Origin of the sequence: Cobetia amphilecti (assembly GCF_020217465.1) — a bacterium.
GTDB lineage: Bacteria > Pseudomonadota > Gammaproteobacteria > Pseudomonadales > Halomonadaceae > Cobetia > Cobetia amphilecti.
On sequence record NZ_CP084115.1, the window covers coordinates 3913584 to 3969792 of the forward strand.

Consider the following 56209-nt stretch of genomic DNA (forward strand, 5'->3'; position numbering starts at 1 on the left):
AGGCGTTGCTCGCCCAGCCAGCGGTGAGCGGCCTGCACCAGCTCCTGAGTGCCGATACCGCTGGCCGCGGAGACGACGAACAGCTCGCCCTCCCAGCCCAGGCGCTCGACGAGGTCCTTGACCATCGCGTCGCGATCGTCCTCGGGCAGCAGGTCGATCTTGTTGATCACCAGCCAGCGCGGCAGCTCCGTCAGTGCCGCGGAGAAGTTCTTGAGCTCCTTGAGGATCGCCTCGACCGCATAGGCCGGGTCGCTCTCGTCAAAGGGCGCAATATCCACCACGTGCAGCAACAGGCGCGTACGCGTCAGGTGCTTGAGGAAGCGCAGACCCAGGCCAGCGCCGTCAGCAGCGCCTTCGATCAGACCGGGGATATCGGCCATCACGAAGTGCTGGTGGCTACCGATCTTCACGACACCGAGGTTCGGCACCAGGGTGGTGAACGGGTAGTTGGCGACCTTGGGCTTGGCGGCGGAGACGGCGCGGATCAGCGTCGACTTGCCGGCATTCGGCATGCCGAGCAGACCGACATCTGCCATCACCTTCATCTCGAAGCGCAGGTTGCGACGCTCGCCCCAGGTTCCCTTGGAGGTCTGGCGCGGCGCGCGGTTGGTCGAGGACTTGAAGTGGATGTTACCCAGACCACGACGTCCGCCCTGCGCGACCAGCAACAGCTGACCGATTTCCGTCACGTCACCGATGATCTCGAGGGTTTCCTCGTCGATCACGGTGGTGCCGACCGGCACCTTGACGATCAGATCCTCGCCCGCCTTGCCTGCCATCTGGCGGCCTTGACCGGCATCGCCGCTCTCCGCCTGATAGTAGCGCTGGAACTTGAAGTCGATCAGGGTATTGAGGGAGTCATCCCCGATCAGGTACACACTGCCGCCGTGCCCGCCGTCGCCCCCATCGGGACCACCGCGCGGCACGTATTTCTCACGGCGAAAACTCAGGCAACCATTGCCGCCACGTCCGGCCTCTACAATGATCGACGCTTCATCAAGGAACTGCATGCTGCTCTCTCCTGACGACGACCCGGGCCGTCATGCGACAAAAAAGCCCCGCCTGAGCGGGGCTTCCTTGCAGACTGCCATGCGACACCGGGGCATCGAGCAGTCTGCGTAAGCTGTCAGACGTTTCAGGCAGAAACGATGCTGACGAACTTGCGGTTCTTCGGACCCTTGGTCTCGAACTTCACGTGGCCGTCGGCCAGCGCGAAGAGAGTGTGGTCCTTGCCGATGCCGACGCCAGTACCAGCGTGGAAACGGGTGCCGCGCTGACGCACGATGATGTTGCCGGCGATAGCCGCTTGGCCACCGAACAGCTTCACACCAAGGCGCTTGGATTCAGAATCGCGACCGTTGCGGGTAGAGCCCGCCGCCTTCTTATGTGCCATTGGATAATTCTCCTATGGTGGGTAGCGCTGCAATTAAGCAGAGATACCAGTGATCTTGACTTCGGTGAACCACTGACGGTGGCCCGCACGACGCATGGAGTGCTTCCGGCGACGGAACTTGATGATGGTGACCTTGTCGCCACGGCCGTGAGACACGACCTCGGCAGAAACCTTGGCACCTTCAACCAGCGGAGCGCCGACCTTGATGTCGTCGCCTTCAGCGACCATCAGGACTTCGTCAAACTGGATAGCTTCGCCAGTCGCGACTTCAAGCTTCTCGAGCTTCAGGGTCTGGCCTTCCTGAACGCGGTACTGCTTGCCACCGCTCTTGATAACTGCGTACATGATTCTCTCCATCGGACTCATCAAGGGTGTGCTCTTGGGTGGCCTGCTGCGAGTGGCGCCCCTTCTGGAGCCATCTGACAGGGAGCGGGATGAGTCACGGCCGCGTATTATAGCGCCACGTGCCGCGACCGACAAGCAATGTCAAGGTTTACGCGACCAATCGGCCGCCAGCCAGCGTCCTTGCGCGGGTGCACGCCTTGACGGCCATAGGGGTGCCCCATAGCATTACCGCCAAACGGCACGCCACGGCGGCCTCACCTCTCGCTACGGGCACGACGATCTCATGCAAGCCGACGCATCGACCCTTCACGCGGCAGTGGCAGATGACTTCGCCGCCGTCGACCGCACCATCCTCGCGCAGCTCGAGTCGCGCGTGCCGCTGGTCCAGACCATCGGTCAGTACATCATCCAGAGTGGTGGCAAACGCCTGCGCCCGGTGCTGGTGCTGCTGGCAGCCCGCGCGCTGGGTTATCAAGGCGAGAAACACGTTCATCTGGCCGCGCTGATCGAATTCATGCACACCTCGACCCTGCTGCACGATGATGTCGTGGATGAATCCAGCCTGCGGCGTGGCCGCTCCACCGCCAATGACACCTGGGGCAATGCGCCTTCGGTACTGGTCGGTGACTTCCTCTATTCGCGCTCCTTCCAGATGATGGTCGAAGTCGGCTCGATGGACGTGATGGCGATTCTCTCCGCCGCCACCTGCACCATCGCCGAGGGCGAAGTCCTGCAGCTGACCAATATCGGCAATGCCGACATTGATGAAGCCGCCTACTTCGAGACCATCCACGGCAAGACCGCCATGCTGTTCGAGGCGGCCGCACATGCCGGCGCGATTCTGGCCAGGGAAACCGACGACACCGTCACCCCGGCACAGGTCAGCGCGCTGCAGAACTATGGCCGCTACCTGGGCCTCGCCTTCCAGCTGATCGATGATCTGCTCGACTATCAGGGCGATGCCGAGACCATGGGCAAGAACGTCGGTGATGACCTGGCCGAAGGCAAGCCGACCCTGCCGTTGATTCGCGCCATGCAGGTCGGCAGCCCGGCCCAGGCCAGTCTGGTGCGCGGCGCCATCGAGAAAGGTGGACTGGAGCAGCTCGACGAGGTACTGGAAGTGGTGCGCCTCACGGGGGGCCTCGACTATACCCGCAGCCGTGCTCAGGAGATGGCCGACAACGCCCTGAGCGAGCTCAAGGCACTGCCGGAGAGCGAATTCCGCGACAGCCTCGAGCGCATCGCGCTGTTGAGCGTCGGCCGCCAGGCCTGATACCCGCATGACGATGGCCTGCCTGGCAGGTCGTCAGCCAGTGGGTCAGTCAATCCATCATGACAGCAGAAAACCGCCGCCAACGTGGCGAGAAGCGCTGGCAGAATGAGGTGAAGAGAAGCGCGCTTCTCGACAGCGGAATTGCCCCTTGAGACTCAGATAAAACTTTTTGACCTCAAGGGCTTGCAAAGCAAAGCTGCCTGCGTATAATTCACCTCCGTCGAGACAAGCTCACGACGCATCGGAGTATAGCTCAGCTTGGTAGAGCGCTGCCTTCGGGAGGCAGAGGTCGTAGGTTCGAATCCTGCTACTCCGACCAGATATATGAAAAAGCCGCTGATCACTGATCAGCGGCTTTTTTGATGCTGGAAGGTTTTTCCTGCCTCACAAGCCTGCTTCTGCTTGCTCGCGTCTGCGACGCGCTCCCCAACGCGCTACATCCCTCAGAGTGCCCCATGCACACACTGCGTCTTGCCTTGCTGTCCCTGCTGCTGACCTCACTGCTCTCCGCCTGCGCCAGCCCGCGCGCCCAATGGGAAAAGCCCGGCGCCAACAGCACACAAGCCCACAGTACCTATGCGGGCTGCCAGTACGAGCTTGGCCTGACCGACAAGTCCGCCAACGAGGAGCAGACACTGCTGAAATACTGCATGGAGCGCGACGGCTACCGGCTGCAAAGTTACTGATTCATGGCGCGCACTGAACCGTATCGAGCGGCGAGTCAGTCGGACATCCAGCTGTCACTCGCCTTGCGGGCCCGCTCGCGACCAGCACGTTCACGGTCGCGGCGGGCCTTTTGCTTGAGGTAGTAACTGCGCAGGCCAAGGCCGAGACCGAAGGCCAGCATCAGGGCGAATACCAGCCCCTGCCAAGGGCGGGCGGCATCGCCAAGCCAGGTCTCCAGCGCGACGATGGCGATCAGGCCGCTGGCCTGACTGGCAACGGCGATCGCACGGCTACGGTCATAATGATGTGACAACATGGGGATATCCTTGGAGCGTCCTCGGCGGCAGAGCCATGCTCAGCGCGCGAGGCGTGGATGTCGAAGTCCGTCGATTATCGCATACTCGAGCCTCGCGACTGCAGCGCCTGCCGAGCGTTTGCCAAGCGCCTGCCACACGCAGGCCGACAGGTATTGCTGCCCTGAACGCTCCCCCGGACACCGCCAGAGGATAACCGCATGGATGCCATCGCCCTGGGCCCTGCCTTGATTTCCGTCGAACGCCTCTATGCCTTCGTGGCAGCCCTGGTGATGCTGATCGAGTTCTCGCTGCTGATTCGTCTGCTGGCACGCATGCACGCCAGGGGCACGACCGCGCCCGCTCACGATTCTCCCCCGCTGAGCCCCTCGCGCTGGTTCAATCGCATGCTGGTCAGCTGGGTGATCGGCGCGCGCCTCACTCATGTCGCGCTGCACTGGGCAAGTTATCAGCAGGCACCGCTGGATATCCTCAAGCTATGGCAACCGGGCTACCACCTGCTCGGCGGCATGCTGGCCGCGACCCTGGCCAGCCTGTGGCTGTTGCGCCGGCATGGCGCGATTCGCCAGGTCATCGCGCTGGGCAGTCTGACCCTGGGGCTGACCGCCTTCCTCGGCCTCAAGCAACTCGACCCGCTGGGCAATGACTCCGCCATCGAGGCAATGCCTGCCATCACCCTCAATCATCTGGACCGCCGCCCCGTGGCACTGAATGACATCCAGGACGAGCGCGTGATCGTCAATCTATGGGCCACCTGGTGCCCGCCCTGCCGGCGCGAGATGCCACTGCTGGCAGAGGCTGATCAGAGACCCGGCGTCACCGTGGTACTCGCCAATCAGGGCGAGCAGGCACTGGCGGTGACCCGCTTTCTGAAAAGCGAACAGCTGACGCTCGAGTACGCGCTGCTCGACCCCGCCATGCAACTGATGGCGCTGGCCGAGGCGCAGGGACTGCCCGCGACCCTCGTCTTCGATGGCGACGGACAGCTGATCGAGCGTCATATCGGCGAGCTGAGCCGCGCCCAGCTGGACGCCCTGCTACCGGAGTCGCGGCCATAGAGCGACACGCTGGTGGCCTCGCTCGGCACGACAAAGACGCTCGCCACAAGAAAAGGCGCTTAAGCCACGGCGTCTGATCCGGTAAGATACCGCGCCCCTGTATTCCCGATTCCCGTCTTTGTCCTACCCCGAGGCTTCATGAGCGACTTCATTCCCGGTCAGCGCTGGATCAGTGACGGCGAGGCTGATCTCGGCCTTGGCACCATCCTCAATGTCGACTTCCGTACCGTCACCGTGCTCTTTGCCGCCAGCGAAGAAACCCGAACCTACAGTCTGCGCGAAGCGCCCCTTACCCGGGTGGCCTTCGGCAATGGCGACCGCATCCAGTCCGACGATGGCGAATGGCTGGTCGTCGATGACTTCAAGGAAGTGCGCGGCCAGATCGTCTACATCTGTGAACGCAACGGCGAGCATGCCGGCGAGCTCATCGAGCTTCCCGAAGCCCGCCTGAACGACAAGATGCAGTTCAATCAGGCACGTGATCGCCTGCTGACCGGCCAGGTCGACCGCAATGACTGGTTCGACCTGCGCTACCGCACCCTGCGCCACTTCCATCGTGTCGAGCAGAGCCCGGCGCTGGGCCTGTCCGGCCCCAAGGTCGATCTGGTGCCGCACCAGCTCTACATCGCCGATGAAGTCTCGCGCCGTCACGCGCCGCGCGTACTGCTGGCCGATGAAGTCGGCCTCGGCAAGACCATCGAAGCCGGCCTGATCCTGCACCGCCTGCTGCTCAGCGGCCGCGCCAGCCGTGCGCTGATCCTGGTACCGGCGAGCCTGACCCACCAGTGGCTGGTCGAGATGCTGCGCCGCTTCGCGCTGGATGTCTCGCTGCTCGACGAGGAGCAGTGCAAGGCCTACGGCACGCGCAACCCCTTCGAAGGCAACCAGATCATTCTGGCCAGCCAGGACTGGCTGTTCGCCAACCCGTCGCGTCAGGTCCAGGCTGCTGCCTGCGATTGGGACATGCTGATCGTCGATGAGGCCCACCACCTCGACTGGAGCGAAGACAAGGTCGGCCCGGGCTACGCCTGTGTCGAATCCCTCGCTCGTCAGACCGCCGGTGTGCTGCTGCTGACCGCCACACCGGAGCAGATGGGACTCGAGAGCCATTTCGCGCGCCTGCGCCTGCTCGACCCGGAGCGCTATCACGACATCGAGCGCTTCAAAGCCGAGGAACAGGGCTATGTCGCCGTCGCCAGCGCCATCGATGCCCTGGAAGCGCTGCCCGCCGATCAGTCCGGTCTCGACAGCCTCGCCAGCGTGCTGGATGACAGCGACAGCCGCGCCCTGCTCGACACCCTGATGGACAGCGATGCCGACGATGCCCAGCGCGACAGCGCGCGTCGCCAGCTGCGCGACCAGCTGCTCGACCGCCACGGCACCGGCCGCGTGATGTTCCGCAACTCACGCACCCATGTCGCCGGCTTCCCCGAGCGTCGCCTGCACGTCCACGAGCTTGAGCTACCCTCCTCCTACCGTCGCGTGGTACGCAAGCTGGAGCGTGACGAGGACTATCTCGATGACCTGCTGATCGAGACCGGCATGAACCACCCCGAGGTGGTGCTGTTCCTCGACGAGATGTATCGCGCCCTGCCCGATGACCGCATGAACGCGGAGCCCTGGTGGCAGATCGACCCGCGCGTCATGTGGCTGCTGGAAACCCTGACCGACCTCGGCAACGAGAAGGCGCTGGTGATCTGCCATACCGCCGATACCGCGCGTGAGCTGTCCGAAGGCCTGCGCGTGCTGGGCGGCGTGCATGCACCGGTCTTCCATGAGGGCATGAGCCTGGTCGAGCGCGACCGTGCCGCCGCGGCCTTCACCTCCGAAGAGGAAGGCGTGCAGCTGCTGGTGTGCTCGGAAATCGGCTCGGAAGGTCGCAACTTCCAGTTCTGTCACCACCTGGTGATGTTCGACCTGCCGGTACATCCGGACCAGCTCGAACAGCGCATCGGGCGTCTGGATCGCATCGGTCAGCAGTTCCCGATCGAGATCCACGTGCCGGTCTTCGAAGGCTCGCCGGGTGCCCAGCTGCTGCGCTGGTACCGTGACGGCATGGATGCCTTCAGCGCGCCGCACGGCATCGGCAGCGAGCTCTACGCCCAGTTCGGCGACGAGCTGGAAGAAGCCCTGCTCGACAGCGAAGAGATCGACAGCATCATCGAGCAGACCCGCGAGCGCTTCGACGCCCTGCAGGAAGAGCGTCAGTCCGGCCGCAACCGCCTGCTGGAACTCAATGCCTGCCGTCACGAGCGCGCCGAGGAAGTCATCGCCGCCATCGAGACGCTGGACAACGACAAAGCACTGCCCGGCTATCTGGAGCGCGCCTTCGACATCTTCGGCATCGAGAGCCGGGACCTCGGCGACGGCATCACCTATCTGGCACCGGGCCCGCACATGCTCGACGGCCTGCCGGGGCTGGTGAAGGGCGAGGAAGGCTTCAGCGTCACCAGTGACCGCGCCACCGCGCTGTCACGCGAAGACGTGCAGCATCTGTCGTGGGAGCACCCGCTGGTACGCGAGATGCTGGTCCGCATCCTGGATGGCTCGATGGGCAACACCGCGCTGGCGCTGCTCAAGCACCCGGCGATTCCCGGTGGCCGCCTGATGACGGAAGTGGTGTTCCGCACCCAGTCCACCGCGCCGCGCGGCCTGCGTCTGGGCCGCTTCCTGCCGCCGACCGCCATCCGTGTCCTGCTGGATGAAACCGGCAGCAACCTGTCCGACAAGGTCTCCTTCGGCGGACTGGCCAAGAACCTCAAGCCAGTCAAGAAGGCGGTCGCGCGCGACCTGATCAAGCAGAACCACGCCACGCTGCGCAAGCTGATGAGTGATGCCGAACAGGAAGCCGAGCGCGAACTGCCGACCATCGTCGAGCAGGCCCAGCAGCAGATGCGCGAGCAGCTCAGTGCCGAACTGGCGCGCCTGGAGGCCCTGGCCAGCCATAACCCGGCCGTGCGCGAGGAAGAGCTCGAAGCGCTGCGTCAGGAGCGTGCCGCACTGGATGGTGCCATCGAGACCACCCGTCTGCGTCTGGACAGCGTGCGCGTCATCGTCACCGTGGATGCCCACGAGCGTTGAGCTGACCGCAGGCGTCAGTGATGCACCTGAAACGCCCCACCTGCCATCGGCAGGTGGGGCGTTTTGCCGTGTGCGCCAGCGACAATGGCCCGCTGGACTTGCCAGATCGACCAGCGGCCGCGACGATGCCATCGCCTGCGCTTCGCGATTCGCGGCCCATCACTTTCGTTGCATCCCTTTCGTTTCACCCTATCGTTTCATTACTACAGAGCACCCTCATGGCGAGATCATATCCAGAGAGCGACGAGGCAGCGTCAGGGCAGAGCTGGCAGGGAGAGCGCCTGGCCGAGGAAGGCGAGCGTGTCGCGAAGGTGGGGCTATCGCTGCTGGCGGCGGGCGATGACTGGTGGGCCATCGACAAGCCGGCCGAGCTGCCCTCGGTGCCGGGGCGTGATCCCTCGCGCTTCGACAGTGTCCATTCGCGCCTGTGCCAGCTGAGCGACGATACCCGCGCCGTGCACCGTCTGGATGTGGCGACCTCCGGGGTGCTGCTGGTGGCGCGCAATGTCGAGGGCCAGCGGCGGCTGTCGCGGCTCTTCCAGTCGCGCACCATCGAGAAACGCTATCTGGCCGTGGTGGCAGGTCATCTCACGCCCGCCGAGGGCAGTATCGCCCTGCCGCTGCGCTGTGACTGGCCACGCCGCCCGCGTCAGATCGTCGACTTCACGCATGGCAAGTCGGCCCTGACGCATTATCGGGTCGAGCAGCGTCTGACGCTCGAGGGCCAGCGCCCGGATGGTACGCCTCAGACCCTCGCCGCCAGTCGTGTAGCACTGACACCGCATACCGGGCGCTCACACCAGCTACGCCTGCATATGCTGGCGCTCGGCCATCCGATCATCGGCGATGGCTTCTATGCGCGCGGAGCGGCACTCAATGCCAGCCCGCGCCTGTTGCTGCATGCGGCGCGCCTGGTGATTCCGCCAGCCAGCGACGGCGAGGCACCGCCACTGGTGCTGGAAGCGCCGCTGCCCTTCTAGCGTCGCCTTGCTGCCAAGGCTCACTTGCGTGACAGGATATCGGCGAAGGCCACGTCGAGGGTCGGGTAGTCGAAGGTGAAGCCGGCAGCCAGCAGACGCGCCGGCACCATGCGGGCGCCTTCCAGCAGCAGGGTGCTCATCTCCCCCAGCCCCAGCTCAAGCGCCTTGGCCGGCAGCGGCAGGATCGCCGGACGCCCCAGACCGCGAGCCAGAGCGTGGGTGAAGCCCATGTTGGTGACCGGATGCGGCGCGCTGGCATTGAAGGCGCCGCTGAGACTGTCATCCGCCAGCAGACGCTCGATGATGCGAATCATGTCGTGGCGGTGGATCCACGGCATGTAATGGCGTCCATCGCCCAGCCGTCCTCCGAGCCCGAGCTTGAAGGGCGTCAGCAGCTTGGCCAGCGTGCCGCCATCGGCCTCCATCACCAGGCCAGTGCGGATGATGGCCAGCCGCACGCCGTATTCGGTGACGGGCATGGCGGCCGCCTCCCAGTCGCGACACAGGCGGTGATTGAAATCGTCGTGGGGCGTCGCCTGCTCGTCGATCTCGACATCGTCCGGCTCGCCCGCCCTGGGCTGTGCGCCGTAATAGCCCATCGCCGAACCGGACACCATCACCTGCGGCGGATGGCCTTCGGCGGCCAGCTGCTGACACAGCATCACCAGATGCTCGGTGGCCTCCAGCCGCGAACGCCGTAGCTCACGCTTGTGATCCTCGCTCCAGCGCCGCCCGGCTATCGACTCCCCCGCCAGATTGACGATGCCCTCAGGCTGCCAATCCTTGAAGGCCAGTGACGAATCCGCCGCGACCACCGTCAGCCCCAGGTCGGCAAACTGGCGCTCAGCACGCTCCGGGCGGCGCGATACGACCGCCAGCGAGTGGCCCGCAGCAGCCAGTGACTGACACAGCGCCTGGCCGACGAACCCCGTTGCACCTGTTATCAATATTCGCATGTTGCCCTCCTCGGCGATGAAGCATCGAGTGTGCCGACTTCCGCCATAAATCTATACTTATATTGTACAATTATGCGCAAGAAGTTAACTTTAGCGTATCTGCTGTCGGGTCACATGACGACCCGTACCCCCTGAACACCGCCCGCGCAGGAGTCGCCTCCAGATGCCAGTATCGTCCATCGCCATCATCGGTGCCGGTATCGCCGGATTGTCCGCCGCCACCCGACTGGCCGCACAGGGCCATGCGGTGACGATTTTCGAGAAGGCACGCGGCCCCGGCGGACGCCTGGCCAGTCGCCGAACGAGCGAAGGCCCCATCGACATCGGCGCGCAATACTTCACGGCGCGTGATCCACGCTTCCAGTCCGCGCTCGAGCAGTGGCGGGCCGCAGGCGTCGTCGCAACTTGGGGTGAGAGACTGTTGAGCCTCGGCAAGTCGGCGTCTGACGAGAGCCAATGGAAGCGGCTGCGCGATGATTCCACCCGCTACGTGGCCAGTCCGCGCATGAGCGCCCTGAGCCGCCACCTCAGTGAACAGCTGCCGGCCCACGCCAGTCTGCACAGCGAAACGCGCATCACGCGCCTGATCGCGGACGAAGGCACAGCATCAGGCAAGCGCTGGCGGCTCGAGGACAGCGACGGTGATCAGTACGGCCCCTTCGATCACGTGGTGATCAGCGCACCGGTGCCGCAGGCACGCGCCCTGCTGAGCACGGCCGGCACCGACGCCCAGGGGGTGGCGCTCGCCGAGGACTCGCTGGCCCCAGTCCTGAGTGAGGCGCTGGCGCAGGTGGAGATGGCGCCGACCTGGACACTGATGGCCACTCTGGAGACGCCGCTACCCGCACTGGGAGGCGACGCTGACTGGCAAGGGTTGCTGGTCAGTCGCGGTGATGATGGCCCGCTGCGCTGCGTGATGCGCCAGCATTCGCGTCCCGGCCGCCAGCCACCGACGCATGCACGGGAAACCCTGAGCCTGCTGGCGACCGCCGGCTGGAGCCGAGCGAATCTCGAGAAGTCGCCACAGGAAGTCGCGACCTTGCTGTGGCAGGCCTTCGAGGCACTGCCGGAGCTCCGTGAGCTGGCACCTGGCTGGAGCCAGGGCAAGGTCACCCTCACGGCGCATCGCTGGCGTTACGCTCACCCGACCCAGACGCTGCCGCAGACCTCAGCGGCAGCCGGCCACAATGCCCATGTCCACAATGTCTATGACCAGAAGGGCTATGGCCAGGGGTCATCCGGGCTATGGCTGGCCGGAGACGCCCTGCGTGGCCCGCGCGTCGAGGACGCCTGGCTGTCAGGGCACGAGGTAGCCGAACAGCTGCTCAACACCCTCGCCGACAGCTGATACGCTGCCGCGACCCCTCATCGCCCACAGGATAGCTGCATGACTACGTCCACAGATCACGACAACGCCTTGATTCTATTGGCCCATGGGTCACGTGACCCGCGCTGGCGCGAGCCCTTCGAGGCACTGGAAGCCACGCTGGCTTCCCGCCTCAAGCGCCCGACGCGCCTGGCCTATATGGAGCTGTGCGATCCGCTGCTGACCGACACCATCGATGCCCTGGCGGCAGACGGTGCCGCGCGTATCGACATCCTGCCGCTGTTCTTCGCGGCCGGCCGTCATCTGCGCGAGGACGTGCCCGCCATGCTGGAAGACTCGCAGCGCCAGCACCCCGACTGCCCCATCAGTCTGCTTGACCCGGTGGGTGCACATCCGGCCTTTGTCGAGGCCTTGATCCAGATTGTGGAGCAACAGGACAACGCCTAGACGGCCGATTTCATGACGGGACCTTCGGCGTCAAAGGCGCTGTGATGCACCTTCAAAACATGCGCACCGAGGATGCGACGCAGCTTGCCTCTTGTCAGGCTCTGGCGGCTGCGCCATCCTGATGCCCACATGTACAGCTAGTGCACAAGATGCATTGCCGGTATCCCACAGCGCCCCAAGTGACGACACTTCAACTTTACCCTGTGTGTCGTCCTCACCTGTGCTTCACCCGGGATGCCTCGTCACCGCCAGAGGTAACACCATTCATGACTGACAAGGCCACGGAAACTGCCAGTTCGCCGCTGTTTCCGATCCGCGAAGTCTCTCGCCTGACCGGCGTCAATTCGGTCACGCTGAGAGCCTGGGAACGCCGCTACGGACTGATCGAGCCCCGCCGCACGCCCAAGGGGCATCGCCTGTATGCCCGCGAGGACATCGAGCGGATCGAACACATCCTGCAGTGGCTCAACCGCGGAGTACCTGTCAGCCAGGTACGCGAGCTGCTCGACCAGCCGCAGCCGGAAAGCACGCCGATGCCGGACGAAGGCAGCTGGAACGGCCAGCAGCAGCTGGCACTGGCCGCCATCGACGCCCAGGACGAGGCGCGCCTGGCCGAGCTGTACAACCAGAGTCTGGCACTGTACCCGGTCAGCAGCGTGGTCGAGCGCCTGTGGCGTCCGCTGCTCGAGCAGCTCGAGGAGCGCGGCACCGCCACCTTCGGCACCCGCCTGGCCCAGTGCTTCTTCGAGAGCTTCCTGCGCTCGCGCATCGGTGCCCGGCTGGTGTTTGCCAATCAGGAGCGTCACGCCCCGCACATCACGCTGACGCGCCTGCCGGAAGAACCGGGCCTGAGCTGGCTGCTGCTGTTCGCGCTGGTCGCCAGCGACGCCGGCTATCACGTCAGCCTGCTGGATGGCCCACTGCCGCTGGCGGAGCTGCCGCTGGCCGCAGAGCGCCTGCAGGCACAGGCCGTGGTGCTGGTCGGCACCCAGGCCGAGCGCTCGGATGTCATGCGCCGTCAGTTGCCGCGGGTCGCAGAACAATTGAGCGTGCCGCTGGCCATCGCTGGCCCGGCCGCCCAGATTCGCCAGCAGGAGCTGGTAGACGGGCCCATTGAAGGCCTGGGGGCCGACCCGATTCAGGCGGTCGCTCGCCTGAGGTCCTTGATGGCACGTTGATCGCAGGCTCCTGCTCGGCATTGGTTTCACCGATCGCCAAGGAGCCCCGATGTCATCTGACTCACCATCCGCCTCTTCCCCCGCCTCCGCACCAGCGGGGGCTCCCCTGCAGCTGGTCTGGCTGCGCAGTGACCTGCGCGTACACGACAACACTGCTCTCTCGCAGGCCGCCGCACGCGGCCCGGTCGTGGCCGTCGTCGCCCCCTGCCTGGCGCAGTGGGTCGAGCACGGCCACGGCGCCAACAAGCTCGACTTCCTGCGCCGCGGCCTGCATGTCCTGCAACAGGCACTCGCCGGCTATCACATCCCGCTCAAGGTGCTCGACTGCGACACCTTCGCCGAGGTGCCCGAGGCACTGGCCGCACTGTGCGACGAGCTGGGCGCCCAGGCCCTGCACTTCAATGACGAATATGCCGTCAATGAGCGTGAGCGCGACCGGCGCGTGCGCGAGCGCCTTGCCGGGGGCGACGTCCGCCTGCATCGCTATACCGACATGCTGGCCTTCACGCCCGGAGAGCTGCTGACCGGCAAGGGCGATTACTACGGCGTCTTCACCCCCTTCTCCAAGCGCTGGCACAAGGAAGTCGATTCCCGTCGTCTGGCGCTGAACGAGGCACCTGAAGTGCAAGCCACGCCCCGTGACCCCCAGGGGCGCGAGATCCACGGCGACGCCATCCCGCCACTGCCCGAGACGCTCAAGGGCGAGCCGGCGACAGCGCTGGACGCCGAGCTGTGGCCGGCCGGCGAAGAGGCCGCGCAGGAGCGTCTGGAACGCTTTCTGACCTTCCGCGCGCGCCGCTATCATGAGCAGCGCGATATCCCCGCCACCCGTGGCACCAGCGAGCTATCGCCCTATCTGGCGCTGGGCATGATCTCGGCCCGCCAATGCTACGCCGCCGTACTGGCAGAGAACGGCAGCCTCGCCGATGGCGATGTCGGCCTGACCAGCTGGGTCAACGAGCTGATCTGGCGTGAGTTCTACCAGCATATCCTGGTCGGCTTCCCGCGCGTCAATCGCCACCGCCCCTTCCAGCGCCACACCGAGGCCCTGCAGTGGCGCGATGACGACGCAGGCTTTGCCGCCTGGTGCGAGGGCCGTACCGGCTACCCCATCGTCGATGCCGCCATGCGTCAGCTGGTGCAGACCGGCTGGATGCACAATCGCCTGCGCATGGTGACGGCGATGTTCCTCACCAAGCATCTGCTGATCGACTGGCGGCGTGGCGAGGCCTTCTTCATGACCCATCTCGTCGATGGTGAGCTGGGCGCCAACAATGGTGGCTGGCAATGGGCGGCCTCCACCGGCACCGACGCCGCGCCCTATTTCCGCATCTTCAATCCGACCACCCAGGGCCAGCGCTTCGACAAGGACGGCGAGTTCATCGCGAGCATGGTGCCGGAACTGGCCGAGCTGCCGGCCAAGCGGCGCCACCAGCCCAGTGCGGATGACTGCCAACAGACGGGCTACCCACGACCGATCGTCGACCACAAGGCCGCCCGCCAGCGGGCGCTGGATACCTTCAAGGCGCTGTCAAAAAGCGAATGACCCCTCAAGCGGCCTGCTGATCTTCAGCAGGCCGCTCTTGTATCCCCCCTTCAGGAGCATTGCCATGCAATCGCTACCCGACGAGATGAGCCCGGCCCTGACTCGGGTATGTCGTCTTTACGAAAAGCTGGACAAAACCTCTACAGAACTGCTCAAATCAGTCTACAGTGACGATATCGTCTTCCGCGACCCCCTGCATGAAGTCCGCGGCCTGACGGCACTCAACGCCTATTTCTCAGGGTTGTACATGAATGTCGCCGCCATCGACTTCGTCTTTCATCACCCGCTGGGGCCGATGCCTGCGCAAGCCGCCGGCTCTGCGGATGAAGGCAATGCGGATGAAGGTAATGAACAGGGACTTGCCTGGCTCAGCTGGACGATGACCTATCGCCATCCCCGCCTGAACGGGGGCAAGGACATCAGCGTGCAGGGCGCCTCACGCCTCGAGTTCCGAGACGGGAAGGTCATCCAGCACCGTGATTTCTTCGATGCCGGTGAGCTGCTCTACGAGCAGGTGCCCGTACTGCGCAACGTGATCGGCCTGCTGAAACGTCGCATGGACTGAGTATCAAGAGGGTTGAGCTCTGGCGACATCCATACGGACACGCCCGGCGTTCTCTGAGTCAGTGTCACCCAGATTTGCCAGGCCAGGCAGGCAAGGCGCAGACACGCAGACACGCAGACACGCAGACACAGTCAGGCACGCAGACACAGACAGGCACGCCAGACACGTACATGCCAAGGAGGGGAAATGGCCAGTCATGGTTCGAGCACCACATCGACGACCACATCGACGACCGCAAAGGCTCGCAAACGCATCTGGCTGACCGGCGCCAGCTCCGGCATTGGCGAAGGACTGGCACGCCGGCTGCTGGCGGATGGCCACCGGGTCGCCCTGAGCGCGCGCTCCGCCGACAAGCTGGAGGCTATCGCAGCCGATGCCGAGCAAGGCCCCGGGCAAGCGCTGGTCGTGACGCTCGACCTCACCGACCGTGAGGCCATCCGCGCGGCGGCCAGCCAGATAGAGGCCAGCTTTGGTGGACTCGACCTTGCACTGCTCAACGCTGGCACCTGCGAATATCTGGATGCACGGGAATTCGAGGCAGACCTGGTCCACCGCGTGTTCGCGACCAACTTCCAGGCCGCCGTGGATGTGATCGAAAGCGCCTTGCCGCTGCTGCGCATGGCAGCGGCAGACGGCGGTGAGCGGCCGCAGCTGGCAGCGGTCTCCAGTGCCTCGGCCTACCTGCCGCTGCCACGCGCGGAGGCGTATGGCGCCTCCAAGGCCGCGGTGAGCTACTTCCTGGAGTCGCTGCGACTGGACCTCGACAACCAGGGCATCGATGTCAGCGTGATTCACCCCGGCTTCGTCAAGACGCCGCTGACCGAGCGCAATGACTTCCCGATGCCGATGCAGGTCACTGTCGATCAGGCGGTCGAGGCGATCGTGGCGGGGCTCGCGCGTCATCGGCTCGACATCCATTTCCCGCGACGCTTCACGCTGCTGGTCAAGTTGCTGGGCATCCTGCCCGCCCCCTTGCGCCGCAGCATCGGTCTACGCATGACCCGCGACTGAGTGCGCGGCAGGCAAACCCGACGAGGTCTGCCCGCGCCGAATACCCGGCAACGCTTCTGCTCATGACGACATGGTGCGTTCTTCTTCTGGAGTGGCATGAACACGACAACTACCTACGCGACAGCGTCTCTACCCCGCCAGCGGATTGCCGTCATCGGCAGCGGCATCAGCGGCATGTCAGCGGCCTACTACCTGAGTCGCAAGCATGAAGTGCATGTCTTCGAGTCAGCCGAGCGCCTGGGCGGCCACACCGCCACCATGGATGTGCAGTGCGCCGATGGCAGCGACTGGGCCATCGACACCGGCTTCATCGTCTTCAATGACCGCACCTACCCGCATTTCCAGCGCCTGCTGGAACGCCTCGACGTGGCCTATCAGCCCACCGAGATGAGCTTCTCGGTGCATACCACCGCCGAGGACTTCGAGTACAACGGCCATACCCTGCTGTCGCTGTTCGCCCAGAAGCGCAATCTGCTGCGCCCGCGCTTCTATCGCCTGCTGCGCGACATCCTGCGCTTCAACAAGCAGGCTGCCGCCGATCTGGACAACGGCAAGCTCGCCGAGGGCGCGACCCTGGGCAGCTACCTGGATGCCAATGGCTACTCGCAGGTATTCCGTGAGCATTACCTGCTGCCGATGGGCGCGGCGATCTGGTCCGCCAGCATCGCGGATATCGCGCAGTTCCCGCTGCTGTTCTTCGTGCGCTTCTTCCGCCATCACGGCCTGCTGTCGGTCAATGACCGCCCACAGTGGTTCACGCTGATCGGCGGCTCGCGCGCCTATATCGCGCCGCTGACCGAAGGCTATGCCGAGCGCATTCGCCTCAACAGCAAGATCACCCGGGTCCTGCGCGACGCCGACGGCGTGACGCTTGAGCATGCCGATGGCCGCCGTGAACGCTTCGACCAGGTGGTGATGGCGTGTCATGCGCCGCAGGCACTGGCGCTGCTCGGCGATGCCAGCGAGCAGGAGCGCGCGGTGCTGGGGGCGATCACGACCCAGCGCAATGAGGTGGTGATGCATACCGACACCTCGCTGCTGCCCAGGCGCAAGGCGGCCTGGGCGAGCTGGAACTACCGCCTCGACGGGCGCGACGACGCCCAGCGGGCCAGCGTCACCTACGACATGAACATCCTGCAACGCCTTGATGAGCGCGAGCACCCGCCCCGCGAGACCTTCTGCATCACGCTCAATGACAGCGACGCGATTGATCCCGCTCGGGTGCTGGGCCGTTATGCCTATGACCACCCGCGCTTCACGCTGGCCGCCGAAGCCGCCAAGGCACGCTTCACGCAGATTTCCGGCGCGCAGGCCAAGGCGGAGGGCGCGGTGGGCCGAACCCATTTCTGTGGCGCCTGGTGGCGCAACGGCTTTCACGAGGATGGCGTATGGAGTGCGCTGCGGGTCGCCGAGGCACTGGGTGCGCGCGAGGCAGACGATTGAAGGCGCCCGCCAGCCGCATCGGTTATGGCACGCTGCGCCACCGTCGCCACGCGCCGCGCCAGCATGCCTTTCGCTATCGCGTCGCCATGGCATGGCTGGCACTGGATGAGTTGCCGGCACTGATGGCCGGCACGCGCCTGGTGAGCGCCAGTCACGCCGCGCCACTGGCCTTTCGCGACAGTGACCATCTGCCGCCCGCGGTCCACGACATTGCCGATGGCCCACTCGAGGAACGGGTGCGCGCCGCCTGCCAGCGCGAGCTTGCCCGCAGTGGCGATCACGCGCCGCTGCCGCAGGGTCGCATCTTTCTGCTGACCCAGCTGCGCCACTTCGGGATCGGCTTCAACCCGATCCGCCTCTATTACCTCTATCACGCCTCAGGCCAGCTGGGCGCCGTGCTCGGTGAGGTGACCAATATCCCCTGGGGGGAGCGCGTGCTGTATGCCGCCCGTACGGACCCGCAGCGTCGCATGCAGGCGGCGCAGTTCGACAAGCGCATGCATGTCTCGCCCTTCATGCCGATGGGCATGCGCTATCACTGGCGCTTCAACGACCCCAGCGCGGATGAGCTGTTGCTGCACATGGAAAACCACCCCCTCACCGGGGATACGGCGCGGAAAGCGCAGCACTCGCTGTTCGATGCCAGCCTGAGCCTGCATCTGGAACCGGCTACCCCGCGCGCCTTTCATCGCCTGCTGCTGCGTTTCCCCTGGATGACGCTCAAGACGGTCGCAGGCATTCATTTCGAGGCGCTGCGTCTGGCGCTCAAGCGCGTGCCGATCTTCGACCATCCGCGCTCGCCGTCTTCATCATGAGGAACTCATCATGAGCCAATTCGAACCCGCTCCCCCCACATTGGCCACGACCCGGGCACCGGCGGACCGCCTGACGCGGCTGCTGCGGCCACGCCTGCTGCGCATGCTCGACAAGCTCGAGGGTGGCAGCCTGACGGTGCTGGAAGGCCGTGAGCGCCACGTGCTGGGCAAGGGCGGCGCGCGCAACGTCACACTGCGTATCCATGACTCACGCGCCTGGCGGCGCATGGCGCTGGGTGGCACCGTCGCGGCGGCGGAGGCCTACATGGATGGCCAGTGGGAGACGGATGATCTGGTCGGGCTGGTGCGCCTGTTCGCCTACAACCTCGAACAGGTCAATGACTCGGTGGACAGCGGGACGTCGCGCCTGTCCAAGTGGGCGCTGAGCGTCGCCTACGCGCTGGCGCGCAATACGCTAGCGGGTTCGAAGCGCAACATCTCGGCGCATTACGATCTCGGCAATGATCTCTTCGAGCTGTTTCTCGATCGCGAGCACCGCATGTATTCCGCGGCGGTGTTCCCCTATCCCGAAGCCAGTCTGGAGGCGGCCTCCACCCACAAGCTGGAGAAACTGTTCAACCTGCTGGAACTCGGGCCGCAGCATCACCTGCTGGAAATCGGCACCGGCTGGGGCGGGCTGGCGATCCATGCCGCAAGAACACGCGGCTGCCGCGTGACCACCACGACCATCTCCGATGAGCAGCACGCCTATACCCAGGCGCGCATCGCCGCGGAAGGGCTGGAAGATCGCATCACGCTGCTCAAGGAAGACTACCGGGCACTGGAAGGCCGCTTCGATCGCATCGTCTCGGTGGAGATGATCGAGGCGGTCGGCCATCAGTATCTGCCGACCTATCTGAAGACCCTCGAGCGCCTGCTCGAACCGGCAGGCCTGATCGCGCTGCAGGCCATCACGATCCGCGATCAGCGCTTCGTGGCCGCCAGCCGCGAGATGGACTTCATCAAGCGCTACATCTTCCCCGGCGGCTTCCTGCCGTCCCATGCGGCGATTCTCAGCGCCATGCAACAGGATACCCAGCTGAACCTGTTGCAGCTCGAGGATATCGGCCTGCACTACGCCGCCACGCTCAAGGCCTGGGGGCAGCGCTTCGAGGCGCGTCTCGGTGAGGTCTATGCGCAGGGCTACGACGAGCGCTTCGTGCGCATGTGGCGTTACTACCTGGCGTACTGCGAGGGGGGCTTCCGCGAGCGCACCATCGGCACCTGTCAGCTGCTGCTGGGGGGGCCGGGGGCGCGTCCGGTACAGGCGGGGCTCCAGGATTGGGACGCCTGAACTTGCTGTCCGAGCGCCCTGGAGCACTGCTCAATGCCGGGCTCTTTCAGCTCGGCTGGTTCTGCTGCGTACTGGGCGGCTCGACGGTCGCCCTGCTGGCCACGCCGCTGATATTGGCCGTGCATCTGTGGCTGATCGTGCCGACGAGTGAGCGCCTGCGCGAGCTGCGCTGGCTGGCCGCCTTCGTGGCGCTGGGCATGGTGGTGGATGGCAGCCTGTCACTGGCCGGTGGCTACACCATCACCTCGGACACGCCTGACTGGGCGCACTGGCTGCCCCTGCCTGTCTGGATGTGGTGTCTGTGGCCGCTGTTCGCCAGCACGATCCATCATGCGCTGCGCTGGTTGTGGCAGCGGCCCTGGCTTGCGGCGGCTTGCGGTGCCATCAGTGCGCCGCTGTCCTATTACGGCGGGGCGCAGCTCGCCAGTGTGACCCTCGCCGACTGGCTGCTACCGGCGCAGGCGCTGATCTGGGGCGGCCTGTGCCTGGGTATCGCACGCCTTCATGGCCATGCCGAGCGCGCCTGAGCGCCTCAGGCGGCCTTGATGGCCAGATTGCCGGCCTCGTAGCCATTGAGCCGCTCGATGACCTCCCCCGCGGGCGCCGGCCGCGAGAAGTAGAACCCCTGGATCCAGCCGCAACCATTCGATACCAGATATTCACGCTGCTCAGCGGTCTCGACGCCTTCCGCGATCATCTCCATGCCCAGGCCCTTGGCCATCGCCAGCACCGCCATGGTGATGGCGGCATCCGCACGCTCGCCGGGCAGGCTGCGGATGAAGGCGCGGTCCAGCTTGAGCTTGTCCACCGGCAGGTCCTTCAGATAGGCGAGTGACGAATAGCCGGTGCCGAAGTCATCCACCGCGATCTGGTGGCCGCGAGCGCGTAATGCCGCCAGGCGTCGTGAGACGTCGCCGGCACGCTCATCCAGCAATACCGATTCCGTCAGCTCCAGCCCGATGGAGCTGGCAGGCACGTCATACTCCATCAACAGGCCCGCCAGCGAGGCCTCAAAGCCACCCTGGATCAGCTGCAAGGCCGAGACATTGACCCAGATGCACAGGCGATGACCGGCGCGCCGCCAGCTGGCCTGCTGCTGTACTGCCTCGCGCAGTACCCAGTTGCCCAGGCGCAGCATCAGGCCGTGGCGCTCGGCCAGCGGCACGAATTCGGCCGGTGAGATGGCACCCCGCAGCGGGTGCTTCCAGCGCAATAGCGCCTCGACACTCGCGACCTTGCCGGTGCTGGCGTCGTGCTGACATTGATAGTGCAGCTGCAATTGCCCCTGGCTCTCGATGGCGACCCGCAGGTCATTCGCCAGCCCCAGCTGCAGGTCACCGCCCGCATCCAGTGCAGGCTGGAAGCGCATGTCGGTATTGCGACCATGTCGCTTGGCGGCATACAGGGCACTTTCCAGGCGCTGCATCAGCACATCGGCGTCAACGCCATCCTCCGGGGCGCGGCAGCTGCCGATCGACAGCGCAAGGTGCAGCGCCTGATCGCCGATCTCGAAGGGCTTGGTCAACACCTGACGCAGCTCATCCACCCAGGCGGTATGCTCGCCCCCCGCCGTAGAGCGCAGAATCACGAATTCGTCGCCGCCGATGCGCCCGACCACGCCGCCGCGCGCCAGCGCCGTCAGACGCTGGGAGAACTGCTGCAGCAGACGATCGCCCCCTTCCGCGCCCAGGGCATCATTGATGCTCTTGAGCGCATCGATATCGATCAGTGCCAGGTCCATCGCCTCCCCGGCGCGCAGGCCATTGAGGCGACTGACCAGCAGGTCGCCCAGCCGGCGGCGATTGGGCAGGCCCGTCAGGGCGTCTTCCAGCCCCAGGCGCTGCAGGTCCTGCTCGCGTGCCTTGTGGCGGGTGATATCGGTAAAGAGAGCGACATGGAAGACATCGCCGCCCTGCTCGATACGGCGTGCCCGCAGCCACTCGGGATATTCATCCCCCTGCTTGCGCCGGTTCCAGACCTCGCCCTCCCAGTGGCCATTGACCTCGAGCGCCTGGCGATAACGGGCGTGAAACTCCTCGTCATGGCGCCCGGAAGACAGCAGGGAAGGGTTGCGACCAATGATCTCTTCCGGTGCGTAACCGGTGATATGACTGAAGGCGGCGTTCACGGCCAGCACCCGATTGTGGCGATCACTGATCACCAGACCATCACTGCTCAGGTGCACGGCGGCTTCCAGCAGCTGACGATGCAGCAGCTGGCGACGACGCTGGCGCGCGATGTCCAGCCCCGCCAGAACGGCAGGCAGCAACGCGGCAAGACGCAGCTCAAGCCCCGGCAACCAGGGCAGCGCTGTCAAGGCAACGAGCGCCCCGATGATCAGGGGCCGATTGAAGTGGGCTTGCGGCCACATAAGCAGCTCTCGGTGGAAGGGGTCATCGGGGATGATCCTGCATTTGCAGGCAGCGGGCCACTCTCGGCACGGCTCCAGCGGATTGCGACCGATGCCGGCAAAGAGGATCCCGCGCGAATCACACACTAGCTCCTATCGACCACTTTCCCGCCAGCTGTAGGACTTATTTGCACCCGCCCTTGCTGCCCTTTAGTCTGGCCCCCACGTGCATTCAGGGGTGCCAGCCATTAGACTAGCCCCATTCAGGCGCTCAGGTGCCTCGTACGGCATTACCATCCCGCTACTCGGAATGACTCAGTGACCAAGCAACACTCCTTTACTCGCGACGAGCTGCTGGCCTGTGGCCAGGGCGAACTCTTCGGCCCGGGCAATGCGCAACTGCCTGCTCCCAACATGCTGATGCTGGATCGCATCACTCACATCAGTGAGGAAGGCGGTAGCCACGGCAAGGGTCAGCTGATTGCTGAGCTGGATATCTCTCCGGACCTGTGGTTCTTCGACTGCCACTTCCCGGGTGATCCGGTGATGCCGGGCTGCCTGGGCCTCGATGCCATGTGGCAGCTGGTGGGCTTCCACCTCGGCTGGCTGGGCAATCCGGGCCGTGGCCGCGCGCTGGGCTGCGGCGAGGTCAAGTTCTCTGGCCAGGTGCTGCCGACCGCCAAGAAAGTGACCTACACCATCAACATCAAGCGAGTCATCACTCGCAAGCTGATCCTCGGCATCGCCGATGGTACAGTGACAGTTGACGGTCGCGACATCTATCAGGCCAACGACCTGCGCGTCGGTCTGTTCACCTCCACTGCGAACTTCTGAACGGGAGGCTCCCATGCGTAGAGTGGTAGTCACCGGGCTGGGCATTGTTTCCTGCCTGGGCAATGATCGCCAGCAGGTCCTGGAATCGCTCCGCGAAGGACGTTCTGGTATCCGCCGCAAAGAGGAATACGCCGAGCTGGGCTTCCGTAGCCACGTGGCCGGCGTTGTCGACATCAATCTCGAAGACCACATCGATCGCAAGCAATTGCGCTTCATGGGGGATGCTGCGGCCTATGCCTACATCTCCATGGCGCAGGCGATTGCCGATTCCGGTCTCACCGAAGAGCAGGTTTCCCACGAGCGTACCGGCCTGATCGCCGGTTCCGGTGGCGCTTCCTCCGCAAACCAGGTCGAGGCCGCAGACGTGATGCGCGCCAAGGGCCTGCGTCGCGTCGGTCCCTACCGCGTCACTCGCACCATGGGCTCGACCGTCTCTGCCTGTCTGGCCACGCCGTTCAAGATCAAGGGTATCAACTACTCGATCTCCTCGGCCTGTGCCACGTCTGCCCACTGCATCGGTAGCGCCGTGGAACAGATCCAGCTGAACAAGCAGGACATCGTGTTTGCCGGTGGTGGTGAAGAAGAGCACTGGACCCTGTCCTGCCTGTTCGACGCCATGGGCGCCCTGTCCACCAGCTACAACGACACGCCGGAAACCGCGTCGCGCCCGTACGACAAGACCCGTGATGGCTTCGTCATCGCTGGCGGCGGCGGCATGCTGGTACTCGAGGAGCTGGAACACGCCAAGGCACGCGGCGCGAAGATCTACGCCGAAGTGACCGGCTATGGCGCGACCTCCGATGGCCACGACATGGTGGCACCGTCCGGCGAAGGTGCAGCACGCTGCATGCGTCAGGCGATGGCGACCGTGAATGGCGATATCGACTACATCAATACCCACGGCACCTCGACGCCGGTGGGCGATGTGGCCGAGCTCAAGGCCATCCAGGAAGTCTTCGGCGCCGCCAGCCCGGCAATGAGCTCGACCAAGTCGCTGACGGGTCACTCGCTGGGCGCCACTGGCGTGCAGGAAGCCATCTACTCCATGCTGATGATGGAGAACGACTTCATTGCCGCGTCTGCCAACGTCAGCGAGCTGGATGACCGCGCCGAAGGCCTCGACATCGTCACGACCCGTCGTGATGGCGTCAAGATCGACCGTGTGCTGTCCAACAGCTTCGGCTTCGGTGGCACCAACGCCTGCCTGATTCTGGAACGTTTCCAGGACTGATGCAGCACGCGTTCAGCAGACATGCAGTCTGCTGATATGCGCTGGTGTGAGACACGAAAAGGCCGCCCTTCGGGGCGGCCTTTTTGGTGGCTGTCCGGTACTCGCTGGCGGGCACCGGATGCATCAGAAGCGCGACAAGCTGTCAGGCGCCGACGCTATCGGCTGCCGCTTCCTCTTCCAGCGGCGGACGCTGGACACTGGAGATTTCCTGTAGCTTGGTCTCGACCCAGGCCTCGACATCGGCGATCACCGCATCCGGCTTGCGCCCCGCCGTCTCGATGGCCGGGCCATAGGCGACATGGATGGTGCCTGGGCGCTTGATCCAGCTGTCGTTGGGCCAGATCTCACCGGCATTGTGCGCCACCGGCACCACCGGCACGCCGGCACGGCAGGCAATCGCGGCGCCGGACTTGTTGAACTTCTTGCGCGTCCCCGGCGCGATGCGCGTGCCTTCCGGGAAGATCAGCACGGTAAAACCGTCCTTGAGGCGCTGGGTGCCCACTGACAGCACCTGCTTGAGCGCCTTGGCCGGCTGGGTGCGATCCAGCGGAATCGGTTCCAGCAGTTTCAGCCCCCAGCCGAAGACCGGAATCTTCAGCAGCTCCTGCTTGAGCACGGTGCATAGCGGGCGCTTGGCCACCTGCAGGTAGATGGTTTCCCACTCGCTCTGGTGGTTGGCCAGCAGCACGCAGGCCCCCTCAGGCAAGGCGTCACGCCCGCTCACCTGCACCTTCACGCCGCAGGTCAGTCGGAACCACCACAGCACGATATGGTTGTAGCTATGCAGGACACGGTAGCGCGCCTGTAGCGGAAGGCAGGCCGCCAGCGGCACCAGCACCACGGCGCTGAGCAGCAACGCCATGAAATAACCTACATAAAACAGCACGCTACGCAGCGCATTCACAGGCACAGTCTCCACAGGTCAGATCGAATCGGGGCGAGATGAGCCGGAGGCGCGCTGCGCGATCCAGTCATCCATCAGGCGGGATAGTTCGAGGCGCCACGGCTTCTGATGCACACCGAAGGTGTCCAGCACGCGACGGCAGTTGAGCACACGCCGCAGCGGCGTACCGGCGTTGAGGGTCAGCGCCTTGAGCGGGCCTGCGGCCACCGTCTCGCCCAGCCCCTCGAGACGGGTGATCAACTGGGTACGCACGACACTGACGAAGGCGTAGGTGCTGATGGGCTCGGTGCCGGCCAGATGGTAGGCCCCCCAGGCATCCGCACCGCAGCGCTGCTGCTGGAGCATGCCGATCAACGCCATCGCCACGGCATCGACACTGGTCGGGCACAGGATGACGTCCTCGGCGGCACGCACCTCTTCCCCTGCCAGCAGACGCTCGATCAGTGTCGGCAACCAGGCATCGCGCCCTTCCGGACCGAACAGCGGGCCCAGACGCACGATCAGGTGATTGGGCAGCTCGGCACGGATGCGATCACCGGTCGCGATGACGCGGCGCAGCGCCGTATCGATCGGCGAGGGCACCTCGTCCTCGTCGAGCAAGCCTTCGCCGCCCTGCTCGAACATCTGATCTGCCACGCACCACACCAGCGGTGTGCCGGTCTCGATGCAGGCGGCCAGCACTTGCTCCACCGCCTCGGCATGCGCCATCACCTCGGCAGGTGCGGAATCGGCCGGGCGTGCGAACGGCGGCACGATGACGACATCCGCCTGGCTGGTGCGGATGTCATCGGCACCAATACGGTCAGACTCGACGGCGTTGAGCTCAAGATCGGCGCGCGTACCGGCCGCACGAATCAGACCCAGGCCAAGACAATGCCCGGCATCTAGCAGCAAGAGTTTCACAGGCAGGCTCCAGCAAACAGGCGCATCGCCGCAAGAGGCGACGATGCAAAGGTGTCATTCTATCAACCTTGCAGACTGGCTGCAGGCCCGTTGTTGCGTGGAGTGATGGAGATCAAAGGGGCGCCGATCGGGTGAGGGCGACCGATGCCGTAGCCTTGCACGAAGTCGACTCCGATCAGCTCGAGGGCGGGGATCAGCTCAAGACGCTCGACATATTCCGCCACCGTGATGATGCCCATCTGGGCACAGATGCCACAGATGGCGGAGACGATGGCGGCGTCGAGGCTATCGCGAGTCAGGTTGCGCACGAAGGCGCCGTCGATCTTGAGCTGGTTGACCGGCAGCTCCTTGAGGTAGGCAAAGGACGACATGCCGCTGCCGAAGTCGTCCAGGGCGAAGCTGCAGCCGAGCCGACGCATGCTGTAGATGAACTCGCGCGCCTGAGCCAGATTGCTGATGGCCGCCGTCTCGGTGATCTCGAAGCACAGCCGCTGGGGCATGACGGAGCTTTGCGTGACCAGCGCCGCCAGCTGATCGCGCATGCGCAGGTCACCCATGCTCTGGCCGGAGAGGTTGATCGCCAGCACGGCATCCGATTCGATGCGGCCATCATCGGACTCCAGCACCTGCAGCGCCTGGGTGACGACCCAGATATCAATCTCGGGCATCAGGCCGAATCGCTCCGCCGTCGCCATGAAGTGCGCCGGGGCCAGGTGCTCGCCCGAGTCGTTGACGTAGCGCAGCAGCACCTCATAGTAGGGCTTGCTGGTGGCATCACTCAGCGAGCGGATCGGCTGGATATACAGCGTGAAGCGATCATTCTCCAGCGCCTCGTGCAGCAGCGGCAGCCATTGCACCTCGCGCTGGGCGCGCTCGAATCCCGCATCTCCGTCATGGTAGGCATGCACCTGATTGCGCCCGCTCTGCTTGGCCATGTAGCAGGCCCCATCCGCCTGACGCAGGACCTCGGAGGCCTGGACACCACTTTCGACCGGCGCGACCCCGATACTGACGCCCAACTGGAATGGCCGCCCCTCATCGTAGTAGCGATAGGCACTGACGGCCGCGCACAGCGCTTCGGCACGCTCGATGGCCTGCTCGCGAGAACAGCGATAGAGCAGCACGGCGAATTCATCGCCCCCCAGGCGTGCCAGTACATCCGTTTCCCGCACATGTGCTCGCATCAGCGCGGAGAGCTCGCGCAATACGGTGTCTCCGGCCGCGTGACCGCAGGTGTCGTTGACCACCTTGAAGAAGTCGAGATCCAGGTACAGCAGCTGGTGAAAGCCGCCATCGGTCAGCGCCGCGGTGAGAGAGTCATCGAAGGCGGTGCGATTGTGCAGGCCGGTCAGGCTGTCGTGATGCGCCTGGAAGTTGAGGCGCCGAATCATGGCCTGGCGATAGCTGATGTCGCGGAAGACCAGTACGGCCCCCTCGACATCCCCACTGCGACGCCGCACGGGCGAGGCCTTGAGCTCCACGGCACATTCACTGCCATCACGTGCCACCAGCAGCGTCTGGCTGGACATGTGCACCACTTCACCACGCTGCAAGACCCCTTCCAGCTGGCTGGAGACCGACTGCAACGTACCTTCATGGCGCAGCTGCAAGATGCGCGCCCAGGGACGACCGCGGGCTAACGACGGGTCCCAGCCACACAGTTCGGCAGCGATGGGATTGATGTGCTGGATATGGCCCTCGCGATCAAGGCTGATCACTCCTTCATCGATGGAATCCAGCATGACCGCCACCTGATCGCGCTCATGACGCAGCTCCCGGGTCCGATACTCCAGCAGGCCATCCAGACGCGAGCGGTAATGGCGACTACGACGCATGCGCTGCTCGGCACTGATGGCCAGGAGTGCCAGCCCCAGCACGGCCAGGGTCGCGATCGCGATGGCCAGGGCCAGCCACAGATTCTGCCCGGAGTTCATGCCCGCCCCGGCAGGAGAGATGATGGGCGTGGTCAGCGGCATCATCTCCATCGCCGCCATGCCGATGTAATGCATGCCGGCAATGGCAAGTCCCATCGCACCGGCCGCCAGGGCCTGATAGATACGATTGGGGCGGCGCTGGCGCAAGAAGAAGCCTCCCAGCCACAAAGCCGCCGTCGCGGCCACCACCGCCACCACGATGGACACCGCGAACAGCAGCGGGTCATAGCGGTATGGCATGTTCATGTGCATCGCCGCCATGCCGGTGTAGTGCATCGTGGCGATACCGCCGCCCATGATGGTCCCGCTGGTCATCAACAGCATCGGCGTCAGGCGTGGCAACGTATTCACCCAGAGCGCCAGCCCCGATGCCAGCATCGCGATCAGCACCGACAACGCCGTCAGACCGGGCGCATAGGTGACCGAAGCCGGGCTTTCATATGCCAGCATGCCGATGAAATGCATGGCCCAGACACCCAGCCCCATCGCCACGGCTCCGCCCACCAGCCAGCCGAGGCTGGTGGCGCGCGAAGGGGCCAGCGCGACCTGACGAATCAACTGCAGCGCTGCATGTGAAGCCAGCACGGCGACTACGATTGACAGGGCGACCAGTGGGTAGGAATAACTGCCATGCATGAATAACCTCAATCATCAGGGGCATGCCACAGTCGGCAAGATAGGGGCGGAAATCCGACAACGGCGTCATGTCGCCAGCACCCTCTCTGGAGTACCACGACAGGCTTCTCAGGCCATGGATTGCCACCCGACAACACTGGCAGTCCAACGGCGAGATACCAAGAGAATACGGCCATGAAGCGTTTTTTGCACAACGCTCGTTTGCAACGCATGTATGAGCCGCAATGGACTGGCGCTCAACCTCCCTTACGCGCGGCACTAGCCACTGGATGTCGCGCTCGGAATCATTTCTCATGATCAGCGATAATTCATGAAAAACAGTCGCTTACATAAACAATATCGCGAACATCTTATGGTTGATTCAAAAAAAAGCCCTCGCTGAACGAGGGCCTTTTCATCGTTATCGCTTGCGCGCTCTATCGGCGCACAGGCGAGAAACTTTATTCAGAACGGGATTTCATCATCGAAATCATCGAAGCTGCCCGCGGGCGGCGCACCGAAATTGTTGTTCTGGGAGTTGTTCTGCTGGGCAGGCTGCTGGCCACCGAAGTTGTTGCCCTGCTGAGGGGCCGACTGCTGACCACCGAACTGACCGCCTTGCTGTGGGGCCGGCTGCTGACCACCGAACTGGCCACCTTGCTGCGGGGCCGGCTGCTGACCACCGAACTGGCCACCCTGCTGGGGGGCTGCGGCCGGTTGCTGGCCGCCCTGCTGAGGCGCCTGCTGCGGGCGACCACCAGCGAAGTTGCCGCCGCCACCTTCACCACGCGTATCCAGCATCTGCATGTCGTTGGCCACGATTTCGGTGCTGTAACGGTCATTGCCGTTCTGATCCTGCCACTTGCGCGTCTGCAGGCGGCCTTCGATATACAGGCGTGAGCCTTTCTTGACGTATTGCTGGGCCACTTCAGCCAGCTTGTTGAACATCACCACACGGTGCCATTCGGTACGTTCCTGACGCTGACCGCTCTGGCGATCATTCCAGGTGTCCGTCGTCGCGAGGTTCAGGTTGCACACCGCACTACCGGACGGGGTGAAGCGAACTTCCGGGTCTTGACCGAGATTACCGATCAGAATGACCTTGTTTACGCCACGAGCCATGAAGATTACTCCTGCAAATAGACCGGCGCGCCATGGGCACCGGAGAAGGTATCGAGTGCACCGGCAATGTGTTGCCGATGTCAGGGTTCAGCTGGCAGGCACTTCCGCGCCTGCCGGAGTTTCGTCATCACGCTGGCGAGTGAAACGGGCCAGCGCCTTGTCATCCAGTGTATCGCGTGTGACCTTGAGATAAGCGACCCGTTCCTCACGCACCACGAGCGCCTCTTCCACGCCGGCGATCGCCAGCAGGCGTGTCTGCAGCTCGACGGCCGACAATTGCGCGGCCTCGGGTGACAGGCCGATCACTTCACTACCCAGATGTCGCGGCGGTTGCATGCCCCACACCACGGCCAGCCACAGAATGGCGACCAGCCCCATGGCGAAGAACACGCCGCTCAGACCGAAATGCCCGGTCAACCAGCCGCCCCCGACACCGCCAACGAAGGCGCCCAGGAACTGACTGGTGGAATAGACCCCCATCGCCGTGCCCTTGGCACCGGCCGGGGCCAGCTTTGAGATCATCGACGGCAAGGTCGCCTCAAGCAGATTGAAGGCGACGAAGAACAGCCACAGCAGGCCGAGGAACATCGCCAGCCCCGCATGCTCGATGCCATCGACTCCCAGCAGCAGCAAGCTTGTCGCGATGGTCGCGACGGCTCCCAGGAAGACGGGCTTCATGCGCCGATACTTCTCGGCCACGATGACCAGCGGCAGCATGGCGACAAAGGCCAGCCCCATCAATGGCAGGTAGATCCAGCCGTGATGCGCCGGGGCGATGCCGAAATTGACCAGCTGCTGGGGAATGGCCACGAAGCAGGCGGTCAGGATCATGTGCAGCGCAAAGATCGACACATCCATGCGCAACAACGCGGAATTCGCGAGGATACCCTTGAGCTGGCGCCTATCAAGCCCCACATCCTGATGTTGACGCCTGGGCGCAGCTGGCACCAGCTTCCAGAGCACGAACAGGCTCGCGACGGCCATCACGGCGGTCAACCAGAAGACCCCCGACAGGCCGAAGGCATCTGCGGCCAGTGGCCCTGCGACCATCGCCAGCGCGAAGGCGACCCCGATCGACATGCCGATGGAGGCCATCGCCATGGTGCGAACCTCCTCCCGGGTCTGATCGGCCAGCAGTGCCATGATCGCTCCCGCCACGGCGCCGCTGCCCTGCAGACAGCGTCCAAGGATGATCATCTCGATGCTGTCGGCCGTCGCCGCGACCAGCGAGCCCAGAATGAACAACCCGAGCCCGAAGCCGATCACGGCCTTGCGCCCCAGTCGGTCTGACAGCCAGCCGAACGGAATCTGCAGCAATGCCTGGGTCAGCCCGTAGCCACCCAGCGCCACACCGACCAGTGTCGGCGTCGCACCGGCGAGATCACGGGTATAGAGCGCCAGCACCGGCAACACCATGAACAGCCCCAGCATGCGAGTCGCATAGAGGCTGGCAAGGCCGACGATGGCGCGGCGTTCCGGCGCGAGCAGTCGAGAGGTTTTCATGGGCGGCGGCGGGCTCCGGAGCATGACAGTCAAGAAGAGGGAGGCCGACCACGTGGGTCGCCGAGATGTGACGTCCAACGGTGGTCGCCCACCAATGGACTGCATATTCTAAGGCCCGCTTGGCGGCTTTGAAAGCATGCAGCCTTTGCCGGGTGTTTCACCCGCGCCTTATAATCGTTGCTTTTATCGACGCAGCCCGAGGTGGCAATGGACAGGATTCAGGTGAGGGGTGCGCGCACCCACAACCTCAAGAACATCGATGTCGAACTGCCGCGTGACAAGCTGATCGTGGTGACCGGACTTTCCGGTTCCGGCAAGTCATCACTTGCCTTTGACACTCTCTATGCCGAGGGACAGCGGCGCTACGTCGAATCACTGTCCACCTACGCACGTCAGTTCCTGTCGATGATGGAAAAGCCGGACATCGACCATATCGAAGGTCTGTCACCGGCGATTTCCATCGAACAGAAATCGACCTCGCACAACCCGCGCTCCACCGTCGGTACCATTACCGAGATCTACGACTACCTGCGCCTGCTGTATGCACGCGCCGGTACGCCGCGCTGCCCGGACCACGCGATCGATCTGGAAGCCCAGACCATCTCGCAGATGGTCGATCAGGCGCTCGCCCTGCCGGAAGGCAGCAAGCTGATGCTGCTGGCTCCCGTAGTCAGTGGCCGCAAGGGTGAGCATCTCCAGCTGTTGTCAGAGCTGCGCGCCCAGGGCTTCGTGCGGGCCCGCATCGACGGCGTGATCGTCGAGCTGGATGATCTCAAGCCGCTGGAGAAGAACAAGAAGCATGACATCGACGTCGTCGTCGATCGCTTCAAGGTGCGCGAAGACCTCAAGCAGCGCCTGGCCGAATCCTTCGAGACCGCGCTGAATCTGGCCGACGGCAGCGCGCGCCTGCACTTCATGGATGGCGAACAGGAAGACCTCGTCTTCTCCTCGCGCTTCGCCTGCCCGGTGTGTGGCTATGCGCTGGCCGAGCTGGAACCGCGCCTGTTCTCCTTCAACAACCCGGCGGGCGCCTGTCCGACCTGTGACGGCCTCGGCGTGAAGCAGTATTTCGATCCCGAGAAGCTGATCAGCCATCCTGAGCTGTCACTGGCCGAAGGCGTCATCAAGGGCTGGGACCGTCGCAGCGTCTACTACTTCAGCCAGCTTCAGGCCGTTGCCGAGCATTACGGCTTCGCGCTGGAAGCGGCCTGGGAGTCGCTCAGCGATGAAGCGCGTGACGCCGTGCTCAATGGCAGTGGCCGCGAGGACATCGCCTTCAGCTACGTGAATGACCGTGGCCGCAAGGTGACCCGCGAGCACCCCTTCGAGGGCGTGCTGCCCAACATGGAGCGCCGTTACCGCGAGACCGAATCCAACATGGTGCGCGAGGACCTCGCCCGCTATCTGGCGGTCCAGCCGTGCCCGAGCTGCGACGGCTCGCGCCTGCGTCGTGAAGCGCGCAACGTCTATGTCGATGACCGCACGCTCTCCGAGGTCGTGCGTCAGCCGATCGGCGAGGCGTGGGAAGAGTTCGGCAAGCTGAGCCTGCCGGGACGCAAGGGCGAGATCGCCGCCAAGATCGTGCATGAGATCCAGGCGCGCCTCGAATTTCTCGTCAATGTCGGCCTCGACTATCTGACCCTGGAGCGCAGCGCCGACACCCTGTCCGGCGGTGAGGCGCAGCGTATCCGTCTCGCCAGCCAGATCGGTGCCGGCCTGGTCGGGGTGATGTACATCCTCGATGAGCCGTCCATCGGCCTGCATCAGCGTGACAATGATCGCCTGCTCAAGACGCTGATCCATCTGCGCGACCTGGGCAACACCGTGATCGTGGTCGAGCATGATGAGGACGCGATTCGCGCCGCCGACCACGTGCTGGATATCGGCCCGGGCGCCGGCGTGCATGGTGGCGAGATCGTCGCCCAGGGCACGCCGGAGCAGATCGAGGCCACGCCGGGCTCATTGACCGGGCAATACCTGAGTGGCGAGCGCGAGATCGCCGTGCCGCCCTACCGCCTTCCGGCCAACCCTGACAAGGTGCTGCGCCTGACCGGTGCCACCGGCAACAACCTGCAGGATGTGACGCTGACGCTGCCGACAGGCCTGCTGACGTGCATCACCGGGGTCTCGGGCTCGGGCAAGTCGACGCTGATCAATGCCACCCTGATGCCGCTGGCGGCGCGTGAGCTCAATCGGGCCACCACCCTGACGCCCGCGCCCTACGGCACCATCGAAGGGCTGGACCTGTTCGACAAGATGGTGGATATCGACCAGAGCCCCATCGGGCGGACGCCGCGCTCCAATCCGGCGACCTATACCGGCATCTTCACGCCGATTCGCGAGCTGTTCTCAGGCACCCAGGAAGCACGCGCCCGCGGCTACAAGCCGGGCCGCTTCAGCTTCAACGTCAAGGGCGGCCGCTGCGAGGCCTGTCAGGGCGACGGCCTGATCAAGGTCGAGATGCACTTCCTGCCCGACATGTACGTGCCCTGCGATGTCTGCAAGGGCAAGCGCTACAACCGCGAGACGCTTGAAGTGCAGTACAAGGGCAAGAACATCCACGAAGTGCTGGAGATGACCATCGAGGAGGCGCTGGAGTTCTTCTCGCCGGTTCCGGCCATCGCCCGCCGCCTGCAGACGCTGATGGATGTCGGCCTCTCCTACGTCCGCCTCGGCCAGAGCGCGACCACGCTGTCCGGCGGTGAAGCCCAGCGCGTCAAGCTGGCGCGTGAGCTGGCCAAACGCGATACCGGCAAGACGCTCTATATTCTCGATGAGCCGACCACCGGTCTGCACTTCGAGGATATTCGCCAGCTGCTGGTCGTGTTGCACCGCCTGCGCGATCACGGCAACACCGTGGTCGTGATCGAGCACAACCTGGATGTGATCAAGACCGCCGACTGGCTGATCGACCTCGGTCCGGAGGGCGGCTCAGGCGGCGGCCAGATCATCGCCGAAGGCACACCAGAGCAACTGGCCACGCAGGAGATCTCGCACACCGGTCGCTTCCTGGCCCCGCTGCTGGAGCGCCAGAAAGCCACCAATGCCGACTCGAGCAGCAAGAAGAAGGCCGAGACCAGCAGCTAGGCGCCGGCTCACCTCCCTTCAGCTCCTCTGATCCACCTCGCCCCAGCACACTCTCAACACACCCCGGGGCGAGGTGTGGACCTTTCGGCAAATGACACGCCCGTGTCACCCGGCCAACTGCCAGGCATAAAAAAAGGCCAACCCGTGAGGGTTGGCCTTTTCTTGTGGACGAAGCAAGCCGAAGCTTACTCTTCGCCCGCTGCCTCGGAGGCAACCGGACGATCGACCAGCTCGACGAATGCCATCGGGGCATTGTCACCGGCGCGATAGCCGCACTTCAGGATGCGCAGGTAACCGCCCGGACGGGAGGTGTAGCGCGGGCCGAGCTCATTGAAGAGCTTGCCGACCGCTTCCTTGGAGCGCGTGCGAGAGAACGCCAAACGGCGGTTCGCAACGGTGTCCTGCTTGGCCAGGGTGATCAGCGGCTCGATATGACGACGCAGTTCCTTGGCTTTCGGCAGGGTAGTCTTGATGACTTCGTGCTCTACCAGAGAGATGCACATGTTCTTGAACATGGCTTCACGGTGAGAGCTGGTACGGTTCAGGTGACGACCACTCTTACGATGACGCATGGTTGTGATTCCTTACCAGTCTGGGGCTTGAGCCGACCGGGCTTCCTTAAGCGGAAGCCTTGTCGTCCTTCAGGCTTGCGGGCGGCCAGTTTTCCAACCGCATGCCGAGGGACAGACCACGCGCGGACAGCACGTCCTTGATTTCATTCAAGGACTTCTTGCCGAGATTCGGGGTCTTCAGCAGCTCAACTTCGGTGCGCTGAATGAGATCACCGATGTAATAGATATTCTCGGCCTTGAGACAGTTCGCACTGCGAACAGTCAGCTCAAGATCGTCTACGGGACGGAGAAGGATCGGATCGATTTGATCTTCCTCTTCTTCGACTTCCTGTTCCTTGTCTGCTTCCAGATCAACGAAGGCGGCCAGCTGCTCCTGCAGGATAGTTGCGGAGCGGCGGATCGCTTCTTCCGGATCCAGTGTGCCGTCGGTTTCCAGGTCGATCACCAGCTTGTCGAGGTTGGTGCGCTGTTCAACACGCGCAGCCTCGACGGCATAGGAGACCCGACGAACCGGGGTAAAGGTCGCATCCAGCTGGAGGCGGCCAATGGCACGTGACTCGTCATCAGCAGAGATGCGAGCATCTGCCGCTTCGTAGCCGCGGCCACGAGCGATCTTGAGCTGCATCTTCAGCTCGCCACCATCATTGAGGTGAGCGATGACGTGATCCGGATTCACGATTTCGAGATCGTGGTCGCCAGCGATGTCGCCAGCAGTCACGATACCCGGGCCCTTCTTGTTCAGCGCCAGCACAGCTTCGTCGCGACCATGCATCTTGATGGCCACGTCCTTGAGGTTCAGCAGGATTTCGATTACATCCTCCTGCACCCCTTCAATGGCGCTGTACTCGTGCAGAACGCCTTCGATCTCAGCTTCCACGACGGCACAGCCGGGCATGGAAGAAAGCAGGATGCGACGCAGAGCATTCCCCAGGGTGTGGCCGAAACCACGCTCGAAGGGTTCGAGGACGATTCGCGCGTGATGGGCGCTGACTTCCTCGACCTTGATATCGCGAGGACGGAGAAACTCTGTCACTGAGCGCTGCATAAGAACACCTTTAAGGCTGCCAAACGGATAATCTGGGTACTCCAGCCGGGCCGACGAATCGGCCCGGCGTTACATTACTTGGAGTACAGCTCGACGATCAGGTTTTCGTTGATATCGGCAGACAGGTCGCCACGCTCGGGGACAGCCTTGAAAGTGCCTTCCATCTTCTTGGAGTCGACGTCGACCCAGGAGACATCACCGCGGTTGGCAGCGAGTGCCAGAGACTGCTGGATGCGAGCCTGGTTCTTGGCCTTCTCACGAACGGTGACCACATCGCCAGCCTTCACTTTGAAGGAAGCAACGTTGACGGTACGGCCGTTCACGGCGATCGCCTTGTGGCTGACCAGCTGACGTGCCTCGGAACGCGTGGAGCCGAAGCCCATGCGGTAGACGACGTTGTCGAGACGAGTCTCGAGGAGCTGGAGCAGAACCTCACCGGTCGCACCCTTGAGGCGAGCGGCTTCTTTGTAGTAGTTGCGGAATTGCTTTTCCAGCACGCCGTACATGCGACGTACTTTCTGCTTTTCACGCAGCTGCAGGCCGTAGTCTGAAAGACGCTGACGGCGCTGGCCATGAACACCCGGGGGTTGTTCGGATTTGCACTTCTTCTCGAACGGAGTCACGCCACTCTTCAGGAAGAGGTCGGTGCCTTCACGACGAGACAGTTTGCACTTCGGTCCAATATAACGAGCCATGAGTCTGTCTCCTTAAACGCGGCGTTTCTTCGGCGGACGGCACCCATTATGCGGGATGGGGGTCACGTCGGTGATGCTTTGCACGCGGAAGCCTGCGGCATTGAGAGCACGCACGGCGGACTCACGACCCGGACCCGGGCCCTTGACCAGCACGTCGACGTTCTTCACACCATATTCGGCTGCAGCGGTCGCTGCACGTTCACTTGCGACTTGCGCAGCGAACGGGGTGCTCTTGCGAGAACCACGAAAACCCGAACCACCGGCAGTTGCCCAGGAAAGAGCATTGCCCTGGCGGTCTGTGATCGTCACGATAGTGTTGTTAAAAGAGGCGTGGATATGCGCGATGGCATCCACTACCTGCTTTTTAACCTTCTTGCGCTTACTCGGGTTAGCCATTAGATGTTTCCTGTCTAAACGCCAGTTCGTTTACTTGCGAATCGGTTTACGCGGACCTTTGCGTGTACGTGCGTTGGTCTTGGTGCGCTGACCGCGCAACGGAAGACCACGACGATGGCGCAGGCCACGATAGCAACCGAGGTCCATGAGACGCTTGATGTTCAGCGTGATCTCACGACGCAGGTCGCCTTCGACGGTGTACTTACCCACCTCGGCACGAACCAGGTCCAGTTGTTCAACAGACAGATCAGCGATCTTGACGCTCGGTTCTAAACCGAGAGCGGCGCAGATCTGCTGTGCACGCGTACGGCCAATCCCGAAGATATAAGTCAGCGAGATCGCCGCGTGCTTGTTGTCCGGGATATTGACGCCAGCAATACGGGCCATCAGTTTTCTCCGAAAGGTTAGCGGCGGATTTTACATCCACAAAGGGCGCAATAGCATACCCCTTGATCCCATTGGGAACAAGGGGGTATGCCAGCACCCGAGCTTGTATTCAGCTAAGCGGGTCGAGGGAATTAACCCTGACGCTGCTTGTGGCGGGGCTCAGTGCAGATGACCCGCACTGCGCCACGACGCCGAATGATCTTGCAGTTACGGCAAATTTTCTTGACGGAAGCTCGAACTTTCATCGTTCTCTCCAGTTTGCTAACAGGGGCTGCGCAATCAGCGCATCATGCCACCGCTGCCATAGCCTTTGAGGTTGGCCTTCTTCATCACCGACGCATACTGATTTGACATCAGATGCGACTGCACCTGGGCCATGAAGTCCATGACCACCACGACCACGATGAGCAGAGAGGTGCCGCCGAAATAGAACGGAACCTGCCATGCAACAACGAGGAATTGAGGCATCAGGGAGACTAGGGTGATGTAGAGGGCGCCGAACAGCGTCAGGCGAGTCATCACCTTATCGATGTAACGGGCGGTCTGTTCGCCTGGGCGAATACCCGGCAGAAACGCTCCTGACTTCTTGAGGTTGTCAGCAACATCCTTCGGATTGAAGACCAGCGCCGTGTAGAAGAAGCAGAAGAATACTACAGCGGCAGCGAAAAGCAAGATATACAGTGGCTGACCCGGCCCGAGAGCCTGAGATGCCGTCTGCAACCATTGCATGCTTTCACTCTGGCCAAACCATTGACCCATCGACGCAGGGAACAGCAGGATGCTTGACGCGAAGATCGGCGGGATGACCCCGGCCATGTTGACCTTCATCGGCAAGTAGCTGCTCTGACCTGCATACATCTTGTTGCCAACCTGACGGCGCGGATAGTTCACCGTGATGCGGCGTTGGCCGCGTTCGATGAACACCACGAAGGCAACGGTAATGACTGCGAGCAGCGTCAGCGCCAGCAGCGGAAGCACATTCCAGGCACCATCATTGCGCGCCAGTTCGAAAGACTGGCCGATGGCACTCGGCAGCCCGGCGACAATACCAGCAAAGATGATCAGTGAGATCCCGTTGCCGATACCCTTCTCGGTGATCTGCTCTCCCAGCCACATCAGGAACACCGCACCAGCCACGAACGTACTCACGGCGGTGAAGTAGAAGCTGAAGTCAGCGGAATAGGCGACACCGTTTCCGACCAGTCCGACTGCCATGCCGATCGATTGGACCAGGGCCAGTACTACCGTGCCGTAGCGCGTGTACTGGCTGATCTTGCGACGGCCGGCCTCGCCTTCCTTTTTCAACTGCTCAAGCTGAGGCGAGACCACCGTCAGGAGCTGCATGATGATCGACGCGGATATGTAGGGCATGATGCCCAGCGCGAAGATACTCATTCGCTCCAGTGCACCACCGGAGAACATGTTGAACATGCTCAGGATGGTGCCCTGGTTTTCCCTGAACAAGGCAGCAAGCTGGTCAGGATTGATACCGGGAACGGGGATGTGTGCACCGATTCGGTACACCACGATGGCGATGAACACGAAGCGCAAACGCGCCCAGAGTTCGCTCAACCCACTTCCCTGCATCGCCGGTACGTTTCCTGACTTAGCCATTTAGTCCTCTACCTTGCCACCGGCAGCTTCGATCGCAGCACGGGCACCCTTGGTGACCTTAATGCCGCGAACCGTGACTGCCTTGTCCAGTTCGCCGGAGAGCATGACCTTCGCGAACTTCGTGGAATCACGAAGCACGTTGGCCTTCTTCAGCGTTTCGAGGTCGACGATCTCGCCGTCTACCAGTGCCAGTTCGCTCAGGCGCACTTCTTCGGAAATCAGAGACTTCGCGGAAGTGAAACCAAACTTCGGCAGGCGACGCTGCATAGGCATCTGACCGCCTTCGAAGCCCGGCTTGACGCTGCCACCGGAACGGGACTTCTGGCCCTTGTGGCCACGACCGCCGGTCTTACCAAGACCGGAGCCGATACCACGACCGACACGCTTTGCAGCGTGCTTGGAGCCCGGGGCCGGACTCAGGGTATTCAATTTCATGGATTACTCTCCCTCAACACGGACAAGGTAGTGAACCTTGTTGATCATGCCGCGTACCGCGGGGGTGTCTTCCAGCTCGACAGTGTGACCGATGCGGCGCAGGCCAAGACCTTTCATAGTGGCCTTGTGCTTTTCGAGGACGCCGATGGTGCTGCGGATCTGGGTTACCGTGATCTTAGCTGCCATGGTGCCTTACCCCGCAATCTTGTCGACAGACAGGCCACGCTTGGCGGCGATGTCTTCCGGAGATTTCATGGCAGCGAGACCGTTGATGGTCGCGCGCACCACGTTGACCGGATTGGTGGAACCGTAGCACTTGGCCAGGACGTCATGGACGCCTGCCAGTTCGAGCACGGAACGCATCGCACCGCCGGCAATGATGCCGGTACCTTCGGACGCTGGCTGCATGTAGATCTTGGATGCGCCGTGACGAGCCTTCACCGGGTACTGCAGGGTGTGGCCCTTCAGGTCAACCTTGATCATGTTGCGACGAGCTTGGTCCATTGCCTTCTGGATCGCGACCGGCACTTCACGCGCCTTGCCACGGCCGAAGCCAACACGACCATTGCCGTCACCAACGACAGTCAGAGCGGTGAAACCGAAGATACGGCCGCCCTTGACTACCTTGGCGACGCGGTTGATCTGCACGAGCTTCTCTTGCAGGTCACCGCCCTTCTGTTCGATATTCGCCATCGTAAAACCCTTTAGAATTCCAGGCCGCCTTCACGTGCGGCATCGGCCAGGGCCTTCACGCGACCGTGGTACTTGTACCCGGAGCGATCGAAAGCCACTTGCTTGATACCCGCTTCCTTCGCGCGCTCGGCAATCAGAGCACCCACCTTGGCGGCGGAGTCCGAGTTACCGGTAGAACCTTCGCGCAGGCTCTTGTCGAGCGTGGATGCGGTGGCCAGGACCTGGCCGCCATCCGGCGAGATGATCTGCGCGTAGATGTGACGCGGGGTGCGGTTCACGCACAGGCGAAACACGCCCAGCTCGCGGATTTTCGCACGAGCGCGGCGGGCACGACGGAGACGAGATTCTTTCTTCGCGTTCATAACCCTGCCTTACTTCTTCTTGGCTTCTTTACGACGGACGACTTCGTCGCTGTACCGAATACCTTTGCCCTTGTAGGGCTCCGGCGGACGGAATGCGCGAATCTCTGCGGCGACCTGACCCAAAGCCTGCTTGTCAGCAGACGTGAGGACGATCTGAGTGTTCTTCGGCGTTTCAGCCGTAACACTTGCCGGCAGTTCATAGTCGACCGGGTGTGAGAAGCCCAGTGTCAGGTTGATTGTCTGGCCTTTGGCCTGGGCACGATAACCCACACCATTGATTTCCAGAGACTTGGTGAAGCCTTCGGAAACACCAGACACCATGTTGTTGACCAGAGCACGAGTGGTACCAACCATTGCCCAGTTCTTGGCGGTCTCGGACGGAGCGAAGGTCATTTGACCTTCTTCCATAGAGATGACCACGTCCTGGTGGACGGTCAGTTCCAGCTGGCCTTTGCTGCCCTTCACGGTCAGCTTGTCGCCGTCGAGCTTTGCCTCGACGCCGTTCGGCAATTTAACCGGATACTTGGCTACGCGGGACATTCCAAACTCCTAGAATACGGTGCAGAGGACTTCGCCGCCGACACCAGCTTGACGGGCCGCACGATCGGTCATCACGCCCCGGGAGGTGGAAACGATCGCAATACCCAGGCCATCTGCGACTTTCGGAAGCTCACCCTTGCCTTTGTACTGGCGCAGGGACGGCTTGGAAATACGCTTGATGCTCTCGATAACCGACTTGCCTTCGAAGTACTTGAGGGTCACGGTCAGTTCCGGCTTGGCGCCTTCTGCGACGGCAAACTCGGAAATATAACCCTCTTCCTTCAATACGCGGGCCACTTCAACCTTGAGCTTGGAAGACGGCATGGTAACCGTCTCCTTGGTGGCCATCTGCGCATTGCGGATACGAGTGAACATATCCGCCAGAGTGTCTTGCATGCTCATTTACGTTGCGCTCCTGAATTCTTGCAGTGGTGTTACCAGCTGGACTTGGTCAGACCAGGCACGTCACCACGCATAGCGGCTTCACGCAGCTTGTTGCGGCTCAGGCCGAACTTGTTGTAGTAGCCGTGCGGACGGCCAGTGATACGGCAGCGGTTACGCTGACGGACCGGGCTGGCATCACGCGGCAGCTGCTGCAGCTTCAGCTGTGCGTCGAAGCGCTCTTCTTCAGAAGCGTTGACGTCGTTGATGATGGTCTTCAGTGCGTCGCGTTTGGCGGCGTACTTAGCGACCAGCTTGGTGCGCTTGAGCTCGCGCTCAACCATGCTTTTCTTTGCCATGATCCACCCTTATTTCTTGAACGGGAAGTTCAGCGCGCCCAGCAACGCACGACCTTCATCATCGGTGTTGGCGCTAGTGGTGATGGTGATGTCCAGGCCACGAATCCGGTCGATCTTATCATACTCGATCTCCGGGAAGATGATCTGCTCACGCACACCCATGGAGTAGTTTCCACGGCCATCGAAGGACTTCGGGTTCAGACCACGGAAGTCACGAACGCGCGGGATAGCCACGTTCACGAGACGGTCCAGGAAGTCCCACATACGATCGCTGCGCAGGGTCACCTTAACACCGATCGGCCATCCTTCGCGGACTTTGAAGCCAGCGATGGACTTGCGTGCCTTGGTGACGATGGGCTTCTGACCAGAAAGCATCTGGAGATCGGCAAACGCGTTGTCGATCAGCTTCTTGTCAGCGGTGGCTTCACCGATACCCATGTTCAGGGTCACCTTGGTGATGCGGGGAACCTGCATCACATTGGCGTAGCCGAACTGCTCTTTAAGCTGGGCGGCCACTTCGTTCTGATAACGTTCTTTCAAGTTCGCCATGTTGTACCCGACTCGCGTTAGGCGTCGATCAGCTTCTGAGTCGACTTAAAGATGCGTACCTTAGTACCGTCTTCCTGTACCTGGATTCCGACACGATCCGCCTTGCCGGTCTCCTGGTTGAAGATGGCCACGTTGGACGCGTGAATCGGAGCCTCGCGCTCGACGATACCCCCCTGGGTGCCCAGCATCGGGTTGGGCTTGGTGTGACGCTTGATCATATTCACACCGGACACGAGCAGACGCTCACCTTTCAGCACCTTGCTGATGGTACCGCGCTTGCCCTTGTCCTTCCCGGCGATGACGATGACTTCATCGTCACGTTTGATCTTTTGCATATCCGCTTCCGCTCCTTACAGCACTTCGGGCGCCAGGGAAATGATCTTCATGAACTTCTCACTGCGAAGTTCACGGGTAACCGGGCCGAAGATACGGGTACCGATCGGCTGTTCGTTGGTGTTGTTCAACAGAACGGCCGCATTACCGTCGAAGCGGATCACGGAACCGTCATTACGACGGACACCGGCTTTGGTACGAACGACCACTGCCTTCATGACCTGGCCTTTCTTGACCTTGCCACGCGGGATAGCTTCTTTGACGGTGACCTTGATGATGTCTCCAACACGAGCGTAACGGCGGTGTGAACCACCCAGCACCTTGATGCATTGCACCCGGCGCGCGCCACTGTTGTCGGCGACATCCAGCATTGTCTGAGTCTGAATCATCGGTTTTCTCCAAACCTAATCTGACTGCCTGGTGGGAACTGGCCTAGGGATTAACCCTTGGCCTGTTCAACCACCTCGACCAGGGTCCAGGCTTTCTTCTTGGACAGCGGACGAGTCTCGGCGATAGAGACGGTGTCACCGATCCGAGCCTGATTCGCCTCATCATGGGCGTGCAGCTTGGTGGAGCGTCTCAGGTACTTGCCATAGATCGGGTGACGCTCACGGCGCTCGACCATGACAACGATGGATTTTTCCATCTTGTCACTCACCACCTTGCCGGTGAGTGTGCGTGCTTTAGTTTCTTCGGCCATTTTACTCACCTGACTTCTGGTTGAGCACAGTCTTAACCTGAGCAATTTGGCGACGAGTCTGCTTGAGCAGGTGAACCTGGCTCAGCTGGCCTGTTGCCTTCTGCATGCGCAGATTGAATTGCTCACGCAGCAGTTCGAACAACTGCTCCTGGAGCGCCTCGACTGACTTTTCACGGAGTTCTTGGGCTTTCATCACATCACCGTCCGCTTAACAAAGGTGGTGGAGATCGGCATCTTCATAGCGGCCAGGCTAAATGCTTCACGGGCCAGCTCTTCGGACACACCTTCGATCTCGTAGAGGACCTTGCCGGGCTGGATCTGAGCGACCCAGTACTCGACAGAACCCTTACCTTTACCCATACGAACTTCCAACGGCTTGTTGGAGATCGGCTTGTCTGGGAAGACACGGATCCAGATCTTACCGCCACGCTTGACGTGACGAGTGATGGCACGACGGCCAGCTTCGATCTGACGAGCGGTGATACGACCACGGCCGGTGGCTTTCAGGCCAAACTCACCAAAGCTTACCTTGCTTCCGCGATGCGCCAGGCCACGGTTGCGACCTTTCTGCATCTTGCGGAATTTCATACGCTTGGGCTGTAACATCGATTACCCCCTTACTTGCCTTTCTTCTTGGGTGCGGACGCGGGCTGCTTCGCCTTGGCTCGCACCTCTTCGATGCCACCGAGGATCTCGCCTTTGAAGATCCAGACCTTGACACCAATGATGCCGTAGGTGGTGTGAGCTTCGAAGGTGGAGTAATCAATGTCAGCACGCAGGGTGTGAAGCGGAACGCGGCCTTCGCGGTACCATTCGGTACGGGCGATTTCGGCACCGCCGAGACGACCAGAGAGCTGAATCTTGATGCCCTTGGCGCCCAGACGCATTGCGTTCTGCACAGCACGCTTCATCGCACGACGGAACATGACACGACGCTCGAGCTGACCTGCCACATTGGCAGCAACCAGCTTGGCATCGAGTTCCGGCTTGCGAATCTCCTCGATGTTGATGTGGACGGGAACGCCCATCATCTCGGAAACTTCACGACGAAGGCGGTCGACATCTTCACCTTTCTTACCGATCACGATACCCGGACGGGCGGTGTGAATGGTAATACGGGCGTTGTTTGCCGGACGCTCGATGCTGATGCGGCTCACGGAAGCGCTTTTCAGACGCTCTTCCAGGAATCCACGCACCTGCAGATCGTTGTTCAGTTTGTCGGCATAGGTAGCGCCTTCGGCGTACCAGACAGAGGTATGATCCTTGACAATACCCAGTCGGAAACCTGTCGGATTAACTTTCTGACCCATTGGTCGTCTCCTACTTCTCGGCTACCTTGACGGTGATATGACAAGTGCGCTTCAAGATACGATCCGCACGGCCTTTGGCACGTGGCTGGATGCGCTTGAGCGTCATGCCCTCGTCGACACAGATAGTCGAGACGCGAAGCTCGTCAATGTCCATGCCGTTGTTTTCTTCCGCATTCGCGATCGCGGACTGCAGAACCTTGCGAACAATCTTCGCGGCCTTCTTCGGTGAGAAAGCGAGCAGATTCAGCGCCTCGGCGACCGGCTTACCGCGCACCTGGTCAGCCACCAAACGGGCCTTCTGGGCGGATAAACGAGCGCCGCGCAGCTTAGCAGCTACTTCCATCTCTTAAATCCTCTCTGGCTTACCGTTTGGCTTTTTTATCTGCAGCGTGCCCGCGGTATGTGCGGGTGGCAGCAAACTCGCCGAGCTTGTGACCGACCATTTCCTCAGAAACGAGAACCGGGACATGCTGGCGACCGTTATGGACGGCAATGGTGAGCCCGACCATGTTCGGCAGGATCATGGAACGACGCGACCAGGTCTTGATCGGTTTGCGGTCGTTCTTTTCCACTGCTGTCTCAACCTTCTTCAGCAGATGAAGGTCAATAAAAGGACCTTTCTTCAGTGAACGTGGCACAGCCGTTACCCCTCAATATCTGTTACTTGGCCTTGCGGCGACGGACGATAAGCTTATCGGTGCGCTTGTTCTTGCGAGTCTTGTGACCCTTGGTCGGGACGCCCCACGGGCTGACCGGGTGACGGCCACCAGAGGTACGACCTTCACCACCACCATGCGGGTGATCGACCGGGTTCATCGCGACACCGCGAACAGTCGGGCGCACGCCTCTCCAACGCTTAGCACCGGCCTTGCCCAGTTGACGGAGGCTGTGCTCGGAGTTGCCCACTTCGCCGAGAGTTGCACGGCATTCGGACAGCACCTTACGCATCTCGCCAGAGCGCAGACGCAGCGTGGTGTAGTTACCGTCACGTGCCACGACCTGGGCACTGGTACCTGCACTACGAGCGATCTGGGCGCCCTTGCCTGGCTTCAGCTCTACACAGTGAACGGTGGAACCCACCGGGACATTGCGCAGCGGCAGAGCGTTGCCTTTCTTGATCGGTGCGTTAACACCAGACTCGAGACGATCGCCAGCAGAGACACCTTTCGGTGCAATGATGTAGCGACGTTCGCCGTCAAGGTACTTCACCAGCGCGATGTTCGCGCTACGGTTCGGATCGTACTCCAGACGCTCAACGATGGCCGGAATGCCATCCTTGTTGCGCTTGAAATCGACCAGACGGTAATGGTGACGATGACCACCGCCGATGTGGCGAGTAGTGATGCGACCATTATTGTTACGACCACCGGACTTTGACTGCTTTTCAAGCAGCGGAGCGTACGCGCGACCTTTGAAAAGTTCGTCATTGACGACCTTTACCAGGTGGCGGCGACCGGCGGAGGTAGGTTTTGTCTTAACAATTGCCATGTTCCGTACTCCTGCCTTACTCGGCGCCAGAGAAGTCTTCGATGGTCTCGCCGGCGGCCAGAGTTACATAGGCCTTGCGATAACCAGCGCGACGACCAACACCGCGAGCGGTGCGCTTGGTCTTGCCTTTCATGTTCAGAACCTGAACACGATCGACTTTCTTACCAAACAGCGCTTCGACGGCTTTCTTGATTTCGGGCTTTGTCGCGTCGCTGGCAACCTTGAACACGTACTGGTTGTTCTCGGCAGCGACCGCGGCCTTCTCGGTCATGTGAGGACCAAGCAGGACCTTGAATACGCGTTCCTGATTCATCCCAGGTTCTCCTCGAACTTGCGCAGGGCAGCGACAGTCATCAGCACCTTGTCGTAACCGACGAGGCTGACCGGGTCAGCGCCAGCGACATTGACGACGTCAACATACGGGATGTTGCGCGCGGCCAGGTACAGGTTGACGTCCTGCTCTTCAGTGACGATCAGCGCTTTCTCAAGGCCCAGTTCCTGGAGCTTGGCGATCAGCAGCTTGGTCTTCGGAGCTTCGACGCTGATAGCGTCGACCGCGACCAGGCGATCCTGACGGACCAGCTCGGACAGGATGGAACGCATGGCAGCGCGATACATCTTGCGGTTGACCTTGTGCGAGTGGTCCTGAGGACGCGCCGCAAAGGTCACACCGCCAGAACGCCACAGCGGGGAACGGATGGTACCGGCACGTGCACGACCAGTACCTTTCTGACGCCACGGCTTCTTGCCACCGCCGGACACGTCAGAACGGGTCTTCTGAGCCACGGTACCTTGACGTGCACCAGCCAGATAGGCGGTGACGACCTGGTGAACCAGAGCCTCGTTGAAGTCCTTACCAAAGGTGGCATCGGAGACGTCTACTGCGCCGCCTGCACCTGCAAGATTAAGATTCATCGGTTAATTCCCCTCAGCGAGCTTTCACAGCGGAACGCACGATCACTTCGCCGCCCGGAGCACCTGGAACGGCACCCTTGACCAGCAGAAGATTGCGTTCAGCGTCGACGCGGACCACTTCCAGGCTCTGGACGGTGGAACGGACGTTGCCCATCTGGCCAGCCATCTTCTTACCTTTGAAGACGCGGCCCGGGGTCTGACAGTTACCGATGGAACCCGGCGCGCGGTGCGACAGTGAGTTACCGTGGGTAGCGTCTTGGGTGCGGAAGTTCCAGCGCTTAACTGCGCCCTGGAAACCTTTACCCTTGGAGGTGCCGGTCACGTCAATCTTTTGACCAGCTTCAAAGAGGGATACGGTGAGTTCGCCGCCCACTGCAGGAGCTTCGTCGCCTTCGTTCAGGCGGAATTCCATCAGGGTACGGCCAGCCTCAACACCCGCCTTGGCATACTGACCAGCAGTTGCCTTGGTGAGGTGCTTGGCTTTACGAGAGCCAGTTGTCACCTGAATAGCATTGTAGCCGTCAGTCTCGAGAGACTTGATGGTCACGATGCGGTTCGGCTCAACTTCAATCACGGTAACCGGCACAGAGGCGCCAGCTTCGGTGAAGACACGGGTCATCCCGGCCTTCTTACCGACTAAACCGATAGACATGTTCAGTCTCCTTTAGTGTACGGGGCTGTCACCCGCTATGGCTGCCCTTTCCAGAGCATTCCACTAGCACATTGTATGACGCCATCCCGGCGTGGCGGCTGCTGCTCTATCAGTGAGAGCGCTGGGCCGCAGTGACTAGTGAGGTATCAGTCAACCTTGATCTGGACGTCCACACCGGCAGCCAGGTCAAGCTTCATCAGCGCGTCGACAGTCTTCTCTGTCGGCTCGACGATGTCGAGAACGCGCTTGTGGGTACGAATCTCATACTGGTCACGCGCGTCCTTGTTGACGTGCGGAGAGACCAGGATGGTGTAACGCTCGCGACGGGTCGGCAGCGGGATCGGGCCACGAACCTGAGCACCGGTACGCTTTGCAGTTTCAACGATCTCTGCAGAGGACTGGTCGATCAGACGGTGGTCGAATGCTTTCAACCGGATGCGAATCTTCTGGTTTTGCATTGCCCAAAACTCCAATGGATGTCGACGGCGTAGGCCGTCACCCACGCATTCAAAGGATGCGCATTATAGGCAGACTGACATCAGGTGTCAAACATGCGAGAAAAGGGGGCCCATCAGGGCCCCCTTCTGTGTCAGGTAAGGAGAACCTTACTCGACGATTTTGGCCACGACGCCAGCGCCGACGGTACGACCGCCTTCACGGATAGCGAAACGCAGACCATCTTCCATGGCGATCGGAGCGATCAGAGACACGACCATCTGGACGTTGTCGCCCGGCATGACCATCTCGACGCCTTCCGGCAGCTCACAGGTACCAGTGATGTCAGTGGTACGGAAGTAGAACTGCGGACGATAGCCTTTGAAGAACGGAGTGTGACGACCGCCTTCTTCCTTGGACAGGACGTAGACTTCGGCTTCGAACTTGGTGTGCGGCTTGATGGAGCCCGGCTTGGCCAGAACCTGGCCACGCTCGACGTCATCACGCTTGGTGCCGCGCAGCAGGGCGCCGACGTTTTCGCCAGCACGACCTTCGTCCAGCAGCTTGCGGAACATCTCGACACCGGTAACGGTAGTCTTGGTGGTGTCACGCACGCCGATGATCTCGATCTCTTCGCCAGTCTTGACCAGACCACGCTCGATACGGCCAGTGACGACGGTACCGCGGCCAGAGATGGAGAAGACGTCTTCGATCGGCATCAGGAACGGCTGGTCGATAGCACGCTCCGGCTCCGGGATGTACGCATCCAGGGCCTTGATCAGGTTGGCAACGGCGGTAGTACCCATGCCGTTGTCGTCCTTGCCTTCCAGAGCCATCAGGGCAGAGCCGATGATGATCGGAGTGTCGTCGCCCGGGAAGTCGTACTCGCTCAGGAGTTCACGAACTTCCATCTCGACCAGCTCGAGCAGTTCTTCGTCATCGACCATGTCAGCCTTGTTCAGGAAGACAACGATGAACGGAACGCCGACCTGACGGGACAGCAGGATGTGCTCGCGAGTCTGCGGCATGGGGCCGTCAGCAGCGGAACAGACCAGGATAGCGCCGTCCATCTGGGCAGCACCGGTGATCATGTTCTTGACGTAGTCGGCGTGACCCGGGCAGTCGACGTGCGCGTAGTGACGCACTTCGGACTGATATTCCACGTGAGCGGTGGAGATGGTGATACCACGCTCACGCTCTTCCGGGGCATTATCGATGGAGTCAAACGCACGCGCGTCACCACCGAAGACTTCTGCAGAGACGCGAGTCAGAGCCGCAGTCAGAGTGGTCTTGCCGTGATCGACGTGACCAATGGTGCCGACGTTGACGTGCGGCTTCGAACGCTCAAATTTTTCCTTAGCCACTGCTATAACCTCTTTCGTTAGCTAATCGGTTACTTCTGATTGATGACGGCTTCGACGATGCTGTTCGGTGCTTCGTCGTATTTCGCAAACTCCATGGAGTAGCTTGCGCGGCCCTGGGTCTGTGAGCGCAGGTCGGTCGCATAACCGAACATCTCACCCAGCGGCACCAGTGCATTGATGATCTTGCCAGTGGAAGAATCATCCATGCCCTGAACGAGGCCACGACGACGGTTCAGGTCGCCCATGACGTCACCCATGAAATCTTCAGGCGTGACGACTTCGACTTTCATGAGCGGCTCAAGCAGCACTGCACCCGCTTTCGGGGCACCGGCCTTGATCGCCATGGAAGAGGCGACCTTGAACGCAGTCTCGTTGGAGTCGACGTCGTGGTAGGAACCATCGAACAGCGTGACCTTGACGTCGATCATCGGATAACCGGCGATGACACCATTCTTGAGCTGCTCAGCGGCGCCCTTCTCGACGGCCGGCACGTATTCCTTCGGAACCGCACCACCGACGATCTCGGACTCGAACTTGAAGGTCATTTCTTCGTCGTCGCCCTTGTCCTCTGCAGTGAGAGGCTCAATGCGAAGCCAGACGTGACCGAACTGACCACGACCGCCGGACTGACGAACGAACTTGCCTTCCTGCTCGACCTTGGTACGGATGGTCTCACGGTAAGCCACCTGCGGCTTGCCGATGTTCGCCTCGACATTGAACTCGCGACGCATGCGGTCGACGAGGATGTCCAGGTGAAGCTCACCCATACCGGAGATGATGGTCTGACCGGACTCTTCGTCGGTCTCGACGCGGAAGGACGGATCTTCCTGGGCCAGCTTGCCCAGTGCAACACCCATCTTTTCCTGGTCGGCCTTGGACTTCGGCTCGACAGCGACGGAGATGACCGGCTCAGGGAATTCCATGCGCTCAAGCACGATCTTGTGATCCGGGTCACACAGGGTGTCACCGGTGGTCACGTCTTTCAGACCGATACATGCGGCGATATCGCCGGCATAGACTTCCTTGATCTCCTCACGAGAGTTGGAGTGCATCTGGACGATACGACCGACACGCTCCTTCTTGCTCTTGACGGAGTTGAAGACGCCATCACCAGACTTCAGCACGCCCGAGTAGACGCGGATGAAGGTCAGGGTACCAACGAACGGATCGGTCGCGATCTTGAACGCCAGCGCCGCGAACGGAGCCTTGTCGTCAGCTTCGCGGGTCTCGATGGTACCGTCCTTGTCGTCAAGCTCACCTTCGATGGCCTTGACTTCAAGCGGAGACGGCATGTATTCGATGACCGCATCCAGAACTGCCTGGACACCCTTGTTCTTGAAGGCAGAACCACAGGTCACGAGGCAGATTTCGTTGGCCAGGGTACGCTGACGCAGCGCAGCCTTGACTTCTTCCTCGGACAGCTCGCCTTCTTCAAGGTACTTGTCCATCAGCTCTTCGGACGCTTCAGCAGCAGACTCGAGCATGTGTTCACGCCATTCGGCAGCTGTATCTTGCAGCTCGGCCGGAATGTCGATCAGCTCGTAGTTCATGCCGTGATTGTCTTCGTCCCAGACAATGGCCTTCATCTTGATCAGGTCGATGACGCCCTTGAACTCGTCTTCCGCACCCCAGTTGATCTGGATCGGGACGGCGTTCGCGCCCAGGCGCTTGCGCACCTGCTCGACGACCATGAAGAAGTCCGCGCCAGCGCGGTCCATCTTGTTGACGAAGATCATGCGCGGAACTTCGTAACGGTTGGCCTGACGCCAGACAGTCTCTGTCTGCGGCTGGACACCGGAAGAACCACACAGCACCACGACCGCGCCATCGAGAACACGCAGTGAACGCTCGACTTCAACAGTGAAGTCAACGTGCCCCGGAGTATCGATGATGTTGATACGGTGCTCGTCGAACTGCTTGCTCATGCCCTGCCAGAAGCAGGTGGTCGCCGCAGAGGTGATCGTGATGCCACGTTCCTGTTCCTGCTCCATCCAGTCCATGGTGGCAGCACCATCGTGGACTTCGCCGACCTTGTGAGACAGGCCGGTATAGAACAGGACGCGCTCGGTAGTGGTAGTCTTACCGGCGTCGACGTGGGCACAGATACCGATGTTGCGGTAACGCTTAAGTGGAGTCTTGCGTGCCACGGTGAGTATCCCCGTTGTTTAGAAGCGGTAGTGGGAGAAGGCCTTGTTGGCTTCTGCCATGCGGTGCACGTCTTCACGCTTCTTCACAGCAGAACCCTTGCCTTCAGCGGCATCCAGGATCTCGCCAGAGAGGCGCTGCACCATGGTCTTTTCGCCGCGCTTGCGCGCAGCGTCCACCAGCCAACGCATGGCCAGTGCCTGACGACGGGAAGGACGAACTTCAACCGGCACCTGGTAGGTTGCACCACCAACACGACGGGACTTCACTTCGACCATCGGCTGGATGGCTTCCAGCGCCTTGTCGAAGAGGTCCAGCGGCTCGTCATTGGAGCGTTCGGCAACACGATCGAGAGCACCGTAAACGATGCGCTCAGCTGCAGACTTCTTGCCGCTGATCATCAGGTGGTTCATGAACTTGGCCAGGCGCTCGCTTCCGAACTTCGGATCCGGCAGGATTTCGCGCTTAGCTGCTACACGTCTTCTAGGCATGATAAGCCCTCAGTAGAAGGGTCCTTCAGGTAAACCCGGGACGCCTCGCGTTGGACGCGACGCCCGACCTTACTCTTATCAGACCGATATTAAACTTTGAATTACGCCTTCGGACGCTTGGCGCCGTACTTGGAACGGCCCTGCTTACGGTTCTGCACGCCAGAGGTATCCAGTGCACCACGAACGGTGTGGTAACGGACACCCGGCAAATCCTTCACACGACCGCCACGGATCAGAACAACAGAGTGTTCCTGAAGGTTGTGACCTTCACCGCCGATGTATGAAGTGACTTCGAAGCCGTTGGTCAGGCGAACACGGCAAACCTTACGGAGTGCGGAGTTCGGCTTCTTCGGGGTAGTAGTGTATACACGGGTACACACGCCACGCTTCTGCGGACATGCCTGCAGCGCAGGGACGTCGCTCTTGGACGCCTGACGCTTGCGCGGCTTGCGCACGAGCTGGTTAACGGTTGCCATTTGCTTGCTCCAATGGGTTGTACTGCCTTCCAACAACAGGGCAGGATGCACCTGCCCTACTGTTAAAGGCTGCATATTCTAGGGCTTGGGCCACAAGGGCGTCAACCCCGCCGTCAGAGACGGCGGGGCGCAAGACCTCAGAGGTCGTCGTCGTCCGCGTCGAGGGCAGTGAGCTGAGCGCCCAATTCCTGCTCGACGTCCTGTGCCGACGGGGCCGGTGCGAGCGGCAGGCCATCGCGACGGCGGCGACGCTCGTCGTGATAGGCCAGGCCAGTACCCGCCGGAATCAGGCGACCGACCACGACATTCTCCTTCAGACCACGGAGATAATCGCGCTTGCCGGTGACAGATGCCTCGGTCAGAACTCGCGTGGTTTCCTGGAAGGACGCCGCGGAGATGAACGATTCAGTTGCCAGGCTCGCCTTGGTGATACCGAGCAGGATGCGATCGAACTTGGCCGGGAACTTGCCGTCGGCCTCGAGACGCATGTTTTCTTCGACGACGCGGGCGTATTCCACCTGGTCGCCTGTGATGAAGGTGGAATCGCCAGAATCGGTGATCTCGACCTTGCGCAGCATCTGACGCACGATGACTTCGATGTGCTTGTCGTTGATGCCGACACCCTGGAGGCGATAGACCTCCTGGACTTCGGTGGTGATGTACTTGGTCATTTCCGCGACGCCGAGCAGACGCAGGATATCGTGCGGGTTGCTCGGGCCATCGGAGATGACTTCACCCTTCTCGACCGTTTCACCTTCGAAGACGCTGATCTGGCGCCATTTCGGGATCAACAGCTCGAACGGATCACCTTCCACCGGCGTGATGGTCAGACGACGCTTGCCCTTGGTTTCCTTGCCGAAGGTCACGGTACCGGAGATCTCGGCCAGGATGGCCGGCTCTTTCGGACGACGTGCTTCGAACAGGTCGGCAACGCGCGGCAGACCACCGGTGATGTCCTTGTTACCGGACGCTTCCATCGGGATACGTGCGATGACGTCACCCACGCCGACGGCTGCGCCATTCTCGGCGGACACCACGGCATTGCCCGGCAGCAGGTACTGGACCGGCGTGTTGGAGCCCGGCAGTGTCACGTGCTTGCCGCTACCGTCTACCAGCATGATCATCGGACGCTTGTCACGGGCCGCGGACGGACGTGAAGCGCTTTCGATGACCTCGATGGAGGACAGGCCGGTCATTTCGTCAGTGGTACGGTTGATGGTCTGGCCATCTTCCATGTCCGTGAACTGCACCTGACCCGCGACTTCCGCGACGATCGGGTGAGTGTGCGGATCCCACTTGGCGACGGACTGGCCAGAGGCCACCGGGTCGCCGTCACGTACGGACAGTTCAGCACCGTACGGGAGCTTGTAGAATTCGCGCTCACGGCCGTGGTCATCCGCCACTGCCAGTGCGCTGGAACGCGAGACGACAATCAGCTTGCCATCGGCACGTTCGACCGACTTGATGTTGTGCAGACGCACGCTGCCGCCATGCTTGACCTGGACACTGTCCACGGCGGAGGCACGCGAAGCGGCACCACCGATGTGGAAGGTACGCATGGTCAGCTGGGTACCCGGCTCACCGATGGACTGTGCCGCGATGACACCGATGGCTTCACCGACGTTGACCTGATGGCCACGCGCCAGGTCACGACCGTAACAGGCCGAGCAGACACCGTGCACGGTTTCACAACCGATGGTGGTACGCACGATGATCTCATCGACACCCATGGTATCGAGCTGTGCACACCAGGCTTCGTCGAGCAGCGTGCCGCGTGCGATCAGGACCTCATCAGAGACCGGATCGATCACGTCCTGCGCCACGACACGACCCAGCACACGCTGGGACAGCGGGACGATGATGTCGCCGCCTTCGATGACCGGGTGCAGAATCAGACCTTCCTGAGTGCCGCAATCCGCTTCGGTGATGACCAGATCCTGGGCAACATCGACCAGACGACGGGTCAGGTAACCGGAGTTGGCGGTCTTCAGTGCCGTATCCGCCAGACCCTTACGGGCACCGTGCGTGGAGATGAAGTACTGGAGTACGTTCAGACCTTCACGGAAGTTGGCGGTGATCGGCGTCTCGATGATCGAGCCATCCGGCTTGGCCATCAGGCCACGCATACCAGCCAGCTGACGAATCTGTGCGGCGGAACCACGCGCACCGGAGTCGGCCATGATGAAGACGCTGTTGAAGGAGTCCTGCTCCATCGGCTTGCCGTCTTCGTCATTGACCACTTCGCCTTTCCAGTTGACGACGGTCTCTTTCGAGATACCTGCCATCATCTCCTTGGCGACACGGTCGTTGGCACGCGCCCAGATATCGATGACCTTGTTGTACTTCTCGCCCGCGGTCACGAGACCGGAGGAGAACTGGTCTTCGATCTCTTTCACTTCGTCTTCGGCCGCGTCGATGATGACCTTCTTCGCGTCCGGGATGACGAAGTCGTTGACGCCGATGGAGGCGCCGGACCAGGTCGCGAGACGGAAGCCGGTGTACATCAGCTGGTCAGCGAAGATGACGGTGTCCTTCAGACCGACACGACGGTACGCCTCGTTGATCAGACCGGAGATGGCTTTCTTCTTCATCACCTGGTTGATCAGCTCGAACGGCATGCCCTTCGGCAGAATGCGGAAGAGCAGTGCGCGACCGATGGTGGTGTCGTGCAGGGACGTCTTCTCGTACAGCTCGCCGGACTCTTCGTCCTTGAGCGTCTCGGTCAGACGGACCTTGACCATCGCGTGCAGGTGAGCGCTGTGCGTACCGAAGGCACGCTCGACTTCACCCAGGTTCGCGAAGGCCATGCCCTCACCCTTGGCACCGATCTTCTCGCGGGTCATGTAGTACAGACCCAGCACGACGTCCTGGGACGGCACGATGATCGGCTCGCCGTTGGCCGGCGACAGCACGTTGTTGGTCGACATCATCAACGCACGCGCTTCCAGCTGGGCTTCCAGCGTCAGCGGTACGTGGACAGCCATCTGGTCACCATCAAAGTCAGCGTTATACGCAGCGCAGACCAGCGGGTGCAGTTGGATGGCCTTGCCTTCGATCAGCAGCGGCTCGAACGCCTGGATACCCAGACGGTGCAGAGTTGGGGCACGGTTCAGCAGCACCGGGTGCTCGCGGATGACGTCGGCGAGGAAATCCCAGACTTCCGGGGCTTCGCGCTCGACCATCTTCTTGGCGGCCTTGATGGTGCTGGCGTGACCGGAGGCCTGCAGCTTGGCGTAGATGAACGGCTTGAACAGCTCAAGCGCCATCTTCTTCGGCAGACCGCACTGGTGCAGACGCAGGGTCGGGCCGACGGTGATGACGGAACGACCGGAATAGTCGACGCGCTTGCCCAGCAGGTTCTGACGGAAACGACCCTGCTTGCCCTTGATCATGTCGGCCAGCGACTTCAGCGGACGCTTGTTGGAACCAGTGATGGCGCGACCGCGACGACCGTTGTCGAGCAGTGCATCCACGGATTCCTGCAGCATGCGCTTCTCGTTGCGCACGATGATGTCCGGCGCATTGAGGTCGAGCAGACGCTTGAGGCGGTTGTTGCGGTTGATCACACGACGATACAGATCGTTCAGATCCGAGGTCGCGAAGCGGCCGCCGTCCAGCGGTACCAGCGGACGCAGGTCCGGCGGCAGCACTGGCAGCACTTCCATGATCATCCAGCCCGGCTTGTTGCCGGAATAGT

At 62.2% G+C, this 56209-nt stretch carries 62 protein-coding genes and 1 tRNA gene (2 of these 63 only partly in view); 19 read left to right on the top strand and 44 right to left on the bottom strand.

All coding sequences use genetic code 11. The features are described 5' to 3' along the window. The 3 genes from cgtA to rplU all read right to left on the bottom strand — a co-directional run. Positions 1–1010, bottom strand: partial view of an Obg family GTPase CgtA gene (cgtA, locus tag LCW13_RS16320; protein WP_043335967.1) — the 5' portion only. The gene continues 187 nt to the left of window position 1, outside the view; only the first 1010 of its 1197 coding nucleotides appear in the window; its start codon is at positions 1008–1010; the stop codon falls past the left edge of the window. Between the two features lie 125 nt (positions 1011–1135). Further along, positions 1136–1393, bottom strand: a complete 258-nt coding sequence (gene rpmA, locus LCW13_RS16325; protein ID WP_043335969.1) for a 50S ribosomal protein L27 — start codon at positions 1391–1393, stop codon at positions 1136–1138. Between the two features lie 33 nt (positions 1394–1426). Then, a complete protein-coding gene (gene rplU, locus LCW13_RS16330) occupies positions 1427–1738 on the bottom strand; it encodes a 50S ribosomal protein L21 (protein ID WP_043335971.1) in 312 nt (103 codons plus the stop codon). 283 nt (positions 1739–2021) lie between these two features. Here rplU and ispB point away from each other — a divergent pair, with 283 nt between their 5' ends. The 3 genes from ispB (at position 2022) to LCW13_RS16345 (ending at position 3697) form a co-directional block, all read left to right on the top strand. Then, positions 2022–3011 (top strand): octaprenyl diphosphate synthase, encoded by a 990-nt coding sequence (gene ispB / locus LCW13_RS16335; protein WP_131432825.1) that lies wholly within the window; start codon positions 2022–2024, stop codon positions 3009–3011. Positions 3012–3253: 242 nt separating this feature from the next. Beyond that, positions 3254–3330, top strand: a tRNA-Pro gene (locus tag LCW13_RS16340). A 136-nt stretch (positions 3331–3466) separates the two neighbouring features. Then, positions 3467–3697 carry a hypothetical protein gene (locus LCW13_RS16345; protein WP_225347392.1) on the top strand — a complete coding sequence of 77 codons (231 nt, stop codon included), beginning with the start codon at positions 3467–3469 and terminating at the stop codon, positions 3695–3697. Positions 3698–3732: 35 nt separating this feature from the next. Here LCW13_RS16345 and LCW13_RS16350 read toward each other — a convergent pair whose 3' ends face one another. Then, positions 3733–3993: a hypothetical protein gene (locus LCW13_RS16350; protein ID WP_225347393.1), complete on the bottom strand. Its 261-nt coding sequence runs from the start codon at positions 3991–3993 to the stop codon at positions 3733–3735. Between the two features lie 198 nt (positions 3994–4191). Between LCW13_RS16350 and LCW13_RS16355 the strand changes: the two genes are divergently transcribed. The 3 genes from LCW13_RS16355 (at position 4192) to LCW13_RS16365 (ending at position 9110) form a co-directional block, all read left to right on the top strand. Continuing rightward, positions 4192–5049 carry a TlpA disulfide reductase family protein gene (locus LCW13_RS16355; RefSeq protein WP_225347394.1) on the top strand — a complete coding sequence of 286 codons (858 nt, stop codon included), beginning with the start codon at positions 4192–4194 and terminating at the stop codon, positions 5047–5049. A gap of 138 nt (positions 5050–5187) precedes the next feature. Continuing rightward, a complete protein-coding gene (gene rapA / locus LCW13_RS16360) occupies positions 5188–8130 on the top strand; it encodes an RNA polymerase-associated protein RapA (protein ID WP_225347395.1) in 2943 nt (980 codons plus the stop codon). 218 nt (positions 8131–8348) lie between these two features. Beyond that, positions 8349–9110 (top strand): RluA family pseudouridine synthase, encoded by a 762-nt coding sequence (locus LCW13_RS16365; protein WP_225347396.1) that lies wholly within the window; start codon positions 8349–8351, stop codon positions 9108–9110. Positions 9111–9130: 20 nt separating this feature from the next. On the opposite strand, the gene LCW13_RS16370 is transcribed toward LCW13_RS16365, so the two are convergent. Continuing rightward, positions 9131–10066, bottom strand: coding sequence for a TIGR01777 family oxidoreductase (locus tag LCW13_RS16370; RefSeq protein ID WP_225347397.1), 936 nt, complete (start codon positions 10064–10066; stop codon positions 9131–9133). 163 nt (positions 10067–10229) lie between these two features. Between LCW13_RS16370 and LCW13_RS16375 the strand changes: the two genes are divergently transcribed. The 10 genes from LCW13_RS16375 to LCW13_RS16420 all read left to right on the top strand — a co-directional run bounded on the left by LCW13_RS16375 (position 10230) and on the right by LCW13_RS16420 (position 20219). Beyond that, a complete protein-coding gene (locus tag LCW13_RS16375; protein ID WP_225347398.1) occupies positions 10230–11414 on the top strand; it encodes an NAD(P)/FAD-dependent oxidoreductase in 1185 nt (394 codons plus the stop codon). Positions 11415–11453: 39 nt separating this feature from the next. Further along, positions 11454–11840 carry a sirohydrochlorin chelatase gene (locus LCW13_RS16380; protein ID WP_043335994.1) on the top strand — a complete coding sequence of 129 codons (387 nt, stop codon included), beginning with the start codon at positions 11454–11456 and terminating at the stop codon, positions 11838–11840. Positions 11841–12106: 266 nt separating this feature from the next. Continuing rightward, positions 12107–13018, top strand: coding sequence for a MerR family transcriptional regulator (locus LCW13_RS16385; protein ID WP_225347399.1), 912 nt, complete (start codon positions 12107–12109; stop codon positions 13016–13018). A 49-nt stretch (positions 13019–13067) separates the two neighbouring features. Then, complete coding sequence (gene phrB / locus LCW13_RS16390; protein WP_225347400.1) at positions 13068–14564, top strand: deoxyribodipyrimidine photo-lyase; 1497 nt, start codon at positions 13068–13070, stop codon at positions 14562–14564. 64 nt (positions 14565–14628) lie between these two features. Next, positions 14629–15129 (top strand): nuclear transport factor 2 family protein, encoded by a 501-nt coding sequence (locus LCW13_RS16395; protein ID WP_225347401.1) that lies wholly within the window; start codon positions 14629–14631, stop codon positions 15127–15129. 186 nt (positions 15130–15315) lie between these two features. Beyond that, positions 15316–16140: an SDR family NAD(P)-dependent oxidoreductase gene (locus LCW13_RS16400; RefSeq protein ID WP_225347402.1), complete on the top strand. Its 825-nt coding sequence runs from the start codon at positions 15316–15318 to the stop codon at positions 16138–16140. A gap of 96 nt (positions 16141–16236) precedes the next feature. Beyond that, positions 16237–17583 (top strand): NAD(P)/FAD-dependent oxidoreductase, encoded by a 1347-nt coding sequence (locus LCW13_RS16405; RefSeq protein ID WP_225347403.1) that lies wholly within the window; start codon positions 16237–16239, stop codon positions 17581–17583. Then, positions 17580–18398, top strand: a complete 819-nt coding sequence (locus LCW13_RS16410) for a DUF1365 domain-containing protein (RefSeq protein WP_225347404.1) — start codon at positions 17580–17582, stop codon at positions 18396–18398. The genes LCW13_RS16405 and LCW13_RS16410 overlap by 4 nt, the downstream gene beginning before the upstream one ends. A gap of 10 nt (positions 18399–18408) precedes the next feature. Beyond that, the gene (locus tag LCW13_RS16415; protein WP_225347405.1) at positions 18409–19692 is read left to right on the top strand and encodes an SAM-dependent methyltransferase; all 1284 of its coding nucleotides are present in this window, start codon (positions 18409–18411) and stop codon (positions 19690–19692) included. Then, positions 19680–20219: a DUF2878 domain-containing protein gene (locus tag LCW13_RS16420; RefSeq protein WP_225347406.1), complete on the top strand. Its 540-nt coding sequence runs from the start codon at positions 19680–19682 to the stop codon at positions 20217–20219. The genes LCW13_RS16415 and LCW13_RS16420 overlap by 13 nt, the downstream gene beginning before the upstream one ends. Before the next feature lie 5 nt (positions 20220–20224). Here the strand turns inward: LCW13_RS16420 and LCW13_RS16425 are convergent, their stop codons facing one another. Further along, positions 20225–22063 carry a putative bifunctional diguanylate cyclase/phosphodiesterase gene (locus LCW13_RS16425; protein WP_225347407.1) on the bottom strand — a complete coding sequence of 613 codons (1839 nt, stop codon included), beginning with the start codon at positions 22061–22063 and terminating at the stop codon, positions 20225–20227. Positions 22064–22360: 297 nt separating this feature from the next. Between LCW13_RS16425 and fabA the strand changes: the two genes are divergently transcribed. Together fabA and fabB are read left to right on the top strand one after the other, a co-directional pair. Beyond that, on the top strand, positions 22361–22876 hold the full coding sequence (gene fabA / locus LCW13_RS16430) for a 3-hydroxyacyl-[acyl-carrier-protein] dehydratase FabA (RefSeq protein WP_043334808.1): 516 nt from the start codon (positions 22361–22363) through the stop codon (positions 22874–22876). Positions 22877–22889: 13 nt separating this feature from the next. Then, positions 22890–24107: a beta-ketoacyl-ACP synthase I gene (gene fabB, locus LCW13_RS16435; RefSeq protein ID WP_043334810.1), complete on the top strand. Its 1218-nt coding sequence runs from the start codon at positions 22890–22892 to the stop codon at positions 24105–24107. 142 nt (positions 24108–24249) lie between these two features. On the opposite strand, the gene LCW13_RS16440 is transcribed toward fabB, so the two are convergent. The 5 genes from LCW13_RS16440 to LCW13_RS16460 form a co-directional block, all read right to left on the bottom strand. Then, positions 24250–25011: a lysophospholipid acyltransferase family protein gene (locus tag LCW13_RS16440; RefSeq protein WP_225347408.1), complete on the bottom strand. Its 762-nt coding sequence runs from the start codon at positions 25009–25011 to the stop codon at positions 24250–24252. Positions 25012–25029: 18 nt separating this feature from the next. After that, complete coding sequence (locus LCW13_RS16445) at positions 25030–25914, bottom strand: sugar nucleotide-binding protein (RefSeq protein WP_225347409.1); 885 nt, start codon at positions 25912–25914, stop codon at positions 25030–25032. Between the two features lie 62 nt (positions 25915–25976). Further along, positions 25977–28484 (bottom strand): bifunctional diguanylate cyclase/phosphodiesterase, encoded by a 2508-nt coding sequence (locus LCW13_RS16450; RefSeq protein WP_225347410.1) that lies wholly within the window; start codon positions 28482–28484, stop codon positions 25977–25979. A gap of 444 nt (positions 28485–28928) precedes the next feature. Continuing rightward, the gene (ssb, locus tag LCW13_RS16455; RefSeq protein ID WP_225347411.1) at positions 28929–29585 is read right to left on the bottom strand and encodes a single-stranded DNA-binding protein; all 657 of its coding nucleotides are present in this window, start codon (positions 29583–29585) and stop codon (positions 28929–28931) included. An 87-nt stretch (positions 29586–29672) separates the two neighbouring features. Then, entirely contained in the window at positions 29673–31088 is a 1416-nt protein-coding gene (locus LCW13_RS16460) for an MFS transporter (RefSeq protein WP_054556904.1), read from the bottom strand. Positions 31089–31295: 207 nt separating this feature from the next. Between LCW13_RS16460 and uvrA the strand changes: the two genes are divergently transcribed. Beyond that, a complete protein-coding gene (uvrA, locus tag LCW13_RS16465; protein ID WP_225347412.1) occupies positions 31296–34175 on the top strand; it encodes an excinuclease ABC subunit UvrA in 2880 nt (959 codons plus the stop codon). A gap of 185 nt (positions 34176–34360) precedes the next feature. Here the strand turns inward: uvrA and rplQ are convergent, their stop codons facing one another. From rplQ to rpoC, 33 genes are all read right to left on the bottom strand, one after another. Then, positions 34361–34747, bottom strand: coding sequence for a 50S ribosomal protein L17 (gene rplQ / locus LCW13_RS16470; protein WP_043334820.1), 387 nt, complete (start codon positions 34745–34747; stop codon positions 34361–34363). A gap of 46 nt (positions 34748–34793) precedes the next feature. After that, complete coding sequence (locus LCW13_RS16475; protein ID WP_043334822.1) at positions 34794–35792, bottom strand: DNA-directed RNA polymerase subunit alpha; 999 nt, start codon at positions 35790–35792, stop codon at positions 34794–34796. 74 nt (positions 35793–35866) lie between these two features. After that, positions 35867–36487, bottom strand: coding sequence for a 30S ribosomal protein S4 (gene rpsD, locus LCW13_RS16480; RefSeq protein WP_043334824.1), 621 nt, complete (start codon positions 36485–36487; stop codon positions 35867–35869). Positions 36488–36499: 12 nt separating this feature from the next. Beyond that, positions 36500–36883, bottom strand: coding sequence for a 30S ribosomal protein S11 (gene rpsK, locus LCW13_RS16485; RefSeq protein WP_043334827.1), 384 nt, complete (start codon positions 36881–36883; stop codon positions 36500–36502). Positions 36884–36913: 30 nt separating this feature from the next. After that, positions 36914–37270 (bottom strand): 30S ribosomal protein S13, encoded by a 357-nt coding sequence (gene rpsM, locus LCW13_RS16490; protein ID WP_024950672.1) that lies wholly within the window; start codon positions 37268–37270, stop codon positions 36914–36916. 131 nt (positions 37271–37401) lie between these two features. After that, positions 37402–37515 carry a 50S ribosomal protein L36 gene (rpmJ, locus tag LCW13_RS16495; protein WP_077373351.1) on the bottom strand — a complete coding sequence of 38 codons (114 nt, stop codon included), beginning with the start codon at positions 37513–37515 and terminating at the stop codon, positions 37402–37404. 34 nt (positions 37516–37549) lie between these two features. After that, on the bottom strand, positions 37550–38884 hold the full coding sequence (gene secY / locus LCW13_RS16500) for a preprotein translocase subunit SecY (RefSeq protein WP_043334831.1): 1335 nt from the start codon (positions 38882–38884) through the stop codon (positions 37550–37552). Next, positions 38885–39319, bottom strand: coding sequence for a 50S ribosomal protein L15 (rplO, locus tag LCW13_RS16505; RefSeq protein ID WP_043334834.1), 435 nt, complete (start codon positions 39317–39319; stop codon positions 38885–38887). A gap of 3 nt (positions 39320–39322) precedes the next feature. Next, complete coding sequence (gene rpmD / locus LCW13_RS16510; protein ID WP_024950669.1) at positions 39323–39505, bottom strand: 50S ribosomal protein L30; 183 nt, start codon at positions 39503–39505, stop codon at positions 39323–39325. Between the two features lie 6 nt (positions 39506–39511). Beyond that, positions 39512–40012 carry a 30S ribosomal protein S5 gene (gene rpsE, locus LCW13_RS16515; RefSeq protein WP_054556902.1) on the bottom strand — a complete coding sequence of 167 codons (501 nt, stop codon included), beginning with the start codon at positions 40010–40012 and terminating at the stop codon, positions 39512–39514. Positions 40013–40023: 11 nt separating this feature from the next. Continuing rightward, the gene (rplR, locus tag LCW13_RS16520) at positions 40024–40374 is read right to left on the bottom strand and encodes a 50S ribosomal protein L18 (RefSeq protein ID WP_024950667.1); all 351 of its coding nucleotides are present in this window, start codon (positions 40372–40374) and stop codon (positions 40024–40026) included. Between the two features lie 9 nt (positions 40375–40383). Beyond that, positions 40384–40914 (bottom strand): 50S ribosomal protein L6, encoded by a 531-nt coding sequence (rplF, locus tag LCW13_RS16525; protein WP_166020051.1) that lies wholly within the window; start codon positions 40912–40914, stop codon positions 40384–40386. Positions 40915–40923: 9 nt separating this feature from the next. Then, a complete protein-coding gene (gene rpsH / locus LCW13_RS16530) occupies positions 40924–41316 on the bottom strand; it encodes a 30S ribosomal protein S8 (RefSeq protein ID WP_043334840.1) in 393 nt (130 codons plus the stop codon). Between the two features lie 32 nt (positions 41317–41348). Beyond that, positions 41349–41654, bottom strand: a complete 306-nt coding sequence (rpsN, locus tag LCW13_RS16535; protein WP_043334842.1) for a 30S ribosomal protein S14 — start codon at positions 41652–41654, stop codon at positions 41349–41351. Positions 41655–41663: 9 nt separating this feature from the next. Then, positions 41664–42203, bottom strand: coding sequence for a 50S ribosomal protein L5 (gene rplE, locus LCW13_RS16540; RefSeq protein WP_043334844.1), 540 nt, complete (start codon positions 42201–42203; stop codon positions 41664–41666). 17 nt (positions 42204–42220) lie between these two features. Continuing rightward, entirely contained in the window at positions 42221–42538 is a 318-nt protein-coding gene (rplX, locus tag LCW13_RS16545; protein WP_043334846.1) for a 50S ribosomal protein L24, read from the bottom strand. A gap of 15 nt (positions 42539–42553) precedes the next feature. Then, positions 42554–42925, bottom strand: a complete 372-nt coding sequence (gene rplN, locus LCW13_RS16550; protein ID WP_043334850.1) for a 50S ribosomal protein L14 — start codon at positions 42923–42925, stop codon at positions 42554–42556. A gap of 50 nt (positions 42926–42975) precedes the next feature. Beyond that, on the bottom strand, positions 42976–43236 hold the full coding sequence (gene rpsQ / locus LCW13_RS16555; protein WP_043334852.1) for a 30S ribosomal protein S17: 261 nt from the start codon (positions 43234–43236) through the stop codon (positions 42976–42978). A gap of 1 nt (position 43237) precedes the next feature. Further along, positions 43238–43429 (bottom strand): 50S ribosomal protein L29, encoded by a 192-nt coding sequence (gene rpmC, locus LCW13_RS16560; RefSeq protein WP_024950659.1) that lies wholly within the window; start codon positions 43427–43429, stop codon positions 43238–43240. Next, positions 43429–43842, bottom strand: a complete 414-nt coding sequence (gene rplP / locus LCW13_RS16565; RefSeq protein ID WP_043334854.1) for a 50S ribosomal protein L16 — start codon at positions 43840–43842, stop codon at positions 43429–43431. The genes rpmC and rplP overlap by 1 nt, the downstream gene beginning before the upstream one ends. 11 nt (positions 43843–43853) lie before the next feature. Further along, a complete protein-coding gene (gene rpsC / locus LCW13_RS16570; protein WP_043334856.1) occupies positions 43854–44546 on the bottom strand; it encodes a 30S ribosomal protein S3 in 693 nt (230 codons plus the stop codon). A 10-nt stretch (positions 44547–44556) separates the two neighbouring features. Then, the gene (gene rplV, locus LCW13_RS16575; protein WP_043334859.1) at positions 44557–44889 is read right to left on the bottom strand and encodes a 50S ribosomal protein L22; all 333 of its coding nucleotides are present in this window, start codon (positions 44887–44889) and stop codon (positions 44557–44559) included. Positions 44890–44908: 19 nt separating this feature from the next. Beyond that, positions 44909–45184 carry a 30S ribosomal protein S19 gene (gene rpsS, locus LCW13_RS16580; RefSeq protein WP_024950655.1) on the bottom strand — a complete coding sequence of 92 codons (276 nt, stop codon included), beginning with the start codon at positions 45182–45184 and terminating at the stop codon, positions 44909–44911. A 22-nt stretch (positions 45185–45206) separates the two neighbouring features. Then, a complete protein-coding gene (gene rplB, locus LCW13_RS16585; protein ID WP_043334862.1) occupies positions 45207–46034 on the bottom strand; it encodes a 50S ribosomal protein L2 in 828 nt (275 codons plus the stop codon). 16 nt (positions 46035–46050) lie between these two features. Further along, on the bottom strand, positions 46051–46347 hold the full coding sequence (gene rplW, locus LCW13_RS16590; RefSeq protein WP_043334865.1) for a 50S ribosomal protein L23: 297 nt from the start codon (positions 46345–46347) through the stop codon (positions 46051–46053). Then, positions 46344–46949 (bottom strand): 50S ribosomal protein L4, encoded by a 606-nt coding sequence (rplD, locus tag LCW13_RS16595; RefSeq protein ID WP_054556901.1) that lies wholly within the window; start codon positions 46947–46949, stop codon positions 46344–46346. Before rplD ends, rplW begins: the two co-directional genes overlap by 4 nt. A 13-nt stretch (positions 46950–46962) precedes the next feature. Continuing rightward, entirely contained in the window at positions 46963–47601 is a 639-nt protein-coding gene (rplC, locus tag LCW13_RS16600; RefSeq protein ID WP_024950651.1) for a 50S ribosomal protein L3, read from the bottom strand. A 146-nt stretch (positions 47602–47747) separates the two neighbouring features. Further along, a complete protein-coding gene (gene rpsJ, locus LCW13_RS16605; protein ID WP_024950650.1) occupies positions 47748–48059 on the bottom strand; it encodes a 30S ribosomal protein S10 in 312 nt (103 codons plus the stop codon). 147 nt (positions 48060–48206) lie between these two features. Then, a complete protein-coding gene (gene tuf / locus LCW13_RS16610) occupies positions 48207–49400 on the bottom strand; it encodes an elongation factor Tu (protein WP_043334873.1) in 1194 nt (397 codons plus the stop codon). Positions 49401–49429: 29 nt separating this feature from the next. After that, positions 49430–51547 (bottom strand): elongation factor G, encoded by a 2118-nt coding sequence (gene fusA / locus LCW13_RS16615; protein WP_043334876.1) that lies wholly within the window; start codon positions 51545–51547, stop codon positions 49430–49432. Positions 51548–51565: 18 nt separating this feature from the next. Beyond that, positions 51566–52036 (bottom strand): 30S ribosomal protein S7, encoded by a 471-nt coding sequence (gene rpsG, locus LCW13_RS16620; RefSeq protein WP_043334878.1) that lies wholly within the window; start codon positions 52034–52036, stop codon positions 51566–51568. Positions 52037–52137: 101 nt separating this feature from the next. Continuing rightward, positions 52138–52512 carry a 30S ribosomal protein S12 gene (gene rpsL / locus LCW13_RS16625; RefSeq protein WP_043334880.1) on the bottom strand — a complete coding sequence of 125 codons (375 nt, stop codon included), beginning with the start codon at positions 52510–52512 and terminating at the stop codon, positions 52138–52140. Positions 52513–52649: 137 nt separating this feature from the next. Beyond that, on the bottom strand, positions 52650–56209 hold the 3' portion of the coding sequence (gene rpoC / locus LCW13_RS16630) for a DNA-directed RNA polymerase subunit beta' (RefSeq protein ID WP_043334882.1). It continues 682 nt past the right edge of the window; the window shows 3560 of its 4242 coding nt (coding positions 683–4242); the start codon falls outside the window, past its right edge — the gene reads right to left on this strand; the stop codon is at positions 52650–52652.

Bases quoted from the DNA above. Each gene is read 5' to 3' on its own strand.
- rpsM (WP_024950672.1), bottom strand. From the start codon at position 37,270: ATGGCCCGTATTGCTGGCGTCAATATCCCGGACAACAAGCACGCGGCG.
- rpmD (WP_024950669.1), bottom strand. From the start codon at position 39,505: ATGGCAGCTAAGATCACGGTAACCCAGATCCGCAGCACCATCGGCGTC.
- rplN (WP_043334850.1), bottom strand. From the start codon at position 42,925: ATGATTCAGACTCAGACAATGCTGGATGTCGCCGACAACAGTGGCGCG.
- LCW13_RS16380 (WP_043335994.1), top strand. From the start codon at position 11,454: ATGACTACGTCCACAGATCACGACAACGCCTTGATTCTATTGGCCCAT.
- rpsJ (WP_024950650.1), bottom strand. From the start codon at position 48,059: ATGCAAAACCAGAAGATTCGCATCCGGTTGAAAGCATTCGACCACCGT.
- ssb (WP_225347411.1), bottom strand. From the start codon at position 29,585: ATGGCTCGTGGCGTAAACAAGGTCATTCTGATCGGTAATCTCGGTCAA.
- rpsL (WP_043334880.1), bottom strand. From the start codon at position 52,512: ATGGCAACCGTTAACCAGCTCGTGCGCAAGCCGCGCAAGCGTCAGGCG.
- LCW13_RS16385 (WP_225347399.1), top strand. From the start codon at position 12,107: ATGACTGACAAGGCCACGGAAACTGCCAGTTCGCCGCTGTTTCCGATC.
- rplV (WP_043334859.1), bottom strand. From the start codon at position 44,889: ATGGAAGTAGCTGCTAAGCTGCGCGGCGCTCGTTTATCCGCCCAGAAG.
- rplC (WP_024950651.1), bottom strand. From the start codon at position 47,601: ATGTCTATCGGTTTAGTCGGTAAGAAGGCCGGGATGACCCGTGTCTTC.
- LCW13_RS16450 (WP_225347410.1), bottom strand. From the start codon at position 28,484: ATGCATGGCAGTTATTCCTACCCACTGGTCGCCCTGTCAATCGTAGTC.
- LCW13_RS16375 (WP_225347398.1), top strand. From the start codon at position 10,230: ATGCCAGTATCGTCCATCGCCATCATCGGTGCCGGTATCGCCGGATTG.
- LCW13_RS16425 (WP_225347407.1), bottom strand. From the start codon at position 22,063: ATGTGGCCGCAAGCCCACTTCAATCGGCCCCTGATCATCGGGGCGCTC.
- rpsC (WP_043334856.1), bottom strand. From the start codon at position 44,546: ATGGGTCAGAAAGTTAATCCGACAGGTTTCCGACTGGGTATTGTCAAG.
- phrB (WP_225347400.1), top strand. From the start codon at position 13,068: ATGTCATCTGACTCACCATCCGCCTCTTCCCCCGCCTCCGCACCAGCG.
- rplW (WP_043334865.1), bottom strand. From the start codon at position 46,347: ATGAATCAGGAACGCGTATTCAAGGTCCTGCTTGGTCCTCACATGACC.
- LCW13_RS16370 (WP_225347397.1), bottom strand. From the start codon at position 10,066: ATGCGAATATTGATAACAGGTGCAACGGGGTTCGTCGGCCAGGCGCTG.
- LCW13_RS16355 (WP_225347394.1), top strand. From the start codon at position 4,192: ATGGATGCCATCGCCCTGGGCCCTGCCTTGATTTCCGTCGAACGCCTC.
- rplX (WP_043334846.1), bottom strand. From the start codon at position 42,538: ATGCAAAAGATCAAACGTGACGATGAAGTCATCGTCATCGCCGGGAAG.
- LCW13_RS16345 (WP_225347392.1), top strand. From the start codon at position 3,467: ATGCACACACTGCGTCTTGCCTTGCTGTCCCTGCTGCTGACCTCACTG.
- uvrA (WP_225347412.1), top strand. From the start codon at position 31,296: ATGGACAGGATTCAGGTGAGGGGTGCGCGCACCCACAACCTCAAGAAC.
- rpmA (WP_043335969.1), bottom strand. From the start codon at position 1,393: ATGGCACATAAGAAGGCGGCGGGCTCTACCCGCAACGGTCGCGATTCT.
- LCW13_RS16415 (WP_225347405.1), top strand. From the start codon at position 18,409: ATGAGCCAATTCGAACCCGCTCCCCCCACATTGGCCACGACCCGGGCA.
- rapA (WP_225347395.1), top strand. From the start codon at position 5,188: ATGAGCGACTTCATTCCCGGTCAGCGCTGGATCAGTGACGGCGAGGCT.
- LCW13_RS16460 (WP_054556904.1), bottom strand. From the start codon at position 31,088: ATGAAAACCTCTCGACTGCTCGCGCCGGAACGCCGCGCCATCGTCGGC.
- rplF (WP_166020051.1), bottom strand. From the start codon at position 40,914: ATGTCCCGCGTAGCCAAGTATCCGGTTAAATTGCCGAACGGCGTCGAG.
- LCW13_RS16400 (WP_225347402.1), top strand. From the start codon at position 15,316: ATGGCCAGTCATGGTTCGAGCACCACATCGACGACCACATCGACGACC.
- LCW13_RS16405 (WP_225347403.1), top strand. From the start codon at position 16,237: ATGAACACGACAACTACCTACGCGACAGCGTCTCTACCCCGCCAGCGG.
- rpmJ (WP_077373351.1), bottom strand. From the start codon at position 37,515: ATGAAAGTTCGAGCTTCCGTCAAGAAAATTTGCCGTAACTGCAAGATC.
- rplU (WP_043335971.1), bottom strand. From the start codon at position 1,738: ATGTACGCAGTTATCAAGAGCGGTGGCAAGCAGTACCGCGTTCAGGAA.
- rpsE (WP_054556902.1), bottom strand. From the start codon at position 40,012: ATGGCGAATATCGAACAGAAGGGCGGTGACCTGCAAGAGAAGCTCGTG.
- rpsG (WP_043334878.1), bottom strand. From the start codon at position 52,036: ATGCCTAGAAGACGTGTAGCAGCTAAGCGCGAAATCCTGCCGGATCCG.
- rpsQ (WP_043334852.1), bottom strand. From the start codon at position 43,236: ATGGCCGAAGAAACTAAAGCACGCACACTCACCGGCAAGGTGGTGAGT.
- LCW13_RS16365 (WP_225347396.1), top strand. From the start codon at position 8,349: ATGGCGAGATCATATCCAGAGAGCGACGAGGCAGCGTCAGGGCAGAGC.
- rpsD (WP_043334824.1), bottom strand. From the start codon at position 36,487: ATGGCTCGTTATATTGGACCGAAGTGCAAACTGTCTCGTCGTGAAGGC.
- rplR (WP_024950667.1), bottom strand. From the start codon at position 40,374: ATGAACGCGAAGAAAGAATCTCGTCTCCGTCGTGCCCGCCGCGCTCGT.
- rpsN (WP_043334842.1), bottom strand. From the start codon at position 41,654: ATGGCAAAGAAAAGCATGGTTGAGCGCGAGCTCAAGCGCACCAAGCTG.
- rpsH (WP_043334840.1), bottom strand. From the start codon at position 41,316: ATGAGCATGCAAGACACTCTGGCGGATATGTTCACTCGTATCCGCAAT.
- rplP (WP_043334854.1), bottom strand. From the start codon at position 43,842: ATGTTACAGCCCAAGCGTATGAAATTCCGCAAGATGCAGAAAGGTCGC.
- LCW13_RS16350 (WP_225347393.1), bottom strand. From the start codon at position 3,993: ATGTTGTCACATCATTATGACCGTAGCCGTGCGATCGCCGTTGCCAGT.
- secY (WP_043334831.1), bottom strand. From the start codon at position 38,884: ATGGCTAAGTCAGGAAACGTACCGGCGATGCAGGGAAGTGGGTTGAGC.
- rplO (WP_043334834.1), bottom strand. From the start codon at position 39,319: ATGAAATTGAATACCCTGAGTCCGGCCCCGGGCTCCAAGCACGCTGCA.
- rplB (WP_043334862.1), bottom strand. From the start codon at position 46,034: ATGGCAATTGTTAAGACAAAACCTACCTCCGCCGGTCGCCGCCACCTG.
- fabB (WP_043334810.1), top strand. From the start codon at position 22,890: ATGCGTAGAGTGGTAGTCACCGGGCTGGGCATTGTTTCCTGCCTGGGC.
- LCW13_RS16395 (WP_225347401.1), top strand. From the start codon at position 14,629: ATGCAATCGCTACCCGACGAGATGAGCCCGGCCCTGACTCGGGTATGT.
- rplD (WP_054556901.1), bottom strand. From the start codon at position 46,949: ATGAATCTTAATCTTGCAGGTGCAGGCGGCGCAGTAGACGTCTCCGAT.
- LCW13_RS16475 (WP_043334822.1), bottom strand. From the start codon at position 35,792: ATGCAGCGCTCAGTGACAGAGTTTCTCCGTCCTCGCGATATCAAGGTC.
- rplE (WP_043334844.1), bottom strand. From the start codon at position 42,203: ATGGCGAACTTGAAAGAACGTTATCAGAACGAAGTGGCCGCCCAGCTT.
- rplQ (WP_043334820.1), bottom strand. From the start codon at position 34,747: ATGCGTCATCGTAAGAGTGGTCGTCACCTGAACCGTACCAGCTCTCAC.
- ispB (WP_131432825.1), top strand. From the start codon at position 2,022: ATGCAAGCCGACGCATCGACCCTTCACGCGGCAGTGGCAGATGACTTC.
- rpsK (WP_043334827.1), bottom strand. From the start codon at position 36,883: ATGGCTAACCCGAGTAAGCGCAAGAAGGTTAAAAAGCAGGTAGTGGAT.
- rpmC (WP_024950659.1), bottom strand. From the start codon at position 43,429: ATGAAAGCCCAAGAACTCCGTGAAAAGTCAGTCGAGGCGCTCCAGGAG.